This is a genomic window from Pseudomonas sp. UYEF17 (assembly GCF_040546125.1).
Taxonomy (GTDB): domain Bacteria; phylum Pseudomonadota; class Gammaproteobacteria; order Pseudomonadales; family Pseudomonadaceae; genus Aquipseudomonas; species Aquipseudomonas putida_Z.
The window spans coordinates 1-56,511 of sequence record NZ_JBEPNE010000007.1 but is presented as its reverse complement, the minus strand read 5'-3'; the positions used below and the strand labels follow the sequence as shown (position 1 = coordinate 56,511).

General features: G+C 64.0%; 50 protein-coding genes, 4 tRNA genes and 1 riboswitch (1 of these 55 only partly in view). Of the genes, 19 read left to right on the top strand and 35 right to left on the bottom strand.

Translation table 11 applies throughout. From position 1 onward, the window contains the following. On the bottom strand, window positions 1-263 hold the beginning of the coding sequence (phnR, locus tag ABIB24_RS13335; RefSeq protein WP_025338064.1) for a phosphonate utilization transcriptional regulator PhnR. It extends 451 nt beyond the left edge of the window; 263 of the gene's 714 nt are visible here — the first part of the coding sequence; the start codon lies at window positions 261-263; its stop codon lies beyond the left edge, outside the window. Between the two features lie 317 nt (window positions 264-580). On the opposite strand from phnR, the gene ABIB24_RS13330 reads away from it, so the two are divergent. From ABIB24_RS13330 to ABIB24_RS13305, 6 genes are all read left to right on the top strand, one after another. Continuing rightward, window positions 581-1,645: an ABC transporter substrate-binding protein gene (locus ABIB24_RS13330; protein WP_085617658.1), complete on the top strand. Its 1,065-nt coding sequence runs from the start codon at window positions 581-583 to the stop codon at window positions 1,643-1,645. A gap of 157 nt (window positions 1,646-1,802) precedes the next feature. Beyond that, window positions 1,803-2,609, top strand: coding sequence for an alkaline phosphatase family protein (locus ABIB24_RS13325; protein WP_075044040.1), 807 nt, complete (start codon window positions 1,803-1,805; stop codon window positions 2,607-2,609). Further along, a complete protein-coding gene (locus tag ABIB24_RS13320) occupies window positions 2,606-3,457 on the top strand; it encodes an ABC transporter permease (protein ID WP_046616725.1) in 852 nt (283 codons plus the stop codon). The genes ABIB24_RS13325 and ABIB24_RS13320 overlap by 4 nt, the downstream gene beginning before the upstream one ends. Beyond that, entirely contained in the window at window positions 3,447-4,241 is a 795-nt protein-coding gene (locus tag ABIB24_RS13315) for an ABC transporter permease (RefSeq protein WP_013971414.1), read from the top strand. The genes ABIB24_RS13320 and ABIB24_RS13315 overlap by 11 nt, the downstream gene beginning before the upstream one ends. A 1-nt stretch (window position 4,242) precedes the next feature. Then, window positions 4,243-5,232: an ABC transporter ATP-binding protein gene (locus tag ABIB24_RS13310; RefSeq protein WP_025338060.1), complete on the top strand. Its 990-nt coding sequence runs from the start codon at window positions 4,243-4,245 to the stop codon at window positions 5,230-5,232. 14 nt (window positions 5,233-5,246) lie between these two features. After that, window positions 5,247-5,900 carry an HAD family hydrolase gene (locus tag ABIB24_RS13305; protein ID WP_354316586.1) on the top strand — a complete coding sequence of 218 codons (654 nt, stop codon included), beginning with the start codon at window positions 5,247-5,249 and terminating at the stop codon, window positions 5,898-5,900. Window positions 5,901-6,023: 123 nt separating this feature from the next. Here the strand turns inward: ABIB24_RS13305 and ABIB24_RS13300 are convergent, their stop codons facing one another. Beyond that, on the bottom strand, window positions 6,024-6,986 hold the full coding sequence (locus ABIB24_RS13300) for an NAD(P)H-quinone oxidoreductase (RefSeq protein ID WP_137163207.1): 963 nt from the start codon (window positions 6,984-6,986) through the stop codon (window positions 6,024-6,026). A gap of 144 nt (window positions 6,987-7,130) precedes the next feature. Between ABIB24_RS13300 and ABIB24_RS13295 the strand changes: the two genes are divergently transcribed. After that, window positions 7,131-9,212 (top strand): carboxy terminal-processing peptidase, encoded by a 2,082-nt coding sequence (locus ABIB24_RS13295; protein WP_170978816.1) that lies wholly within the window; start codon window positions 7,131-7,133, stop codon window positions 9,210-9,212. A gap of 118 nt (window positions 9,213-9,330) precedes the next feature. Then, entirely contained in the window at window positions 9,331-10,299 is a 969-nt protein-coding gene (locus ABIB24_RS13290) for an EAL domain-containing protein (protein WP_354316583.1), read from the top strand. A 147-nt stretch (window positions 10,300-10,446) separates the two neighbouring features. Here ABIB24_RS13290 and ABIB24_RS13285 read toward each other — a convergent pair whose 3' ends face one another. The 9 genes from ABIB24_RS13285 to ABIB24_RS13245 form a co-directional block, all read right to left on the bottom strand. Further along, window positions 10,447-10,815 (bottom strand): hypothetical protein, encoded by a 369-nt coding sequence (locus ABIB24_RS13285; protein WP_013971408.1) that lies wholly within the window; start codon window positions 10,813-10,815, stop codon window positions 10,447-10,449. Continuing rightward, entirely contained in the window at window positions 10,812-11,150 is a 339-nt protein-coding gene (locus tag ABIB24_RS13280) for a helix-turn-helix domain-containing protein (RefSeq protein ID WP_039614580.1), read from the bottom strand. The genes ABIB24_RS13285 and ABIB24_RS13280 overlap by 4 nt, the downstream gene beginning before the upstream one ends. 111 nt (window positions 11,151-11,261) lie before the next feature. Further along, window positions 11,262-11,702 (bottom strand): YkvA family protein, encoded by a 441-nt coding sequence (locus ABIB24_RS13275; RefSeq protein ID WP_085705819.1) that lies wholly within the window; start codon window positions 11,700-11,702, stop codon window positions 11,262-11,264. Window positions 11,703-11,995: 293 nt separating this feature from the next. Continuing rightward, window positions 11,996-12,760 (bottom strand): BamJ family beta-barrel-assembly machinery protein, encoded by a 765-nt coding sequence (gene bamJ, locus ABIB24_RS13270; RefSeq protein WP_003257347.1) that lies wholly within the window; start codon window positions 12,758-12,760, stop codon window positions 11,996-11,998. 549 nt (window positions 12,761-13,309) lie between these two features. Continuing rightward, window positions 13,310-14,242 carry a pca operon transcription factor PcaQ gene (gene pcaQ, locus ABIB24_RS13265; RefSeq protein ID WP_137163203.1) on the bottom strand — a complete coding sequence of 311 codons (933 nt, stop codon included), beginning with the start codon at window positions 14,240-14,242 and terminating at the stop codon, window positions 13,310-13,312. Between the two features lie 48 nt (window positions 14,243-14,290). Beyond that, window positions 14,291-15,232 (bottom strand): RHS repeat-associated core domain-containing protein, encoded by a 942-nt coding sequence (locus ABIB24_RS13260; RefSeq protein WP_212734916.1) that lies wholly within the window; start codon window positions 15,230-15,232, stop codon window positions 14,291-14,293. Window positions 15,233-15,519: 287 nt separating this feature from the next. Next, complete coding sequence (gene nirD, locus ABIB24_RS13255; RefSeq protein WP_137163201.1) at window positions 15,520-15,882, bottom strand: nitrite reductase small subunit NirD; 363 nt, start codon at window positions 15,880-15,882, stop codon at window positions 15,520-15,522. Further along, window positions 15,882-18,434 carry a nitrite reductase large subunit NirB gene (gene nirB / locus ABIB24_RS13250; RefSeq protein ID WP_025338051.1) on the bottom strand — a complete coding sequence of 851 codons (2,553 nt, stop codon included), beginning with the start codon at window positions 18,432-18,434 and terminating at the stop codon, window positions 15,882-15,884. Before nirB ends, nirD begins: the two co-directional genes overlap by 1 nt. 304 nt (window positions 18,435-18,738) lie before the next feature. Then, complete coding sequence (locus ABIB24_RS13245; protein ID WP_354316580.1) at window positions 18,739-22,764, bottom strand: bifunctional nitrate reductase/sulfite reductase flavoprotein subunit alpha; 4,026 nt, start codon at window positions 22,762-22,764, stop codon at window positions 18,739-18,741. Between the two features lie 336 nt (window positions 22,765-23,100). Between ABIB24_RS13245 and map the strand changes: the two genes are divergently transcribed. Further along, complete coding sequence (map, locus tag ABIB24_RS13240) at window positions 23,101-23,877, top strand: type I methionyl aminopeptidase (protein ID WP_137163198.1); 777 nt, start codon at window positions 23,101-23,103, stop codon at window positions 23,875-23,877. Window positions 23,878-24,114: 237 nt separating this feature from the next. Here map and ABIB24_RS13235 read toward each other — a convergent pair. From ABIB24_RS13235 to ABIB24_RS13220, 4 genes are all read right to left on the bottom strand, one after another. Beyond that, a tRNA-Asp gene (locus ABIB24_RS13235) sits at window positions 24,115-24,191 on the bottom strand. A gap of 13 nt (window positions 24,192-24,204) precedes the next feature. Further along, a tRNA-Val gene (locus ABIB24_RS13230) sits at window positions 24,205-24,280 on the bottom strand. A gap of 170 nt (window positions 24,281-24,450) precedes the next feature. Then, window positions 24,451-24,527: transfer RNA gene (locus tag ABIB24_RS13225), tRNA-Asp, on the bottom strand. 13 nt (window positions 24,528-24,540) lie between these two features. Continuing rightward, window positions 24,541-24,616: transfer RNA gene (locus ABIB24_RS13220), tRNA-Val, on the bottom strand. A 217-nt stretch (window positions 24,617-24,833) separates the two neighbouring features. On the opposite strand from ABIB24_RS13220, the gene rdgC reads away from it, so the two are divergent. The 3 genes from rdgC (at window position 24,834) to sugE (ending at window position 27,454) form a co-directional block, all read left to right on the top strand. After that, window positions 24,834-25,754, top strand: a complete 921-nt coding sequence (rdgC, locus tag ABIB24_RS13215; protein WP_013971401.1) for a recombination-associated protein RdgC — start codon at window positions 24,834-24,836, stop codon at window positions 25,752-25,754. Between the two features lie 186 nt (window positions 25,755-25,940). After that, window positions 25,941-26,906: a bile acid:sodium symporter family protein gene (locus tag ABIB24_RS13210; RefSeq protein ID WP_013971400.1), complete on the top strand. Its 966-nt coding sequence runs from the start codon at window positions 25,941-25,943 to the stop codon at window positions 26,904-26,906. A gap of 230 nt (window positions 26,907-27,136) precedes the next feature. Continuing rightward, window positions 27,137-27,454: a quaternary ammonium compound efflux SMR transporter SugE gene (gene sugE, locus ABIB24_RS13205; protein WP_009686221.1), complete on the top strand. Its 318-nt coding sequence runs from the start codon at window positions 27,137-27,139 to the stop codon at window positions 27,452-27,454. Window positions 27,455-27,463: 9 nt separating this feature from the next. Here sugE and ABIB24_RS13200 read toward each other — a convergent pair whose 3' ends face one another. Further along, window positions 27,464-29,341 carry an MFS transporter gene (locus tag ABIB24_RS13200; protein WP_354316579.1) on the bottom strand — a complete coding sequence of 626 codons (1,878 nt, stop codon included), beginning with the start codon at window positions 29,339-29,341 and terminating at the stop codon, window positions 27,464-27,466. Window positions 29,342-29,552: 211 nt separating this feature from the next. Between ABIB24_RS13200 and ABIB24_RS13195 the strand changes: the two genes are divergently transcribed. Next, window positions 29,553-30,731: an MFS transporter gene (locus ABIB24_RS13195; protein ID WP_354316578.1), complete on the top strand. Its 1,179-nt coding sequence runs from the start codon at window positions 29,553-29,555 to the stop codon at window positions 30,729-30,731. A gap of 231 nt (window positions 30,732-30,962) precedes the next feature. Then, window positions 30,963-34,439 (top strand): hybrid sensor histidine kinase/response regulator, encoded by a 3,477-nt coding sequence (locus tag ABIB24_RS13190; protein WP_025338044.1) that lies wholly within the window; start codon window positions 30,963-30,965, stop codon window positions 34,437-34,439. On the opposite strand, the gene ABIB24_RS13185 is transcribed toward ABIB24_RS13190, so the two are convergent. Continuing rightward, complete coding sequence (locus ABIB24_RS13185) at window positions 34,411-35,784, bottom strand: DNA recombination protein RmuC (RefSeq protein WP_162276782.1); 1,374 nt, start codon at window positions 35,782-35,784, stop codon at window positions 34,411-34,413. The two genes, ABIB24_RS13190 and ABIB24_RS13185, sit on opposite strands and share 29 nt — an antisense overlap. A 292-nt stretch (window positions 35,785-36,076) precedes the next feature. Then, window positions 36,077-36,496, bottom strand: coding sequence for a tetratricopeptide repeat protein (locus tag ABIB24_RS13180; protein WP_354316577.1), 420 nt, complete (start codon window positions 36,494-36,496; stop codon window positions 36,077-36,079). A gap of 952 nt (window positions 36,497-37,448) precedes the next feature. On the opposite strand from ABIB24_RS13180, the gene ABIB24_RS13175 reads away from it, so the two are divergent. The 3 genes from ABIB24_RS13175 to ABIB24_RS13165 all read left to right on the top strand — a co-directional run bounded on the left by ABIB24_RS13175 (window position 37,449) and on the right by ABIB24_RS13165 (window position 39,818). Then, on the top strand, window positions 37,449-37,673 hold the full coding sequence (locus ABIB24_RS13175; protein ID WP_003257337.1) for a hypothetical protein: 225 nt from the start codon (window positions 37,449-37,451) through the stop codon (window positions 37,671-37,673). 249 nt (window positions 37,674-37,922) lie between these two features. Beyond that, window positions 37,923-38,405 carry a hypothetical protein gene (locus ABIB24_RS13170; protein ID WP_025338041.1) on the top strand — a complete coding sequence of 161 codons (483 nt, stop codon included), beginning with the start codon at window positions 37,923-37,925 and terminating at the stop codon, window positions 38,403-38,405. A 147-nt stretch (window positions 38,406-38,552) separates the two neighbouring features. Then, window positions 38,553-39,818 (top strand): OmpP1/FadL family transporter, encoded by a 1,266-nt coding sequence (locus ABIB24_RS13165; RefSeq protein ID WP_354316575.1) that lies wholly within the window; start codon window positions 38,553-38,555, stop codon window positions 39,816-39,818. 42 nt (window positions 39,819-39,860) lie between these two features. Here ABIB24_RS13165 and ABIB24_RS13160 read toward each other — a convergent pair whose 3' ends face one another. Beyond that, entirely contained in the window at window positions 39,861-40,790 is a 930-nt protein-coding gene (locus ABIB24_RS13160) for a LysR family transcriptional regulator (RefSeq protein ID WP_354316574.1), read from the bottom strand. A 114-nt stretch (window positions 40,791-40,904) separates the two neighbouring features. Between ABIB24_RS13160 and ABIB24_RS13155 the strand changes: the two genes are divergently transcribed. Further along, window positions 40,905-41,165: a DUF2798 domain-containing protein gene (locus ABIB24_RS13155; RefSeq protein ID WP_354316573.1), complete on the top strand. Its 261-nt coding sequence runs from the start codon at window positions 40,905-40,907 to the stop codon at window positions 41,163-41,165. Here the strand turns inward: ABIB24_RS13155 and ABIB24_RS13150 are convergent. The 16 genes from ABIB24_RS13150 to cobO all read right to left on the bottom strand — a co-directional run bounded on the left by ABIB24_RS13150 (window position 41,146) and on the right by cobO (window position 55,011). Then, entirely contained in the window at window positions 41,146-41,382 is a 237-nt protein-coding gene (locus ABIB24_RS13150; RefSeq protein ID WP_354316572.1) for a hypothetical protein, read from the bottom strand. The two genes, ABIB24_RS13155 and ABIB24_RS13150, sit on opposite strands and share 20 nt — an antisense overlap. Before the next feature lie 670 nt (window positions 41,383-42,052). Then, a complete protein-coding gene (locus tag ABIB24_RS13145; RefSeq protein ID WP_274079965.1) occupies window positions 42,053-42,604 on the bottom strand; it encodes a glutathione peroxidase in 552 nt (183 codons plus the stop codon). Between the two features lie 46 nt (window positions 42,605-42,650). Beyond that, entirely contained in the window at window positions 42,651-42,773 is a 123-nt protein-coding gene (locus ABIB24_RS13140; protein ID WP_075044023.1) for a hypothetical protein, read from the bottom strand. Continuing rightward, window positions 42,770-43,972, bottom strand: a complete 1,203-nt coding sequence (locus ABIB24_RS13135) for an MFS transporter (protein ID WP_084785067.1) — start codon at window positions 43,970-43,972, stop codon at window positions 42,770-42,772. The genes ABIB24_RS13140 and ABIB24_RS13135 overlap by 4 nt, the downstream gene beginning before the upstream one ends. 63 nt (window positions 43,973-44,035) lie before the next feature. Beyond that, window positions 44,036-44,440 (bottom strand): MarR family winged helix-turn-helix transcriptional regulator, encoded by a 405-nt coding sequence (locus ABIB24_RS13130; protein WP_025338032.1) that lies wholly within the window; start codon window positions 44,438-44,440, stop codon window positions 44,036-44,038. A gap of 355 nt (window positions 44,441-44,795) precedes the next feature. Beyond that, the gene (locus ABIB24_RS13125) at window positions 44,796-45,914 is read right to left on the bottom strand and encodes a glycoside hydrolase family 5 protein (RefSeq protein ID WP_354316687.1); all 1,119 of its coding nucleotides are present in this window, start codon (window positions 45,912-45,914) and stop codon (window positions 44,796-44,798) included. Between the two features lie 343 nt (window positions 45,915-46,257). Further along, on the bottom strand, window positions 46,258-46,980 hold the full coding sequence (locus tag ABIB24_RS13120) for an adenosylcobinamide-GDP ribazoletransferase (RefSeq protein WP_354316571.1): 723 nt from the start codon (window positions 46,978-46,980) through the stop codon (window positions 46,258-46,260). Between the two features lies 1 nt (window position 46,981). Beyond that, window positions 46,982-47,548 carry a histidine phosphatase family protein gene (locus ABIB24_RS13115; protein ID WP_025338028.1) on the bottom strand — a complete coding sequence of 189 codons (567 nt, stop codon included), beginning with the start codon at window positions 47,546-47,548 and terminating at the stop codon, window positions 46,982-46,984. Further along, window positions 47,545-48,600: a nicotinate-nucleotide--dimethylbenzimidazole phosphoribosyltransferase gene (cobT, locus tag ABIB24_RS13110; RefSeq protein WP_354316570.1), complete on the bottom strand. Its 1,056-nt coding sequence runs from the start codon at window positions 48,598-48,600 to the stop codon at window positions 47,545-47,547. Before cobT ends, ABIB24_RS13115 begins: the two co-directional genes overlap by 4 nt. Further along, complete coding sequence (gene cobU, locus ABIB24_RS13105) at window positions 48,597-49,118, bottom strand: bifunctional adenosylcobinamide kinase/adenosylcobinamide-phosphate guanylyltransferase (protein WP_039615361.1); 522 nt, start codon at window positions 49,116-49,118, stop codon at window positions 48,597-48,599. Before cobU ends, cobT begins: the two co-directional genes overlap by 4 nt. A 1-nt stretch (window position 49,119) precedes the next feature. After that, the gene (locus ABIB24_RS13100; protein ID WP_354316569.1) at window positions 49,120-50,574 is read right to left on the bottom strand and encodes a cobyric acid synthase; all 1,455 of its coding nucleotides are present in this window, start codon (window positions 50,572-50,574) and stop codon (window positions 49,120-49,122) included. After that, on the bottom strand, window positions 50,571-51,563 hold the full coding sequence (gene cobD, locus ABIB24_RS13095; RefSeq protein ID WP_286919239.1) for a threonine-phosphate decarboxylase CobD: 993 nt from the start codon (window positions 51,561-51,563) through the stop codon (window positions 50,571-50,573). Before cobD ends, ABIB24_RS13100 begins: the two co-directional genes overlap by 4 nt. Next, entirely contained in the window at window positions 51,556-52,464 is a 909-nt protein-coding gene (gene cbiB / locus ABIB24_RS13090; protein ID WP_015269245.1) for an adenosylcobinamide-phosphate synthase CbiB, read from the bottom strand. The genes cobD and cbiB overlap by 8 nt, the downstream gene beginning before the upstream one ends. Further along, a complete protein-coding gene (gene bluB / locus ABIB24_RS13085) occupies window positions 52,461-53,111 on the bottom strand; it encodes a 5,6-dimethylbenzimidazole synthase (protein WP_085593449.1) in 651 nt (216 codons plus the stop codon). Before bluB ends, cbiB begins: the two co-directional genes overlap by 4 nt. Beyond that, window positions 53,108-54,403, bottom strand: coding sequence for a cobyrinic acid a,c-diamide synthase CobB (locus tag ABIB24_RS13080; RefSeq protein ID WP_354316567.1), 1,296 nt, complete (start codon window positions 54,401-54,403; stop codon window positions 53,108-53,110). The genes bluB and ABIB24_RS13080 overlap by 4 nt, the downstream gene beginning before the upstream one ends. Then, window positions 54,400-55,011, bottom strand: a complete 612-nt coding sequence (gene cobO, locus ABIB24_RS13075; RefSeq protein WP_274079970.1) for a cob(I)yrinic acid a,c-diamide adenosyltransferase — start codon at window positions 55,009-55,011, stop codon at window positions 54,400-54,402. Before cobO ends, ABIB24_RS13080 begins: the two co-directional genes overlap by 4 nt. Window positions 55,012-55,131: 120 nt before the next feature. Continuing rightward, window positions 55,132-55,351: riboswitch (cobalamin riboswitch) on the bottom strand. A gap of 167 nt (window positions 55,352-55,518) precedes the next feature. Between cobO and ABIB24_RS13070 the strand changes: the two genes are divergently transcribed. Then, complete coding sequence (locus tag ABIB24_RS13070) at window positions 55,519-56,097, top strand: hypothetical protein (RefSeq protein ID WP_025338022.1); 579 nt, start codon at window positions 55,519-55,521, stop codon at window positions 56,095-56,097. The last annotated feature ends 414 nt before the right edge of the window (window positions 56,098-56,511 follow it).

The window sequence follows — 56,511 nt, the reverse complement described above, 5'->3', positions numbered from 1 at the left end:
GCATGGAAGTGGCTGCGCTCGATCAGGTCGTAGGTCAGCCGCTCGGGCGCGACGAACCAGCCGCGGCGCTCTTCGCGGTAGATCAGCCCCTGGGCTTCCAGCTGCACCAGCGCCTCACGCAGGGTAATGCGCGTGGTATCGAACACCTCGCTGAGCTTGCGCTCGGCCGGCAGCTTGCCGCCCGGCGCCAGCAGGCCGTGCTCGATCTGCTCCTGCAGGGCGTGACAGATGGCTGTTACCGCACGCGGTGGCATCGACTGCATCAAAGGTTACCTATCTGGACTAGTCCAGCCCCAGAACAGGGCACTTGGAGAATAGTGCAAGCCTAGGCAGGGCTGATGAACATCCTGTGACAAAGGCTTTGGCCAGACACTGCCAGAAACGCGCCAACCCAGCAGAACCGGGGCGGCTGCGTGGTCTACGCTGTAGCTTCAGGGCCTTCACCGGCCCTTCCCTACATCAAACTGTCACGCAAGCAGCCTACCTTGGCTCAAGGTTTGCTGACCTAGACCAACGGTCACCAGACAACGGCTTCACTCATAACAACCATCGCTAAAGGCACCCACCCAAGGAGCTTCGGATGAAAAAGTTGTTCATGGCGTCACTGCTCGGTTCGGCCATCGCCCTGTGTACCACGGCCATGGCCGCCGATACCGACCTCAAGGCCCTGGAAGACGCCGCCCGCAAGGAAGGCAACGTCAACAGCGTGGGCATGCCCGATGCCTGGGCCAACTGGAAAGGCACCTGGGAAGACCTGGCCAGCAAGTACGGCCTCAAGCACAGCGACACCGACATGAGCTCGGCCCAGGAAATCGCCAAGTTCGAAGCCGAGAAGGACAACGCCAGCGCCGACATCGGCGACGTGGGTGCCGCCTTCGGCCCGATCGCCGTGAGCAAGGGCGTGAGCCAGGCGTACAAGCCGAGCACCTGGGACCAGGTGCCGACCTGGGCCAAGGACAAGGACGGCCACTGGGCGCTGGCCTATACCGGCACCATCGCCTTCATCATCAACAAGGACCTGGTCAAGGAAGGCGAGCGGCCAACCTCCTGGCACGACCTGGAAAAAGGCAAGTACAAGGTCGCCATCGGTGACGTCGGCACCGCTGCCCAGGCCGCCAACGGCGTGCTGGCTGCGGCGATCGCCTACAAGGGTGACGAGACCAACCTGGCACCGGGGCTGCAGCTGTTCACCAAGCTGGCCCAGCAGAAGCGCCTGTCGCTGGCCAACCCGACCATCCAGACCCTGGAGAAGGGCGAGGTGGAAGTGGGCGTGGTGTGGGACTTCAACGGCCTAAGCTACCGTGAACAGATCGACCCCAAGCGTTTCGAAGTGCTGATCCCGTCGGATGGCTCGGTGATCTCCGGCTATACCACCGTCATCAACAAGTACGCCAAGCACCCGAACGCGGCCAAGCTGACGCGTGAATACATCTTCAGCGACGCCGGGCAGATCAACCTGGCCAAGGGGCATGCGCGGCCGATCCGTGCCGAGCACCTGAAGCTGCCGGACGATGTACAGGCCAAGCTGCTGCCCAACGAACAGTACAAGGCCGCGCAGCCGATCAAGAATGCCGAGGCCTGGGAAGCGAGCTCGAAGAAACTGCCGCAGATGTGGCAGGAGCAGGTGATCATCGAGATGGAGTAAGGCAGGACCATCCTGGGGCTGCTGCGCAGCCCATCGCGACGCAAGGCCGCTCCCACAGGGCCTGCGTCGCCCCAGAGGTTTTCGCTGTCCCTGTGGGAGCGGCCTTGTGTCGCGAAAGGAGGGCGAAGCCCTCCCCGGTTCCTTTGCGGAGTATTGAATGAGCCACAACGTCATCCTGGTCCTGCTCGACGGCCTCAACTACCAGGTCGCCCATCACGCCATGGGCCACCTGCACGCCTACGTCGAGGCCGACCGTGCCGCGCTGTACCGCGTGGAATGCGAACTGCCGTCGCTGTCGCGGCCGCTGTACGAGTGCATCCTCACCGGTGTGCCGCCGATCGACAGCGGCATCGTGCACAACAACGTCAACCGCCTGTCCAACCAGCGCAGCGTGTTCCACTACGCCCGCGAGGCCAACCTGGGCACTGCGGCGGCGGCCTATCACTGGATGAGCGAGCTGTACAACCGCTCGCCCTTCGACCCGCAGCGCGACCGCCATACCCACGCACCGAAACTGCCGATCCAGCACGGGCTGTTCTACTGGGACGACCGTTACCCCGATTCGCACCTGCTGGCCGATGGCGAATACCTGCGCCGCCGCCACGCCCCCAACTTCCTGCTGGTGCACCCGATGAGCATCGACGATGTCGGCCACCACCACGGCCTGGACAGCAGCCAGTACCGCAACGCCGCGCGCAGCGCCGACATCCTGCTGGCCGACTACCTGCCAGGCTGGCTCGAAGAGGGCTACCAGGTACTGGTCACCGCCGACCACGGCATGAACAACGACCGCTCGCACAATGGCCTGCTGACCGAGGAGCGCGAAGTGCCACTGTTCGTATTCGGCGATGCCTTCAGCCTCGACCCAGCGGCCAAACCGCTGCAGACCGAGCTGTGCGGGACCATCTGCGAGCTGCTCGGCGCACCGCATGATAAGAGCGTCTGCCGGGAGCTGCTGAAGTGACCACACCCAAGAGCAGCAGCGCCCGTGGCCGCTACCTGGCCCTGCTCTGCCTGCTACCGTTCGCCGTGTTCTTCGTCATCTTCCAGATCGCCCCGCTGGCCTGGGTGGCGATCAACAGCCTGCAATCGGAAGCAGGTTGGGGCGTGGACAACTTCAGCAAGGTATTCGCCTCGAAGTTCTACCTGCAGGCCCTGCAACGCAGCCTGGAGATCAGCTTCTGGTCAAGCCTTTTCGGCATCGTCATCGCCACCCTCGGCGCCTATTCGCTGCGCCAGGTGGACTCGAAGCTGCGCGACTTCGTCAGCGCCTTCGCCAACATGACCAGCAACTTCGCCGGGGTGCCGCTGGCCTTCGCCTTCATCATCCTGCTCGGTTTCAACGGCGCGCTGACCCTGCTGCTGAAGCAGGTCGGCCTGCTGGAGGACTTCAGCATCTATTCCAAGAGCGGGCTGATCCTGGTGTACACCTACTTCCAGATCCCGCTTGGCGTGTTGCTGCTGTACCCCGCGTTCGACGCCCTGCGTGAAGACTGGCGCGAGTCGGCCGCGCTGCTGGGCGCCAACCACTGGCAATTCTGGCGGCACATCGGCCTGCCGGTGCTGACCCCGGCACTGCTGGGCACCTTCGTCATCCTGTTGGCCAACGCGCTCGGTGCCTATGCCACCGTGTACGCGCTGACCACCGGCAACTTCAACGTACTGCCGATCCGCATCGCCGGCCTGGTGGCCGGTGACATCAGCCTCGATCCCAACCTGGCCAGCGCCCTGGCGATGGTCCTGGTGGGGCTGATGACGCTGGTCACGGTGGTGCATCAATGGCTGCTGAAAAGGAGCTACCATGCGCGCTGACGCCCGTTCCGGCGGCTGGTACCACCGCGCCGTGGTCTACCTGCTGTTCCTCATCCTGCTGCTGCCGCTGGCCGGCACCCTGCTCTACTCGCTGGCCACCAGCTGGTCGGCCAGCCTGCTGCCCAGCGGCCTGACCTTCAAGTGGTACATCGCGCTGTGGAGCGAGCCGCGCTTCCTGGCTGCCTTCGGCCAGTCGCTGCTGGTGTGCGTGGGCGCGCTGCTGCTGTCGGTGGTGCTGATCCTGCCGCTGCTGTTCGTGGTGCACTACCACTTCCCCAGGCTCGACGCACTGATGAACATCCTCATCCTGCTGCCGTTCGCGGTGCCGCCGGTGGTGTCGTCGGTGGGGCTGCTGCAGCTGTATGGCAGCGGGCCCATGGCCATGGTCGGCACGCCGTGGATCCTGATCGGCTGCTACTTCACCATTGCCCTGCCGTTCATGTACCGCGCCATTACCAACAACCTGCAGGCGATCAACCTGCGCGACCTGATGGATGCCGCCCAGCTGCTGGGCGCCAGCACCTGGCAGGCGGCGCTGCTGGTGGTGCTGCCGAACCTGCGCAAGGGCCTGATGGTGGCACTGCTGCTGTCGTTCTCGTTCCTGTTCGGTGAGTTCGTGTTCGCCAACCTGCTGGTCGGCACCCGCTACGAGACCCTGCAGGTGTACCTGAACAACATGCGCAACAGCAGCGGCCACTTCAACAGCGCGCTGGTGATCTCGTACTTCGCCTTCGTGCTGGTACTGACCTGGGTCGCCAACCGCCTGAACAAGGACAAGACCTGACATGAGCTTCGTCAGCGTACAGAAACTGCAAAAAAGCTACGCCGGCAGCCCGGTGTTCGAGAACATCGACTGCCGTATCGAACGCGGCGAGTTCGTTACCCTGCTTGGCCCGTCCGGTTGCGGCAAGTCCACGCTGCTGCGCTGCATTGCCGGGCTCACCCCGGTGGACAGCGGGCAGATCCTGCTCGACGGCCATGACATCGTGCCGCTGAGCCCGCAAAAGCGCGGTATCGGCATGGTGTTCCAGAGCTATGCGCTGTTCCCCAACATGACCGTGGAGCAGAACGTCGCCTTCGGCCTGCGCATGCAGAAGGTCAAGGCCGAAGAAAGCCAGGCCCGGGTACGCGAGGCGCTGGAGCTGGTGGAGCTGGGCAACTTCGCCGGGCGCTACCCGCACCAGTTGTCCGGCGGCCAGTGCCAGCGCGTGGCCCTGGCCCGTTCGCTGGTCACCCGCCCGCGCCTGCTGCTGCTCGACGAGCCGCTGTCGGCGCTGGATGCGCGCATCCGCAAGCACCTGCGCGAGCAGATCCGCGCCATCCAGCGCGAGCTGGGGCTGACCACCATCTTCGTCACCCACGACCAGGAAGAGGCGCTGACCATGTCCGACCGCATCTTCCTGATGAACCAGGGCCGCATCGTCCAGAGCGGCGATGCCGAAACCCTCTACACCGCGCCGGTGGACCTGTTTGCCGCCGGCTTCATCGGCAACTACAACCTGCTCGACGCCGACAGCGCCAGCCGCCTGCTGCAGCGCCCGGTGGCCAGCCGCCTGGCGATCCGCCCCGAGTCGATCACCCTGGGCATCAACGGCGAACTGGACGCCGAAGTGCGCAGCCACAGCCTGCTGGGCAACGTGATCCGCTACCGGGTGCGGGTACGCGAGGTGGAACTGGTGGTCGACGTGCTCAACCGCTCACCGTCCGACCTGCACGCGGACGGGCAACGGGTAAGCTTGTCGATCGACCCCACGGCGCTACGAGAAGTGGCCTAAGGAGAATCAACACCATGGCACTGGCAATTTTCGATCTGGACGAAACCCTGATCCACGGCGACTGCGCGTCGCTGTGGAGCGAGCAGATGGCCCGGCTGGGCTGGGTCGACGGCAAGGAATTCCTGCGCCGCGACCATGAGTTGATGGAGGCCTATGGCAGGGGCCACCTGCGGATGGAGGAGTACATGGCCTTCAGCCTGGAGCCGATTGCCGGGCGCACCCTGGAAGAGGTCGAGCACCTGGTGGCGCCGTGGGTCGAAGAGGTGATCGAGCCGATCATCTACGGCGACGCCTGCCGCTGCATTGCCGAGCACCGCAAGCGCGGGGATCGCATCCTGATCATTTCGGCGTCGGGTACGCACCTGGTCGGGCCGATTGCGGCGCGGCTTGGGGTGGACGAATACCTGGCGATCGAACTGGAGGCGGTGAACGGGGTTTATACCGGCAAGACCCATGGGGTGCTGACCTATCGCGAAGGGAAGATCACGCGGTTGCTGGAGTGGCTGGACCAGGAGCAGGAGAACCTGGAGGGGGCGAGTTTCTATTCCGACTCGCGGAACGATTTGCCGTTGTTGCTGAGGGTAGATCATCCGCATGTGGTGAACCCGGATGCGGTGTTGCGGGAGCATGCCGAGGTCAACAAGTGGCCGATCCTGAGCTGGGCCTGAGGTAATCACATCGCCTGCACCGGCCCTTTCGCGGGTAAACCCGCTCCCACAGGGACCACACAGTTTTCAAGCCTGTGGTAATCCCTGTGGGAGCGGGTTCACCCGCGAAGAGGCCGGGCCTGCCTACGCCAGGCTAGGGTCGATCACCATCACCAGCTTGCCCGACACCTGGTTGGTCTCAAGCTCGGCATACGCCGCCTGGGCAAACTCCACCGGGTAGGTATCCACCAGCTGCGGCGACAGGCGCCCTTCGGCAAACAGCGGCCACACCTGCTGCTGCAAATCGCGCAGCAACTCGGCCTTGAAGCCGTCATCGCGGTTGCGCAGTGTGGAGCCGGTAATCTCCAGGCGCTTGCCCAGTACCTGTGCCAGATCCAGCTCGAACTTGCGCCCACCCATCAGGCCGATGATCACCCAGCGCCCGTCACGCGCCAGCAGCTTGAGGTTGAGCTCGCCGTAGCTGGCGCCCACCGGGTCGAGAATCACATCGAACGGGCCGAAACCTTCCAGCGCCTCCAGGTTCTCGTTGCGTACCACACCGCCGGCGGCGCCCAGCGCCTCGCAGTAAGCCAGGCGGTCCTGCGAACCGACGCTGACCCACACCGGGCTGCCGAATGCCTTGCACAGCTGGATGGCGGCCGAGCCAACGCCGCTGGCGCCAGCGTGCACCAGCACTTTCTCGCCGGCTTTCACGCCACCCAGCTGGAAGATGTTCAGCCAGGCAGTGGCATACACCTCCGGCAACGCCGCCGCCTCGTGCAGGCTAAGGCCTTCAGGCACAGGCAGCACGTGGCGGGCATCCACCACCACTTCCTCGGCCATGGCGCCGCTGGCCAGCAGCGCGCACACCCGGTCACCCACCCGCCAGTCGGCACCGGCACCCACTTCCTCGATCACCCCGGCGCACTCCAGGCCCATGTAGGGGCTGGCGCCTGGCGGTGGTGGATACAAACCTTTCATCTGCAGCAGATCGGCGCGGTTCAGCCCCGCTGCGGCCACGCGAATGCGCACTTGACCCGCGTCGCAGGCCGGGCGCTCAGCCTCGACCCAAGCCACATGTCCGTCAACGCCTTGCAATGCCTTCACAGTGCCTCCATAGTTGAATCATATGACCGAGCCTGGGAACGCCAAGTCCCCAGGCTTTTTGCAGTATGCATCCGGTTTTTTGCAACCGGTGAACAGAAAAGACGGCCTACTATGCGTGATCAATTGTCTCCACGTCGAATCAGCATGAAGCATTTCCTCCCAAGCACCGCCCTGGCGCTGATGATCGGCCTGGGCGGCCTCACGCTCGGCGGCAATGCGGCGGCCGCCAACAAATGGGACAGCCTGCAGCCGGACCGCGACGAGATCGTCGCCAGCCTCAACGTGGTGGAATTGCTCAAGCGCCACCACTACAGCAAGCCGCCGCTGGACGACGCCCGTTCGGTCATCATCTATGACAGCTACATCAAGCTGCTGGACCCGGCGCGCAGCTACTTCACCGCTGCCGACATCGCCGAATTCGACAAATGGAAAACGCAATTCGACGATTTCCTCAAGAGCGGTAACCTGGACCCGGGCTTCACCATCTACAAACGCTACCTGGACCGCGTCAAGCAACGCCTGGACTTCGCCCTGGCCGAGCTGAACAAGGGCGTGGACAAGATCGACTTCAACGCCAAGGAAACCTTGCTGATCGACCGCAAGGACGCCCCGTGGATGAAGGACCAGGCCGAGCTCGACGACCTGTGGCGCAAACGCGTCAAGGACGAAGTGCTGCGCCAGAAGATCGCCGGCAAGGAACCCAAGCAAATCCAGGAAACCCTGACCAAGCGCTACAAGAACCAGCTGTCGCGCCTGGACCAGACCCGCGCCGAGGACATCTTCCAGGCCTACATCAACACCTTCGCCCAGTCCTACGACCCGCACACCAACTACCTGTCGCCGGACAACGCGGAAAACTTCGACATCAACATGAGCCTGTCGCTGGAAGGCATCGGTGCAGTGCTGCAAAGCGACAACGACCAGGTCAAGATCGTGCGCCTGGTGCCGGCTGGCCCGGCGGCCAAGACCAAGCAGGTGGCACCGGCCGACAAGATCATCGGCGTGGCCCAGGGCAACAAGGAAATGGTCGACGTGGTCGGCTGGCGCCTGGACGAAGTGGTCAAGCTGATCCGCGGCCCGAAAGGCTCGGTGGTGCGCCTGGAGATCATCCCGGCCAGCAACGCGCCTAGCGACCAGACCAGCAAGATCGTGTCGATCACCCGCGAGGCGGTGAAGCTCGAAGAGCAGGCAGCGAAGAAGTCGGTGCTCAAGCTCAAGCAGGACGGGCGTGACTACAAGCTGGGCATCATCGAGATCCCGGCCTTCTACCTCGACTTCAAGGCCTACCGCGCCGGTGACCCGGAGTACAAGAGCACCACGCGGGACGTGAAGAAGCTGCTCACCGAACTGCAGAAAGAAAAAGTCGACGGCGTGGTCATCGACCTGCGCAACAACGGCGGCGGCTCGCTGCAGGAAGCCACCGAGCTGACCAGCCTGTTCATCGAGAAAGGCCCGACCGTGCTGGTGCGCAACAGCGACGGCCGTGTCGATGTGCTGGAAGACGAAAACCCCGGTGCCTTCTACAAGGGCCCGCTGGCGCTGCTGGTCAACCGCCTGTCGGCCTCGGCTTCGGAGATCTTCGCCGGTGCCATGCAGGACTACCACCGTGCGCTGATCATCGGTGGCCAGACCTTCGGCAAGGGCACCGTGCAGACCATCCAGCCACTCAACCACGGCGAGCTGAAGCTAACCCTGGCCAAGTTCTACCGGGTTTCCGGGCAGAGCACCCAGCACCAGGGCGTGCTGCCGGACATCGACTACCCGTCGATCATCGACACCAAGGAAATCGGCGAGAGCGCCCTGCCCGAGGCCATGCCATGGGACACCATTCGCCCGGTGGTCAAGCCGGCGGCCGACCCGTTCAAGCCGTTCCTGGCCCAGCTCAAGGCGCAGCATGAAGCGCGCAGCGACAAGGACGCGGAGTTCACCTACATCCGCGACCGCCTGGCCCTGACCCAGAAGCTGATGAACGAGAAGACCGTCAGCCTCAACGAGCAGGACCGCCGTGCACGCCACGACGAAATCGAGGCCAAGCAGCTGGCGCTGGAAAACATCCGCCGCAAGGCCAAGGGTGAAGAGCCGCTGAAGGAGCTGAAGAAAGAGGACGAGGACGCGCTGCCGACCGAGGATGAAAACACCAAGCCGGAAGACGATGCCTACCTGTCGGAAACCGGTCGCATCCTGATCGACTACCTGAGTGCGAGCACCAAGGTGGCCAAGAAGTAAGTCACTGCGGCAATGATGGCAAATTAGTTTCACTTGTCATCAAACAGTCATCGCGCTGTCGTGAAATAGAGGGGCCGGGCGTGGAAACGCCCGGCCCTTTCATTTTCAGGAATACGTCATGACCGTCGCCGAACAGCTCAGTGCCTTGAGTGCCATCCTGGCTCAACGCAGCATCCACAGTCTGTTCCAGCCGATCATGTGCCTGAGCGAGCAACGGGTTTTCGGCCATGAAGCATTGAGCCGAGGGCCGTCCAACAGCCCGCTGCATGCACCACTGAACCTGTTTACCATCGCCCGCCAGGCCGGCCGCCTGACCGAGCTGGAGGCTGCCTGCCGGGAAAGCGCCTGCCGGCGTTTCAGCGAACAGCAGTTGCAGGGCAAGCTGTTTCTCAACATCTCGCCGGAATCGCTGCTGGAGCCGCACTACCCGTCCGGGCAGACCCTGAAACTGCTCGAACAGGTCGGCCTGCCGCCCAGCCAGGTGGTGATCGAATTGACCGAACACACCCCGACCGACGACTTTCAGCTGCTGTCCAATGCCCTGCACCACTACCGGGACATGGGCTTCTCGATTGCCATCGACGATCTGGGGGCGGGTTATTCGAGCCTGCGCCTGTGGTCGGAGCTGCGCCCCGAATACGTGAAGATCGACCGCCATTTCATCGACGGCATCCACCGCGACCCGCTCAAGCGTGAGTTCGTCGGTTCGATATTGCAGATTGCCCGGGCGTCGAAGGCGCAGGTGATTGCCGAAGGCATCGAGCTGGCAGAAGAGCTGGCGGTGCTGGTGGAGATGGGCGTGGACCTGGTGCAGGGCTACCTGCTGGGGCGGCCGCAGGAGCTGGGGGCGCGCGAAAGCAGGCCGCTACCGGCACTGATGAACGTTCCGCAGGCAGAACAGCCGACGGTGCGGCTCAATGCGACGATTGGGCAGTTGCTGGAGTTGTTTGGCCGGCACCGGCACCTGGAGGTATTGGAGGTGGTGGATGCCGATGGCAGGGCTTGTGGGCTGATCCACAGAGATGCTTTGCCTGTTCCGGCCTCTTCGCGGGTAAACCCGCTCCCACAGGTTCACCACACATCTTGAACCTTGTGCAGTACCTTGTAGGAGCAGCCTTGTGCTGCGAAGAGGGCATTACACATACCGGCCCTTTCGCAGCACAAGGCTGCTCCTACAGGTCGGCGCTATCCCTGTGGGAGCGGGTTTACCCGCGAAGAGGCCGGAACAGGCAAATCAGGCTGTTTCGGGGTAGCTGTACTCGAACACCCGGACCACTTCGGAGGCATGCCACGACGCCGCCTCCATGCCATCCACCGGCCCGGAGAAACGCCCCAGGCGCTCAACGCACTCGAAAAAACCGGTACGCGGCAAACGGCTGGCACCCTGGCTGATCACCAGCGAGCTGCGCAATGGCTGCTCGGCGCGGGCATCCAGCACCGCCAGGTACTCCAGCGCGGCTGTCAGCGTCTGCATGGCCGGGCTGGGCAATTGCAAGCGCTCGATCAGCGCTCGATACGTCAGCAAGTGACGTTGACGACGGGCCAGGTCAAGCTCGCCCAGCAGGTTATCCCAGTGCTGACGGCTGATCCTGACCTGGCTCATGATGGCTCGCTCCAGCCAGCCACCCCCAGATGCCAGGCCAGGGCTCGGCGGATGGCAGCATCCGGCTGGCGTTCGCCCGATTCGATCATGGCCAGGTAAGCCGGGCTTACCCCGACATTGCGCGCCAGTTGCTCAGGGGCAATGCCCTTGGCCTGGCGAATCTGTGCCACTTCGCTGAAGGCCGGCAATGGCGCACTGGCTGCATCGCCCTGCGCTTCACTGGCAACCACCTCGGCAGGTGCCTGCCCTGCGGCCTTGAGCAGTGCCTGGTACTGTTCCCAGGGAACGACGGCGTACTCGGGTTGACCGTCCCGGCTGATGACCTGAATACCCATTACAAACCCCTTTAAAAAGGATTACAGCATGTAATCCGTAGGCATAACCCTTATGCCAATTATATTACCAACTCTGGGGTCTGTGCAGTTGCGCTGCGGTTGCGGCCAGTTTCACTGCGTGTTGCGTTCCAACCGCAGCGCTTCGGGGGTGGCCGGCAGGCGCTCGACCACTCGCAGCCGTTCGGGCGCCTGGTTGTCACGCCAGGCCTTGAAGCGCGCCAGTTCGTCAGCCACGGTCTTGAGCACCCAACCCAGTACCGCGATGTCGTCGAGGAAACCCACGCCCAGCAGCCAGTCGGGGATGGCGTCGATGGGGCTGACGAAATACAGCAGCCCGGCGACGATGGTGACCAGCGCCTTGGGGCTGATGGCGCGGTACTCGCCGCGCCACCAGGCCAGGCACAGCGACTGCAGCAGCTTCACATCTTCACGCAACTGGCCGATGCGCGGGCCTTTGCGGGCTACCGCAAACAGCAAGGCCGGCAACCGGCCACGGCTGAGCAGGCGCTCGGCCAAGGGCAGGAAACGGGCGAAATTCCAGGGTGCGCTCATGGAGCCTCCAAGAGGAAAAGGTTATCCACATTTATTGTGGATAACCTTGTGAACAGGGCGACGTTTCCGACCCCAGGTGCCTGCCGGGCAAGGGCCCCGGTCAGATCGGGCGTTTTTTACACAGTCGTTTCACACCTTGGGTGCGTACGCCGCAAACGGTTTGCGTCAGAAGCATTCTGCTTCTTCACGCTGCATTTCCTCGGACAGTATCAGCAGTTGCAGGTTCGTCCAACTACCCGACACAAACGAAAACGCCCCGTCAGGACGGGGCGTTTTGCGTGGGCCAGCCAGTGTTACTTGGCAGGCGCTTCGGCCGGGGCCTCGGCAGGAGCTTCCGCTTCCGGCTCGGCGCCTTGCAGTTGGGCCGGATCCTTGATGGCGATCAGTTCCAGGTCGAATACCAGTACCGAGTTGGCCGGGATCAGCGGGCTTGGGCTCTGCGCACCGTAGGCCAGTTCAGCCGGGATGAACAGCTTGTACTTCTCGCCGACGTGCATCAGCTGCAAGCCTTCGACCCAACCCGGGATCACGCCGCTGACCGGCAGGTCGATCGGGCTGCCGCGCTCGACGGAGCTGTCGAACACCTTGCCATCGATCAGCTTGCCTTCGTAGTGGACGGTGACCACGTCGGTCGCCTTGGGCTGCGGGCCGTCGGCCTTCTTGACCACTTCGTACTGCAGGCCCGAGGCAGTGGTGACCACGCCTGGCTTCTTGGCGTTTTCCTCGAGGAACTTCTTGCCGGCGGAGGCGGCTTCTTCGCTGGCCTTGGCCAGGCGCTCTTCGGCACGCTTCTGCAGCGCGGTGAAGGCCTCTACCAGCTCTTCGTCCTTGATGCGCTGTTCCTTCTTGCCAACGGCGTCTTCGATGCCGAGGGCGACTGCTTTCGAATCAAGGTCTTCCATGCCTTCCTGAGCCAGGCTCTTGCCCATGTTCAGGCCGATACCGTAGGAGGCTTTCTGTGCCGGAGTCTTCAGCTCGGGGCTGCTGGTCTGTTGATCACAGCCAGCCAGTACCAGGCCTACCAGGGCAACCGCAGCCGCCAAACGATGCTGTTTCATGCTATTTCCTTGTTCATGCGCCAAAAGGGCAATCAGGGTAAAGCCGCGAGCTTAGCAGGCGGCCATGACCAATGGCTACCGGCATAGGAGCGGGTTTTGGTAAGGAAGTTCAGTAGTTAAACGCTTATTCATCAAAGGATGTGCAGCCACTGGCCAGTATTGACCGGTTGCGGCGCCTTTGCCCGGTTTTGCGGGGGATTTATTTGTGCGACGTCCGAGATTGGTTGGGAGGGAGGTGAATGCCGCGGGTGTATGTCGGGAGGTTTGCAGCGCCTGTGAGATCGAGCGCCGCCCACGCGGCGCTTCGCAGCACAAGGCTGCTCCTACATCTGTTTCGGGCCAGTTATTCCTGAAGCAGAGGCGCGCGTCCCTTGGTGTTCACCTCGATATCGTGACGGACCAACAAGGCGGTCGCGCGCATTGGTACAGGCGTTACTGGCCCGAAACAGATGTAGGAGCAGCCTTGTGCTGCGAAGCGCCGCGCGGGCGGCGCTCGATCTCACAGGCGCCGACCATCTACCGGCGAACACTACCAGCCCCACCACCCCCTCAAGGATACCGCCCCTCGCGATACTGCTCCGCCACCTCGCGCAACACCTCGCATACCCACTGCCCAGGCAGGCTCTGCGGCAAGGCGGCATTGCGACAGATGCCGACCGAGCCGCCTGGCTCGCGCACACCCAGGTCGAGCTCGACCAGCTCGCCCCGGCGCAGGTCGAGCAACACCGCGTCGCGCGGCGCCACCCACACGGCATCGCTGCCCAGCAGGTAGCGCCGGCTCAGTGCCAGTGACAGGGTTTCCAGGCGCTGGGCAGGCATCTGGATGCCACATTGCACGAACAGGCTGTCGGCATGCTGGCGGATGGTGGTGCCTGCAGGCGGCAATACCAACGGGTAACGGCCCACCTGCGCCCGCTCCACCGGCGTGCCGGCCAGCAACGGGTGGCCGGGCCGCACCACCAGGCTCATCGACTCGCTGTACAGGTGCTCGAACGACAGGCCCTGGATCTGCGGGCTGTCGGTCATGCGCCCGACCACCAGTTCCAGTTCGCCCAGGCGCAACTGGCCGAGCAGCTGCGCGCTGACCCCGGTGACCACACTGATCACCAGCGCCTCATGGCGCTGGTGCAGGCGGCACAGCACTTCGGGCATGAGCAGGCCTTCGACCGTGGACAACACGCCGATGCGCACCTGCGACGGCGCCCGCGCCTCGCCACGCAGGCTGCTGACGCCATCGCGCAGGGCCTGCACGCTGGGCCCGGCGTAGCGCATGAAACGCGTACCGGCCGGGGTCAGCTCGACGCCCTGGCGGCTGCGCGCGAACAGGCGCGTTTCCAGCAGGTCTTCGAGTTCCTTGAGGGTCTTGGAGATGGCTGGCTGGCTGATTGCCAGGATGTCGGCAGCCCTGGCCAGGCTGCCCTGCCGGGCAATCTCCAGGAAGCACAGCAGGTGGCGGTACTTGATGCGGGTGTCGAGGTTCATGGCGGGGCGATCTGTAAAAACGAGCTACCACTTTACGCCTTCAGGTGGTCATTGCCTCAACTTGAGAGCCAAGTCTTTCGGTTCGTTCGATACTTCACGTGGTGCAATTGCCGGCTTTACCGTGACAGGTGCATAGGCGAACCGCGCAAAATCGGGGTCGTCGGAAGCCATCGTTTTGATCAGCTTGACCCAGTAATTGTCCATGCTGCCATTGATCATGGCCGGCCGATTATCATCCGTCCACAAACTGCCCTGATAGCCTGTCGAAGGCGCCTGAGTAATGTTCGCCATGTCCTGGATAAATGAGGATTGGCCGTTAGCGGAATTGCATGCCAGGATATGCGTCTCTTGCCCGTTCATAGAGTAACCATGTTTTTGCAAAGTCTGCACAACTGCACGTGCGGGATGGTTGACCCGCTGAGTTCCAATTCTGCCGGCCACACCATGAGCCCCGATATTCAGAACCTGCACTCCAGAAACATTCTGCGAGTAGAAAACCCGCATCCCATCAATCACTTTGATGGGGCCCCTGTAGTAAAAAACCTCGGCATTTATTGGTGAATGACCGCTGGGGTCGCTCAAGTTGACAGGGTCCCCTTTTACAAAGGCATATGCATTCAACCCACCCTTGCCAAACGGTGATTGGTTATCGGCGCTTTGAAAGCGCATCAACACTGGGCTGTAGGTACGGTAGCCATTTCCCAGAGGGTAGCACTGCGTCAGCATATCGCAGCGTTCACCTTTGAAGCCGATATCCTTTACCGGCCGATGTGCAGCGACACCATGAACAGCGAAACATCGATGAGCGCACGTCGCACTTTCAATTTCAGATAGCACCGAACCTTGTGAATCGCTGCCGATAATTCTAGTTAAACCAACTGATGAGCGAATGGCTGATAGCCCCACATCAAAGCGCATGCAGGAGAGAAACTCATCCCCGCCGACAAGCGTTGAAACACCATTGCGCCCATAGAAATACTTTCGGATCATGGACCTCATTATGGACATAGTGCCAGTTACCTCTATCCCCTGCGCTACCGGCTATCATGAACGCACCATCAAGACAAATGTACTGGCAGATATACCAGTTGCGATAAGGCCTGCAACCTGCAGGAGCTGACTTGCCTGCGATGGGCCGCGAAGCGGCCCTGGGATATCAGCATCATGGCAACAGTTGCCGGGGCTGCTGTGCAGACCTTTCGCTACACAAGGCTTCTCCCACAGGTCCTGTGCACGTCTTGAGAGCGGGTTTGTTGGCGAAGGCAGCGGATGGGGGATCAGACCACTGCCAACTCCACCGCCTCACCATTCAAGCGCACCGGCCACACCCGCAAACGCTGCCCGGCATCTTCCAGGCACTCCCCGCTTTGCAGGCTGAAGTGCTGCTTGTACAACGGCGCGGCCACCACCAGCTCGCCCTGCACACTGCCAACCAGCCCGCGGCCGATGATGTTGGCGCCGGACCGCGGGTCGCGGTTGTCCACCGCGTACAGCGGCTGCGCCTGCCCCGGTAGGTAGAACAGCGCGACCTGGGCCCCGTCGAGCCAGACCACCACCCCGGAATCGGCCACCAGGTCATCCGCCTGGCACACCGCCTGCCAGTTCTCGTGGGTTTTCACAGCAGCATTGGACAGGTTCATCAGACAGCCTCCTCGACGGTTGGGATCAAGTGCAGTGGTGCAGCAGGCCGGCGCTGTTCGCGTTCGCGCACGAAGTGCACGTCCGGGTCGGCGCGGCGGTCGTTGACGAAAGTACGGAAGCGCTTGAGCTTCTCGGGGTCGTTGAGGGCGTTGGCCCACTCGCATTCATACTGGTCGACCACATGCTGCATCTGCGCTTCCAGCTCGCTGGCCAGGCCCAGGCTGTCGTCGATGATCACCTGCTTCAGGTAGTCCAGCCCACCTTCCAGGTTCTCGCGCCACACCGAGGTGCGCTGCAGCTTGTCGGCGGTGCGGATGTAGAACATCAGCACGCGGTCGATCAGGCGCACCAGGGTTTCGTCGTCGAGGTCGGTGGCAAACAGTTCGGCATGCCGCGGGCGCATGCCGCCATTGCCGCACACGTACAGGTTCCAGCCCTTGTCGGTGGCGATCACGCCGATGTCCTTGCTCTGTGCCTCGGCGCATTCGCGAGTGCAACCGGACACCGCGAACTTGAGCTTGTGCGGGCTGCGCAGGCCTTTGTAGCGGTCTTCCAGGCGCAGGGCCATGCCGACGCTGTCCTGCACGCCGTAACGGCACCAGGTGCTGCCGACGCACGATTTCACCGTGCGGGTCGACTTGCCGTAGGCATGGCCGGTTTCGAAGCCGGCCTCGATCAGCTCGCCCCAGATCAGCGGCAGCTCGTGCAACTGGGCGCCGAACAGGTCGATGCGCTGGCCGCCGGTGATCTTGGTGTACAGGTCGTACTTTTTCGCCACCTGGCCGATCACGATGAGCTTGTCGGGGGTAATTTCACCACCGGGGATGCGCGGCACCACCGAGTAGGTGCCGTTCTTCTGCATGTTGGCCATGAAGGTGTCGTTGGTGTCCTGCAGCGGCACCAGCGCCGGGTCCATGATCGGCTGGTTCCAGCACGAGGCGAGGATACTGCCCACCGCCGGCTTGCAGATGTCGCAGCCGACGTGGCCCTTGCCGTGGCGTTCGAGCAGTTCGTTGAAGGTGCGGATACCCTCTACCCGCACCAGCCCGTACAGCTCCTGACGGGTGTAGGCGAAGTGCTCGCACAGGCTCTTGTCCACCGCCACGCCGCGGGCGGTCAGCTCATGCTCGAACACCTGCTTGAGCAGTGCCGCGCAACCACCACAACCGGTGGCGGCCTTGGTGCAGCCCTTGACTGCGGCAAGGTCGCCGCAGCCGCTGTCGATGGCGGCGCAGACCGCGCCCTTGCTGACGTTGTGGCAGGAGCAGATGGTCGCGCTATCGGGCAGTGCATCGGCGCCCAGGGCCGGTGCGCCGCCGCCTTGCGGCAGGATCAATGCCGCGGGGTCGGCTGGCAGGGCGATGCCGTTCTGGGCGTACTGCAGCAGGGTGTCGTAGTAGCTGTTGTCGCCCACCAGCACCGCACCGAGCACGTGCTTGCCGCTGGCATCCACCACCAGCCGGCGGTAGGCGCTGTTGGCTTCGTCGATGAAGCGGTAGCTGCGTGCGCCCGGGGTGGCGCCATGGGCATCGCCGATGGAACCGACATCCACGCCCAGCAACTTGAGCTTGGTCGACATGTCGGCACCGGTGAATTCGCCAGCGGCTTCACCCATCAGCAATGCCGCCAGGTTGCGCGCCATGCTGTAGCCCGGGGCGACCAGGCCGAACACGCTGCCGTTCCACGAGGCGCACTCGCCGATGGCAAAGATGCGTGGGTCGCTGCTGCGGCAATGGTTGTCGATGACCACGCCGCCACGCGCGGCGATGTCCAGGCCACAGGCACGGCCCAGGGCATCCTGCGGGCGGATACCCGCAGAGAACACGATCAGGTCGGTTTCCAGGTGCTCGCCGCCATCGAAGTTCATGCGGTAGCGGTAGTCTTCACCCGCACTGATCGACTGGGTGGCGCGCGACAGATGCACGCCAACGCCCAGCGCTTCGATCTGTGCCTTGAGCGCGGCACCGCCCTCGCCGTCCAGCTGCACCGGCATCAGCCGTGGGGCGAATTCCACCACGTGGGCTTCCAGGCCCAGCGACTTGAGGGCGTTGGCTGCTTCCAGGCCAAGCAGGCCACCGCCCACTACCACGCCACGGCGGGCACTGGCTGCGGCAGCGCGGATGCCGTCGAGGTCGTCAAGGGTGCGGTAGACCAGGCGGGCATTGCCGCTGGAACCTTCGATCGGCGGCACGAACGGGTAGGAACCTGTGGCCAGCACCAGCTGGTCGTAGCCATAGCGGCCCTCGGCGGTGACCACTTCGCCGCGCTCACGGTCGATTTCCAACACCGCTTCGCCGAGGTGCAGGTGCACACCGTTGGTACCGTAGAAGTCCTGCTCGCACAGGGCCAGGGTTTCGGCACAGCTGCCGCCGAAGTACTCGGACAGGTGAACGCGGTCGTAGGCGCGTTGGCGCTCTTCGCCGAACACATGCACTTCGAAGCGCTGCAGGGCGCCGCGGCTGACCAGTTGTTCGACGCAATGGTGGCCGACCATGCCGTTGCCGACGATGACCAGTCGCTCTCGTTGCCCGCTGCTCGCTGTTGCCTTCATAAGCCGATCCTCGATCAAAAAAAAAGCGCCTGGAGCCGAAGCTCCAGGCGCCTTTGCCTGTATTCATCACGGTAGGGGGCCCGGGTTGATCGCCGTTGATCAGTGGGCTTTGTTGTAACCAGGGTAAAGCAGGGAGTGTGCCAACTGGGTTGCCTGTGCCGGCCTCTTCGCGGGTAAACCCGCTCCCACAGGGATCTCCACAATTTTCAGACCTGTGCAGTACCTGTGGGAGCGGGTTTACCCGCGAAGAGGCCGGCACAGGTCATGCACATTCACAGTGCACAACACCCCATCCCGGTGCACATCAATACACATCCCGCCGATACCGCTTGGCCCTGCCCAGCGCTTCGACATAAGCCGCAGCCGCCGCTGCATCCATGCCGCCATGCTCGGCGACGATCGCCCGCAACGCCGCATCCACATCCTTGGCCATGCGCTGCGCATCGCCACACACATAGAAGTACGCCCCCGCCTCCAGCCACTGCCACAACTGCGCGCCCTGTTCGAGCATGCGCTGCTGCACGTAGACCTTCTCGGCCTGGTCGCGTGAAAACGCCGTGTCCAGACGCAGGTGCCCTGCAGCCTGCCAGGCCTGCAGCTGCTCCTGGTAATAGAAATCGGTGGCCGCGTACTGCTCGCCGAAGAACAGCCAGTTGGCCCCTTTCGCCCCACGTGCCTCTCGCTCTTCGAGGAAGGCCCTGAACGGCGCAATACCGGTGCCGGGGCCGACCATGATCACCGGCACGCTGTCGTCCTCGGGCAGGCGAAAGTGCTTCGACACTTGCGGGAAGATGGCTACCTTCAGCGCCTGCGCACGGTCGGCAAGGAAGCTTGAACACACCCCTTTGCGCGCGCCATAGCGCACCGTGGAAACGGTCAGGTGCACTTGCTGCGGGTGCGCCAGCGGGCTGGAGCTGATCGAATACAGGCGCGGCTGCAACGGTTTGAGCAGCTCCAGCCAGCTGGCCAGCGGCAGCTGCTGGGGGAAGGTGCGCAGCACATCGACCAGTTGCCGCCCCCACAACCAGTCCTGCAGCTCGGCCTTGCACTCGGGCTGCAGCAGGCGCTGCAGGTCCGGGGCATTGCCGGCGAAGGCCTGCAGCTGCTGCGTGGTGACCTTGGCGATCTCCAGGTGCGCTTGCAGGGCTTCGGTCAGCGGCATGGCGGGCTGGCCTTTCAGCTGAACCATGGTCTGGCCATCGAGCTGCATCAGCACCAGCAGCTCGTCGACCAGGGCCGGACAGTTGCGCGGCCACACGCCCAAGGCATCACCGGCGGCATAGGTGAAACCGCTGCCGCTCAGGTCGAACACCAGTTGACGGGTTTCCTTGCTGGCACCCGGGCCGTTGAGCAGGCGGTTTTCCAGCAAGGTGGCAGCCCAGGGTTGCTGCTTGCCATAGGCCGCCACGGGCGCAGGCTCGGTGACCGGTTGCGGTGCAGCAGCGCTGCCAAGCGTGGGCAGCAGCGCATCCAGCCAGGCGGCGAAGGCGTCGTCGAAGTCCGGCTCGCAGTCCACCCGCTGCAGCAGGCGCCGCCCACCCAGCTCGGCCAGGCGTTGGTCGAGCTTGCGGCCAAAGCCGCAGAACTGGTCGTAACTGGAGTCGCCCAGGGCCAGCACGGCAAAAGGCAGTTCGGCGCAGTGGGCGCCCTCCTCGCCTTGCAAGGCTTGCCAGAATGCCGCTGCACTGTCGGGTGCGTCACCATCGCCAAAGGTGCTGGCGATCAGCACCACGCTGGCGGCGCCCTGCAGCTGGCGCGGGCTGACCGCTTCCATGCAACTGAGCTGCACGTCGAGGCCGGCACCGCGCAGGCGCTCGGCACAGCGTTCGGCCAACAGCTCGCCGTTGCCGGTTTGCGAAGCCCACAGCACCTGATGCCGTGGTGCTATCAACGCCGCATCGGGCAGCACCGCCGGCTGGGCGAACAGCCCGGCCAGCAAGCCATCGACGAACAGCCGGCGTGTGGCGGCCAGCGGCGCACTGGCCGGCAGGCAGGGCACGCCCTCGGCGCGGGCCTGGTCCAGGCCCAGCAGGAAGCCTTGCAGGTAATGACGCTCTTCCTCGGCCAGCACCGGAGCTGGCAGGGTGTCCAGGCCAAGCAGACGGGACAGGGTGGCGGTCGGCATGCGGGCAGGCTCCGGATTGGCAGTGTTCAGATCAAGGGCTTCGATGCGCTCACCTGCAACCCGCTCCAGGGTCACGGCACAATGCTTGAACGCCGGCTGCAGCGACAGCGGGTCGACCGCATCGCAGGTCACGGCGTTGATCGCCAGTTGTTCGCCGATCAGGTCATTCCAGTGGAACGGGGCAAAGCAGTTGCCAGGCATGACCCGGTCGCTGATTCGCGCGGGCAGCACGGCCTGCCCGCGGCGCGAGCGAATGGCCACCTGATCCTTTTCGGCAATGCCCAGCCGGGCAGCATCGTCGCGGTGGATTTCCACGAAGGGGCCGGGCTCCAGCTTGTTCAGCGCCGGTACCTTGCCGGTCTTGGTCAGGGTGTGCCACTGGTGCTGCACGCGGCCGGTATTCAGCACCATGGGGTAATCGGCATCCGGCAGCTCCGCCGCCGGCAACCAGGGCCGGGCGAAGAAGCGGGCCTTGCCGCTGGCGGTCGGGAAGGCCAACACCGGGCACTCGCCCTGGGCATCGTGCAACAGCGTCTGGCTGCTGCCGTCGTTGTGGTAGCGCAGCGGGCTGCGCGGGTTGTTGCGGCCTGGGGCGCAGGGCCACTGGTGCGGCTGTTCGCGTAGTTCGGCATAGCCGATGCCCCGCAGGTCGTAGCCGGTGGTTGGGTTGTGAAAGCGGCGGATCTCCTCGTACACCGCCTCGGCATCGGGGTAGTCGAAGGCGTCGGCATAGCCCATGGCGCAGGCGACCCGGGCGATGATCTGCCAGTCTGGCAGGCTCTGCCCGGGCGGTTCGACGGCACGTGGCATGAGGGTGAGGTTGCGCTCGCTGTTGATCATCACGCCCTCGCCTTCGGCCCACAGCGCAGCCGGTAGCAGGATGTCGGCGTAGCGGTTGGTCTCGGTGTCGAGGAAGGCATCCTGGGTAATCACCAGTTCGGCCTGGCGCAGGCCGTCGATCACCTGCTGGCGGTTGGCGACACTGGCCACCGGGTTGCTGCAGATGATCCAGCAGGCTTTTACCACGCCGCTTTTCATCTGCTCGAACAGCGCCACCGTGCCCTCGCCGCCTTCGCTGCGCAGGCTGCCCGGGGCCAGTTGCCACTGCTGCTCGACGAAGGCGCGGTCTTGCGCTACCAGCGCCGAGCGCTGGCCTGGCAGGCCGGGGCCCATGTAGCCCATCTCACGGCCGCCCATGGCATTGGGTTGGCCGGTCAGCGAGAACGGCCCACTGCCGGGGCGGCAGATGGCGCCCGTGGCCAGGTGCAGGTTGCAGATCGCATTGGTGTGCCAGGTGCCGTGGATGCTCTGGTTCAGGCCCATGGTCCAGCAGCTCATCCAGTTGCTGGCGACGCCGATCCATTCGGCGGCCTTGATGATGTCGGCCTCGGCCAGCCCGGTGATGGCGGCCACCCGGTCAGGGGTGTAGTCATCGAGAAAGGACGGCAGTTCGTCCCAGCCTTCGGTGTGGCGGGCGATGAAGCCGGGGTCGGTGTGGCCGTTACGCAGCAGCAGGTGCAGCAGGCCATTGAGCAAGGCCATGTCGCTGCCGGGGCGCACCTGCAGGAACAGGTCGGCCTTGTCGGCGGTGGCGCTGCGCCGCGGGTCGACGACGATCAGCTTGGCCCCCGCCTTGACCCGGTCGAGCAGGCGCAGGAACAGGATCGGGTGACAGTCGGCCATGTTGGCGCCGATCACCAGGAATACGTCGGCGTGCTCGAAGTCCTGATAGCTGCCGGGCGGGCCATCGGCACCGAGCGACAGCTTGTAGCCGCTGCCGGCACTGGCCATGCACAGGCGCGAGTTGGACTCGATGTGGCGGGTGCGGATAAAGCCCTTGGCCAGCTTGTTGGCCAGGTACTGGGCCTCCAGCGACATCTGCCCGGACACGTACAGCGCCACGGCGTCGGGGCCGTGCTGGTCGATGATGCCACGCAGGCGCGCAGCGGCGGCGGCGATGGCCTGGTCGATGCCGGTACGCGCTGGCTGCTGGCTGCGCTGCTGGCGCACATAGGCATCCTCCATGCGCCCGGCGGCGGTCAGCGGCAGGTGTGCGGTGAGGCCTTTGGTGCACAGGCGGCCGAAGTTGCTGGGGTGCTGCTTGTCGCCGCTGACCTTGCCGACCTTGCCATCGGCGACGCTCATGACGATGCCGCAACCGACGCCGCAGTAGGGGCAGACGCTGCGCACTTCGCTGTTGGCCATGGGCGGGCTCCTGTAGGTAACGCAAAAAGGCGCCGGCTGCCCCTGCTTGCTGGGCAAGCGGGGCAACACGGCGCCTTTGTCGTGAAGTTTTGTGGGCTGTCGACGTTGATAGCCCTGGGTAGCGGTAGATCAGCAATTAATGGGCCAGCTGTGCCGGCCTCTTCGCGGGTGAACCCGCTCCCACAGGTACATCACTGCCCTCAGGCCTTGCGATATCCCTGTGGGAGCGGGTTCACCCGCGAAGGGGCCGGCACAGGAGTGCACCATGCGATGGCAACCCCACACCCCATGGCGCTATGCTGGGGCACATTCCAGCACGAGCCACTGCACTCCTCCATGTCCCAGGTGATTATCAAGACCCCCGCCCAACTCGACCTGATGCGCCGCGCCGGCCAGCTGCTTGCCCAGGTGTTCGCCGACCTCGACAGCTTCATCCGCCCCGGCGTGACCACCATGCAGATCAACGACCGCGCCGAGGCGTTCATCGTCGGCACGCTCAAGGCCCGCCCGGCGAGCAAGGGCCAGTATGGATTCCCCTATTCGCTCAACACCTCGGTGGACCATGTGGTGTGCCATGGCATGCCCAAGGTCGATGAAGTGCTGAAGGAAGGCTCGATCATCAACGTCGACATCACTCTGGAACAAGGCGGCTATATCGCCGACTCGTCAAAGATGTACAGCATCGGGCCGATCAGCGATGAGGCGCAGCGCCTGGTCGACACCACCTATGACGCGCTATGGAAAGGCATCGAACAGGTACGCCCCGGGGCTACGCTGGGTGATATCGGCCATGCCATCCAGACCCATGCCGAAGCGGCGGGCTACAGCGTCGTACGTGAGTATTGCGGGCATGGCATTGGCCAACAGATGCATGAAGGGCCCGAGGTGCTGCACATTGGCCAGCGCGGGATGGGCCTGAAGTTGAAGCCGGGGATGGTGTTTACCATCGAACCGATGATCAACCAGGGCGGACGCGGGACGCGCACGCTGAAGGATGGCTGGACGGTGATTACCCGCGACCACAGCTTGTCGGCGCAGTGGGAGCATACCGTGGCGGTGACCGAGGATGGGTTTGAAGTGCTGACTTTGCGGGAAGAAGAGCGTCCTAGCTGAAATTGCCGGGGGCGCTTTGCGCCCCTTTCGCGACACAAGGCCGCTCCTACAGGAGATCGCGTCACTCGCTGACTGCGCATACCCCTGTAGGAGCGGCCTTGTGTCGCGATGGGCCGCAAAGCGGCCCCAGGATTTCATGAACGATGAAATCGCTCAGGATGCAGAAACAAAAAAAGCGACCCTAAGGTCGCTTTTTTTGTTACTTCCGGGTGTTCAGTAGGCCCTGGAAGTGGAATATGGCGCAGCGGACGGGACTCGAACCCGCGACCCCCGGCGTGACAGGCCGGTATTCTAACCGACTGAACTACCGCTGCGCTAAACATCGAGTGGTGGGTGATGACGGGATCGAACCGCCGACCCTCTGCTTGTAAGGCAGATGCTCTCCCGGCTGAGCTAATCACCCATGTCTCTCGGTGTGGCGCGCATTCTACGGGCGACTTGGCGCTCTGGCAAGCACTTATCGAACTTTTTGCAAAATTCGCGAAAACACCAAATTGCAGGCACAAAAAAAGCGACCCTGAGGTCGCTTTCTCTGTTACTTCCGGGTGTTCAGTAGGCCCTGGAAGTGGAATATGGCGCAGCGGACGGGACTCGAACCCGCGACCCCCGGCGTGACAGGCCGGTATTCTAACCGACTGAACTACCGCTGCGCTAAACATCGAGTGGTGGGTGATGACGGGATCGAACCGCCGACCCTCTGCTTGTAAGGCAGATGCTCTCCCGGCTGAGCTAATCACCCTTCGTCTCGGTGTGGCGCGCATTCTACGGACGGCCCCGTACCCTGGCAAGCACTTTTTTAACTTTTTTCAAAAAAAACCTCAGGCCTTTCAAAGACCTAGCGTTGCCACGTGCATCTTTACATCCAGCTACAGCTACTGGCACTCCGACAGGGTTGGCCTGAGAGCACCGCTCGGAGAATAATGCCCGCCTTATGCATTAAGGAGAGATTGCCCCTCATGTGGTTCAAGAACCTGCTGACCTACCGCCTGACCCAGGAAGTCCCGTTCGAGCCTGAAGCGCTGGAAGCGGCCCTGGCCAGCAAGCCGGCCCGCCCCTGCGCCAGCCAGGAGCTGACCACCTATGGTTTCGTCGCGCCATTCGGCAAGGGCGAAGACGCTCCCCTGGTGCATGTCAGCGGCGAGTACCTGCTGATTGCCGCGCGCAAGGAAGAACGCATCCTGCCCAGCAGCGTGGTCAACGACGCGGTGAAGGAAAAGGTCGAAGAGATCGAGACCGAGCAGATGCGCAAGGTCTATAAAAAGGAACGCGACCAGATCAAGGACGAGATCATCCAGGCCTTCCTGCCGCGCGCGTTCATCCGCCGCTCGATGATCTTCGCTGCCATTGCCCCACGCCTGGGCGTGATCCTGGTCAACTCGGCCAGCGCCAAGCGTGCCGAAGACCTGCTGTCGACCCTGCGTGAAGTGATGGGCTCGCTGCCGGTACGCCCGGCCACCGTGAAAATCGCACCGGTTGCCACCATGACCGAGTGGGTCAAGTCGCAGGAAGCTGCCGAAGGCTTCTATGTGCTGGACGAGTGCGAACTGCGCGACACCGCCGAAGATGGCGGTATCGTGCGCTGCAAGCGCCAGGACCTGACCGGCGAGGAAATCCAGCTGCACCTGAGCACTGGCAAGGTGGTCACCCAGCTGGCCCTGGCCTGGCAGGACAAGCTGTCGTTCATTCTGGATGACAAGATGGTGATCAAGCGCCTGAAGTTCGAAGAGCTGCTGCAGGAGCAGGCCGAACAGGATGGTGGCGATGAGGCTGCGCAGCAGTTCGATGCCAGCTTCCAGCTGATGATGATGACCTTTGCCGAATTCCTGCCGGTGCTGTTCGAGGCGCTGGGTGGGGAAGAGATTCCGCAAGGGGTCTGACTGGTTTTGAAATGCCGGTGCTGGCCTGGGAGATATCCTCAGACAGTACTGGCCTCTTCGCGGGCTTGCCCGCTCCCACAGGTACACCACAGTTTCTGAGTACTGTGGTGTACCTGTGGGAGCGGGCAAGCCCGCGAAAGGGCCAGTGAAATTCTTGAAGCCATAAAACAGAAAAGGAATTGCCCCATGCGTGCCCTCGCCACCCTCAGCCGCTTCGTCGGCAATACCTTCGCCCTGTGGGTGCTGGTGTTCGCCGTACTGGCCTTCCTGCAACCGCAATGGTTCATCGCCCTGAAGGTGGCCATCGTGCCGCTGCTGGGCCTGGTGATGTTCGGCATGGGCCTCACACTCAAGCTCGATGACTTCGCCGCCCTCGCCCGCCAGCCCTGGCGGGTGATGCTGGGTGTGGTCGCGCACTTCGTGATCATGCCGGGCATGGCCTGGCTGCTGTGCCAGCTGTTCCACCTGCCGCCGGAAATCGCCGTGGGCGTGATCCTGGTTGGCTGCTGCCCGAGCGGCACGGCGTCGAACGTGATGGTCTGGCTGTCCCGGGGCGACCTGGCGCTGGCGGTGGCGATCGCTGCGGTGACCACCCTGCTCGCCCCGCTGCTGACCCCGGCGCTGATCTGGTTCCTGGCCTCGGCCTGGCTGCCGGTGTCCTTCATGGACATGTTCTGGTCGATCCTGCAGCTGGTGATGCTGCCGATCGTGCTCGGCGTACTGGCCCAGCGGCTGCTTGGCGCGCGGGTGCAGGCGGCGGTGCAGGTGCTGCCGCTGGTGTCGGTGGTGAGTATCGTGATGATCGTGTGCGCGGTGGTGGCGGCCAGCCAGGCGAAGATCGCCGAGTCGGGGCTGCTGATCATGGCGGTGGTGATATTGCACAACAGCTTCGGCTACTTGCTGGGGTACCTGACCGGCAGGCTGTGCAAGCTGCCACTGGCACAGCGCAAGTCGCTGGCGCTGGAGGTGGGCATGCAGAACTCCGGGCTGGGCGCCGCACTGGCGGCGGCGCATTTTTCGCCGCTGGCTGCGGTGCCGAGTGCGTTGTTCAGCGTTTGGCACAATATTTCCGGGGCGCTGCTGTCGACCTGGTTCCGGCGCATGGGGGAGCCTGTGGCAGAAGCTGAAGGTGGGGAGCCGGCCAGGCATTGATGTAGCCTGCACTGGCCCTTTCGCGGGTAAACCCGCTCCCACAGGTACTGCACAAGTCTGAAAGTTGTGGAGATCCCTGTGGGAGCGGGTTTACCCGCGAAGAGGCCCGCACAGGCTTGCCCAGAGGGCTGCATATGTGCACCATGGCACCCACTGTGAGGACGACCTCACGACGCACCGCGTGACCATTCCGGGGACGGCCCCATCATTCACAACGATGGAGACGCACCATGTCCTGGATCATCCTGTTCTTCGCCGGCCTGTTCGAGGTCGGCTGGGCCGTCGGCCTGAAATACACCGACGGCTTCAGCAAGCCACTGCCCACCGTTCTCACTGTCGCCGCCATGGCCATCAGCCTGGGCCTGCTGGGCCTGGCCATGAAAGAGCTGCCACTGGGCACCGCCTATGCCATCTGGACCGGCGTCGGCGCCGTCGGCACGGTGATCGCCGGCATCATCCTGTTCGGCGAGTCCATGGCCCTGGTACGCCTGGTCAGCGTGGCGCTGATCATTACCGGCCTGGTCGGCCTGAAAGTCAGCGCCAGCTGACGCCCTCCCCTAGCGCAGGTTGCCGCGCAAGCGGCTGACCTGCTCACGCAAGGCTTCTGGCTGCGCCGCCTCCACCGGAATGGCGGCGCCTGCCACGATGGTCACCCGCGACCACAGGCGCTTGAAAAAGCCCTTGGCCGGGTCACGGCTGAAGAAGCTGCCCCACAGCCCCTGCAAGGCCAACGGAATGACCGGCACCGGGGTTTCTTCTAGGATGCGGTTGACACCACCCTTGAACACATCGATCTCGCCATCCCCGGTCAGCTTGCCTTCAGGGAAGATGCATACCAGCTCGCCATCGGCCAGGTACTCGGCAATGCGCGCGAAAGCACGTTCGTAGATGGCCAGGTCTTCGTTGCGCCCGGCAATCGGGATGGCGCCTGCGGTGCGGAACACGAAGTTGAGTACCGGCAGGTTGTAGATCTTGTAGTACATGACGAAGCGGATCGGCCGGCGGATCGCCCCGCCCAGCAGCAGCGCATCGACGAACGACACGTGGTTGCACACCAGCAGCGCCGCGCCTTCGTCGGGGATGCGCTCGAGGTCGCGGTGCTGCACGCGGTACATCGAATGGCTGAGCAGCCAGATCAGGAAACGCATGGTGAACTCGGGCACGATCCTGAAGATATAGGCGTTGACCGCGATGTTGAGCAGCGACACCACCAGGAACAGTTGCGGGATGGTCAGTTCTGCCAGGCCCAGCAGGATGATGGTGAGCACTGCCGACACCACCATGAACAGGGCATTGAGGATGTTGTTGGCAGCGATCACCCGGGCGCGCTGGTCTTCGGCGGTGCGGGCCTGGATCAGTGCATACAGCGGTACGATGTAGAAGCCGCCGAACACCCCAAGGCCTACGATCGACAACAGGATCCACCAGGCCTGGCCCATGCCCAACAGCGCCAGCCAGTCGTGCGGTGCCGCCGCAGCCGGTACATCGCCGGAGTGCCACCACCAAAGCAGGCCGAACAGGCTCAGCCCGAACGAGCCGAACGGCACCAGGCCGATTTCCACCTTGCGCCCGCTCAGCCGCTCGCACAGCAGCGAACCCAGGGCGATCCCCACCGAGAACAGCGTCAGCACCAGTGTCACCACCGTGCCATCACCGTGCAGCCAGTCCTTGGCGTAGGCCGGGATCTGCGTGAGGTAGATGGCACCGACGAACCAGAACCACGAGTTGCCGACGATCGAGCGCGACACCGCCGGCGGCTGCCCCAGGCCCATGCGCAGGATCGCCCACGACTGCCTGAAGATGTTCCAGTCCAGCGGCATTTGCGGCGAAGCGGCAGCGGCCCGCGGGATCCAGCGGCTGGACAGGTAACCGAGCACGGCGGTGCCGACCACGCCACCAGCCACCACGGTGGCATAGCTGTCGGCCGACATCATCACCCCGGCGCCGATGGTGCCGGCGAGGATGGCCAGGAAGGTACCGGTTTCCACCAGCCCGTTGCCGCCGACCAGTTCTTCCTCGCGCAGGGCCTGCGGCAGGATCGAGTACTTCACCGGCCCGAACAGCGCCGAGTGGGTCCCCATGCCGAACAGCGCCACCAGCATCAGCGCCAGGTGGTTGGTGATGAAGCCGAGCGCGCCTACCGCCATGATCGCGATCTCGGCCAGCTTGATGGCCCGGATCAGCGCATCCTTGGCGAACTTCTCGCCAAACTGCCCGCCCAGCGCAGAGAACAGGAAGAACGGCAGGATGAACAGCAGGGCGCACAGGTTGACCCAGATCGAACGGTCACCGTCGCCCAGGCTGAGCTTGAACAGGATCGCCAGGATCAGCGACTGCTTGAACAGGTTGTCGTTGAAGGCACCCAGCGACTGGGTGATGAAAAACGGCAGGAAACGCCGCTTGCCGAGCAAGGTGAATTGCGAGGAGTGACTCATCGTCCTTGGTCCTGAGGGCTTTTCAATTGGAGGCGCGCCGGGCGCGACAAGCCACAAATCTGCATGGGAAATGCACTGACTGGCAAGCGCTCGTGGATTTCGCAGGGCTGTACCGCCCCTGTGGGAGCGGGCGTGCCCGCGAAAGGCCTGCGCAGCAGGCCTCTGTTGGCATATTCTGGCCCCCGGCAAAACAGAACAACAAGGATGTGTAATGCTCGCCGCCATCAAACGCTACCCGCACACTGTGCGCCTGCTGCTCACCACCACCTTCACCCTCACCGTCGCCCGTGCCCTTACCCTGCCCTACCTGGTGGTGTACCTGGCCGACAACTTCCACCTGCCGATCAGCCAGATAGGCCTGCTGATCGGTGGCGCGCTGATCATCGCCTCGCTGCTGAGCCTGTATGGCGGCCACCTGGTGGATACCTTGCGCAACCACACACTGGTCAGCGCCAGCACCCTGCTGTTTGCCCTGGCCTTCGTCGGCGCGGTCGCCAGCAACTCGGCGCTGCTGTTCTTTCTCTGCCTGGTAATGATCAACCTGGCCCTGGCAGTGGTCGACATCGCCGCCAAGGCGGGCTTCTGCGCTTTGTTGCCGGTGGAGGAACGGGCCGAAGTGTTCGCCATCAAGTACACCCTCAGCAACGTCGGCTACGCCGCCGGCCCGCTGCTGGGCGTGGCCATGCTGGAGCTGAACGACCATATGCCGTTCATCGCCTCTGCCCTGCTCGGCCTGGCCATGTGCCTGGCCTACTGGCGCCTGGGTGACCGCAGCCTGCAGGCCAGTGTGCCGGACAAGCCCGGGGCCGGCTTTGGCCCGGTGGCGCTGGGGCTGGCCCGTGACCGGCGGCTGGTATGCTTCACCTTGGGCGGGGTGCTGAGCGCGGTAGTGTTCGGCCAGTTCACCGCCTACCTGTCGCAGTACCTGGTGGTGACCAGCAGCCCGGCCGAGGCGGCGCGCCTGATCGGTTACCTGGTGACCACCAACGCGGTGACGGTGATTGCCCTGCAGTACATGATCGGCCGCCGCATCAGCCGCCAGCGCCTGATGCCCTGGCTGCTGGCCGGCATGGGCCTGTTCATCGCCGGGCTGCTGGGCTTTGCCCTGGCCGGTTCGGCGCTGGCGTGGTGCCTGGCGATGCTGGTGTTCACCCTGGGCGAGATCATCGTGATCCCGGCCGAGTACATGTTCATCGACCTGATCGCACCGGAGCACTTGCGTGGGGTGTATTACGGTGCGCAGAACCTGTCCAACCTCGGTGCGGCGCTGGGGCCGGTGATGGTGGGGTTTGCCCTGGTGCATCTGTGGCCGGGGGCGATCTTCTACCTGCTGGTGTTGTCGGTGATACTGGCGGGGGTGTTTTATTGGCTGGGTACCCGCAAAGGATGATGTCTGCTCTGCTGGCCTCTTCGCGGGTGAACCCGCTCCCACAGGGAAAGCGCCGCTTTCGAAGCCTGTGCAGTACCTGTGGGAGCGGGTTCACCCGCGAAAGGGCCGGCACAGGTTAAAGAGACCCCTGCGACCACCTGCCACTGCGACCATCGTCTGCGCTGACGAAGCGGCACCTGCGTGCCAGACTGATTGATCGGGACCGCGTTATCTTTTTGCTTCGGAGTCTTCATGTCGTTGTCCAGCGGGCTGATCGCCGTGGTCGCCCTGGCCTATATGGCCATCATGTTCGCCATCGCCTTCTACGGCGACCGCCGCAGCACGCCGTTGCCGCCGAAGCTGCGTGCCTGGGTGTACAGCCTGTCGCTGGCCGTGTACTGCACCAGCTGGACCTTCTTCGGCGCGGTCGGCCAGGCCGCCGAACAGCTCTGGGCATTCCTGCCGATCTACCTGGGCCCGGTGCTGCTGCTGATCTTCGCGCCCTGGGTGCTGCAGAAGATGGTGCTGATCAGCAAGCAACAGAACATCACCTCGATCGCCGACTTCATCGCCGCGCGCTACGGCAAGTCGCAGTCCCTGGCGGTGGTCGTGGCGCTGATCTGCCTGGTCGGCGTGCTGCCGTACATCGCCTTGCAGCTCAAGGGCATCGTGCTGGGGGTGAACCTGCTGATCGGCGCCAATGCCGACGCCACCGGCACCCGCGTGCAGGACACCGCGCTGGTGGTGTCGCTGGTACTGGCGCTGTTCGCCATCGTCTTCGGTACCCGCAGCCTGGACGTGACCGAACACCACCGTGGCATGGTCCTGGCGATTGCCTTCGAATCGCTGATCAAGCTGCTGGCCTTCCTCGCCGTGGGCATCTTCATCGTCTTCAACCTGTATGACGGCTTCGACGACCTGTTCAGCCAGGCCCGCCAGTCGATCCACCTGCAGGATTATTGGCAGGAAACCATCAACTGGCCGTCGATGGTGGTGCAGACCGCCGTGGCGATGATGGCGATCATCTGCCTGCCACGGCAGTTCCACGTCACCGTGGTGGAGAACATCGAACCCCAGGACATGCGCCTGGCGCGCTGGGTATTCCCGATGTACCTGGCGCTGGCCGCGCTGTTCGTGGTGCCGATCGCCCTGGCCGGGCAGATGCTGCTGCCGGGCACGGTGATCTCCGATTCGTTCGTCATCAGCCTGCCGCTGGCCGAGGCACACCCGAGCCTGGCCCTGCTGGCATTCATCGGCGGTGCCTCGGCGGCCACCGGCATGGTCATCGTCGAGGCCGTGGCGCTGTCGACCATGGTCTCCAACGACATGCTGCTGCCCTGGCTGCTGCGCCGTACCAACGCCGAGCGGCCGTTCGAGGCGTTCCGCCACTGGATGCTCTCGGTACGCCGGGTGACCATCGTGGTGATCCTGCTGCTGGCGTATGTCAGCTACCGCCTGCTGGGTTCCACCGCCAGCCTGGCGACCATCGGCCAGATCGCCTTCGCCGCCGTGACCCAGCTGACCCCGGCCATGCTCGGTGCGCTGTACTGGAAGCAGGCCAACCGCCGCGGTGTGTTCGCTGGCCTGGCCGCAGGTATTTTCCTGTGGTTCTACACCCTGGTGCTGCCGATTGCCGCGCACAGCGTGGGCTGGTCGCTGCAGCTGTTCCCAGGGTTGGCGTGGCTGCACGGCAACCCGCTGAACCTGCCGATCAGCCCGCTGACCCAGGGCGTGGTGCTGTCGCTGGCGGGCAACTTCACCCTGTTCGCCTGGGTCTCGGTGCTGTCGCGCACGCGGGTTTCCGAGCATTGGCAGGCCGGCCGCTTCATCGGCCAGCAGACCAGCGCCAGGCCCAGCAGCAAGCCGCTGCTGGCGGTGCAGATCGACGACCTGCTGACCCTGGCCTCGCGCTTTGTCGGCGAAGAACGCGCCCGGCAGAGCTTCATCCGCTTCGCCTACCGCCAGGGCAAGGGCTTCAACCCCAACCAGAACGCCGACGGCGACTGGATCGAACACACCGAACGCCTGCTGGCCGGCGTGCTCGGCACCTCGTCGACCCGCGCCGTGGTCAAGGCCGCCATCGAAGGCCGCGACATGCAGCTGGAAGACGTGGTGCGTATCGCCGACGAAGCTAGCGAGGTGCTGCAGTTCAACCGCGCCCTGCTGCAAGGGGCCATCGAGAACATCAACCAGGGCATCAGCGTGGTCGACCAGAACCTGCACCTGGTGGCCTGGAACCGCCGTTACCTGGAACTGTTCAACTACCCCGACGGGCTGATCAGCGTGGGCCGGCCGATCGCCGATATCATCCGCTACAACGCCGAGCGTGGCCTGTGCGGCCCGGGCGAGGCGCAGGTGCACGTGGCGCGGCGCCTGCACTGGATGCGCCAGGGCCGTGCGCACTCTTCCGAGCGCTTGTTCCCCAATGGCCGGGTGATCGAACTGATCGGCAACCCGATGCCGGGTGGCGGTTTCGTCATGAGCTTCACCGACATCACCCCGTTCCGCGAGGCCGAGCAGGCCCTGCGCGATGCCAACGAAGGCCTTGAACAAAGGGTGGCGGAACGCACCCAAGAGCTGTCGCAACTGAACCAGGCGTTGTCCGAAGCCAAGAGCCGTGCCGAAGCGGTGAGCCAGTCCAAGACCCGTTTCCTGGCTGCAGTCAGCCATGACCTGATGCAGCCGCTGAACGCCGCCCGGCTGTTCTCCGCCGCCTTGTCGCAGCAGGCCGAGGGCATGAACGAAGAGGCCCGGCAACTGGTGCAGCACATGGACAGCTCGCTGCGTTCGGCCGAAGAGCTGATCAGCGACCTGCTGGACATCTCGCGCCTGGAAAACGGCAAGATCACCCCGGATGCCAAGCCCTTTGCCCTCAACGAACTGTTCGACACCCTGGGCGCCGAATTCAAGGTGCTGGCCGCCGAGAAGGGCCTGGAGTTCCGCCTGCGCGGCAGCCGCCTGCGGGTGGACAGCGACATGAAGCTGCTGCGCCGGGTGCTGCAGAACTTCCTGACCAACGCCCTGCGCTACGGCAAGAGCCCGATCCTGCTGGGCGCACGGCGCCAGGGTGAACAGTTGTGGCTTGAGGTGTGGGACCGCGGCCCGGGCATCGCCGACGACAAGCTGCAGGTGATTTTCCAGGAGTTCAAGCGCCTGGACAGCCACCAGACCCGCGCCGAGAAGGGCCTGGGCCTGGGCCTGGCGATCGCCGACGGCCTGTGCCGGGTGCTGGGGCACAAACTGGAGGTGCGCTCATGGCCGGGCAAGGGCACGGTGTTCCGCGTCAGCGTACCGATTGCCCGCCAGGCCGCCCCGGCGCCCACCGCCCCGGTGGAACAGGGCGGCCAGCCACTGGCCGGGCTGCAGGTACTGTGCGTGGACAACGAAGACAGCATCCTGATCGGCATGAACAGCCTGCTCAGCCGCTGGGGTTGCCAGGTGTGGACCGCGCGCAACCGCGCCGAATGCGAAGCCCTGCTGGCCAAGGGCATGCGCCCGCACCTGGCACTGGTGGACTACCACCTGGACGACGGCGAGACCGGTACCGGGCTGATGGGCTGGCTACGCGCGCGCCTGGGCGAGCCGGTGCCGGGCGTGGTGATCAGTGCCGACGGCAGCAAGGAAACCATCGCCATGGTGCATGCCTCTGGCCTGGACTACCTGGCCAAGCCGGTCAAGCCGGCGGCCCTGCGTGCCATGCTCAATCGCCATCTGAGCCTGGTTCAGTAAGCGCTTCGTCCGGCAACGCCTCGTCGGACAGCGCCCGCTCCAGCAGGTCGGCAGGCAAGCTCTTGCTGGCGCGGGCGCCCAGCAGCTTCAGCTGTTCGCTGCGGCTGACCAGGTTGCCGCGCCCTTCACACAGCTTGTTGCGCGCGGCGGCATAGGCCTTGTCCACCTGCTGCAGGCGGCTGCCCAACTCGTCCAGGTCCTGGATGAACAGCACGAACTTGTCGTACAGCCAGCCGGCGCGCTCGGCGATCTCGCGGGCGTTCTGGCCCTGGCGTTCCTGCTTCCACAGGCTGTCGATCACCCGCAAGGTGGCCAGCAAGGTGGTCGGGCTGACGATCACGATCTGCCGGTCGAAGGCTTCCTGAAACAGGTTCGGCTCCGCCTGCAGGGCTGCCGAGAAGGCGGCCTCGATCGGCACGAACAGCAGCACGAAGTCCAGGCTGTGCAGGCCTTCGAGGCGGTTGTAGTCCTTGCTCGACAGGCCTTTGACGTGGCTGCGCAGCGACTGCACATGCTGCTTGAGCGCGGCCTCGTCGTTGCCAGCGACGAACTGCTGGTAGGCAGTGAGGCTGACCTTGGCATCCACCACTACCTGCTTGTCGCCGGGCAGCATGATCAGCACATCAGGCTGGAAGCGCTCGCCGTCGGCGCTCTTGAGGCTGACCTGGGTCTGGTATTCGCGGCCCTTTTCCAGGCCGGCATGCTCCAGTACCCGTTCGAGGATCAGCTCACCCCAGTTGCCCTGGGTTTTCTGGCCCTTCAGCGCCTGGGTCAGGTTGGTGGCTTCGTCGGACAGGCGCAGGTTCAGTTGCTGCAGGCGCTCCAGCTCCTTGCCCAGCGAGAAGCGCTCGCGGGCTTCCTGCTGATAGCTCTCCTCCACGCGTTTTTCGAAAGCCTGGATGCGTTCCTTGAGCGGGTCGAGCAACTGGCCGAGATGCTGCTGGCTGGTCTGGGCGAAGCGCTGCTCGCGCTCGTCGAAGATCTTGGTAGCCATGTCGGCGAACTGGGCGCGCAAGGTGTCGCGGGCTTCCTGCAGGTCCTCCAGGCGCTGCTGGTGGCTTTCCTGCTGCTCGCGCAGTTCGGCGTCCAGGCGTGCGGTCTGGGCCTCCAGGCGGCGCAGTTCGGCTTCGCGGTTGGCACGCTCGAGGTTCCAGGCGTGGGCGGCGTCACGGGCGTTGTCGCGGTCGATCTGCAGCAGTTCCAGCTCACGGCCCTGGGCGGCCAGCTGGGTCTGCTTGACGGTGTTGGCTTCGCTGAGGTCGCTGACCTCGTCGCGGCTGGCATCCAGTTGCGCCTGCAGGCCGGCCAGGGCCAGCTGGGCAGCATTGAGGCGCTCTTCGAGCAAGGCCTGCTCGCCTTGCCGCGCACCCTGGCGGCGCTGCACCTGCATGACCCAACCCAGGCAAGGTAATGCACCTGCCACCAAGCCCAGCAGAATGCTGGCCAGATCCACTGTCATGCTTACCCCGAATGATCCTGGACGAATGCATCGCAGCTTATCAGCCTGAGCGGTGTGTTGCCTGTTCCGGCCTCTTCGCGGGTAAACCCGCTCCCACAGGGATTGCACAGTATCCGAGGTATAGCTATTCCTGTGGGAGCGGGTTTACCCGCGAAGAGGCCAGTGCTGACAACACACCTCAGGCATGGAACCACTGCCTCAAAAGCCGCCGCGCTTCCTGCGACCCCTGCCCCGCCGCCAGCTCCAGCCAGTACCGCGCCTGCTCCGGCTCGCTGTGCTGGCACAGCCGCGCATACTCCAGCTGCGCCCGCCGATCACCGGCGCGGGCTGCCTGGCGCAGCAGTTCATGGCCAATACGACGGTCACGGGCATTGCCGCAATCGCGGCACAACATCTGCCCCAGGCGGCTTTGCGCCACGACCACGCCCTGGCGTGCCGGCTGTTTCAACAGGCGCCCGGCCAGGTGCTTGACCTGCGGCTTGTCACCCAGGCGCGGGTTGTCGAGCAGCCACAAGGCCACTTTGAGAGAAAAACGTTTGGGGGGAGGCGCAGGCGTCGATGCAACGGGGCTGGCGAGGGGTTTACCGCGAAACTTCATGAGCAACAGGTTTGGCAACTCGAAAGGCGCGCCACTCTACCCTTTTTCTTGCGCCTTGACCTTTCGATTTCCGGAGGATTGAAAAAAATTTTCAATGATCTTTTCTTGACGTTTTCAAGTGGATGACCAACAGGTCTCCCGGAGCATGTCGATTGTCGGACAGTTCAATGTATTGCTGGCACGCCCGTCCTAGAGCAAGCGCTAGGGACAATCCACAGTTCCTGTGGATAACTCGGTGGACAACCCCCTCCCATCCCCCGCAAACCCCCATGAATTGGGGCTTTCGCTCAAACTGACGATTTTTTCACCAGCTAAAAATAGTGTTTTTTTTCATTGACTTAACCGCCCAGTCAAGGCATTGGCGAGGCTGTCGTGGCGTGTTGCCAGGCAGTTGCAAGCGCTGCTCCGAATGTGAACAAGTGCACCATAAACCTTCATTTGAGTGCACGAAATCGGTACATCAGGCCGGATGCGGGCCTTTTGCCCCCTCTTCCCAGCAGGGCAAATACGCGCCATACTGCTCGGCTCACCTGAACAAACATGAAATGCTTGCCAAGCGCCTGTATTTCCGCTAAGGTGCGCCTCGTTAGTACCAAGCTGAAAGTCAATTCTGGCCTCAAGCGTCCTTGCAGACCCGCCCCTCCCAAGGGTGGCGCTGCTGAAACCAGGACCGGCCCATTCGATGATTCACTCGCCAGCCACGCGCTGCTCAAGCACGAATCACGTGACAGATTGATCAGGATCTCACACCGACGGCCTAGAACCTTGGCCCCGGCGTGCTGCCTGCCTTCTGAAGTACCTACCAGTCAGCCCATGCGCCCACCTTTGATTGCGCTCCCTCTGGCTGCCCTGTTCCAGTCAGGTTCGTTCGTCCCTTAATAAAGGCGTCACTGGAACGTTTCTATCATGCACGGATCATAACCCCGTGTTTAAAGCAGGAACCTCCAAGAATATGCAAACTCATCATCAGATTCAGGCTGCCATTGGCACCCTCTCCCAGGCCTTCTCGCCGTTGAAGTGCCTCATCGTTGCCCCTCGCAAGGGCAGCTTCAGCTTCACCCTGGTAGACGAACACGGCGTCGCCTGCCACACCGAGCGCCTGTACCCCGAACAGTACAGCCGCAGTGAACCGCTGCAGGCGGTCATCGCCCGAACCCGCCAGTCGCTCACCGCGTGAGCGGCGAATACTGCGGTATTCAAGCGCTGAATCATCCCATCGCAAGCCTGCCTGAACGTTCGTGGCGTAATTGCCTTAAGGCATATAGCCCGGTACGTCAGGCAGCAATCGATTTAAAAACAGCCCTTTACACCACGATTATCACACTACACTTCAACTCGAGCGGTGCTTGCCGCTTCCGGCGGGCCTGATCACTCACCAGCTGCCAAGCTCCAGCGCCCGTCCGGCCCTTAACTGCTCGAGGGCATCATGGGTATCGCGGCGAATGAATTGTGTCAGTATGTGATCCGACCCACCCTGGTCTACCTGAACCGTCACTGCGCCAGCGCCGAAGCCTTGTTGCTGGGCATCGCCGCCAGCCAGTCGGCCCTGGGATCGGCCTTGCACGACCGTCGTGGGCATGGCCTGTACCGTATCGGCGAACACCGTCACCAGGCGATCTGGGACGACTACCTTGCCCGTGACCCCGACCTGGCCAGCCTGGTCCGCGGCCTGGCCAGCCAGCACGCCTTCCTCGGTGGCCCGCACCTGGAACTCACCGTCAACCTGCGCTATTCCACCGCCATTGCCTGGATGCTCGTCGAAGAGCAGGCCACGCCACTGCCTGCCGCCGATGACCTTCTCGCGCTGGCGCGGATCTGGCGACAGATTTTCAACCCACAAGGTCGCCTGCGCGACTTCACCCATGCCTGGCATACCTGCATAGATCAGAGATTGCCGCAGGCATCTTAAGACGCGTCCTACAACGCACCCGGAAAAAAGGGAATTTTGGTCGGATTGTCCTACAAAACCGCTCTATCTCCTGCGATTGAGGCTATAGCGCGGCGCGTGATTTGTTGGTAGCTTTTCGCCCCGGAGATCCCAAGGAGTTTTCTAATAATGAAAAAAGTAATGCTCAAAACCTCCCTCGGCATTGCCGTTGCTCTTGCTTCCAGCCAACTGCTTGCCGCAGGTTTCGCACTGAACGAGCAAAGCATCAGCGGCATGGGAACCGGTTTTGCGGGACGTTCGTCTTCTGCCGAAGATGCCAGCACCGTATTTGGCAACCCTGCTGGCATGTCGCGCCTCAAGCGCGAACAAGTAACCGTGGGCGGCGCAGCCGTCATCGCCAAGTCCGACATCTCGGGCCCGGGCAGCAACTTCGGGGGGGAAACCGATGGTGACATGGTGCCGGTCGTTGGTGTGCCCATGGGTTACTACGTCAAACCAATCGACGACCACTGGAGCGTAGGCTTCGGTGTCTACGTACCGTTTGGCCTGGTGACCGACTACGGCGACGGTGACGCCGCACGTTACTGGGGCAAGAAAAGCCATGTCGAGGTAATCACCTTCCAGCCAACCGTCAGCTATGCCTTCAACGACAAGGTCTCGATCGGTTTTGGCCCGACCTTCAACCGCATCAAGGGTGAACTGGGCTCGAATTTGCCTACCCCGGCGTTCCTGGGCGGTCAAGACGGAGAGGTAAAGATCAAGGGTGATGATACCGCCGTGGGTTACAACATCGGCATCCTGGTCCAGGCCACCGACCGCACCCGTCTTGGCCTGACCTACCACTCGATGGTCGACTACAAGCTGGAAGGCAAAACTCGCGTCAGCACCCCGCTGATCGGGCCGTTCAACGGCGACAAGTTCGATGCGACACTGAAGATCAAGACACCGGAATCGGTCGATTTTTCTGTTACCCACGAACTCGATGACCAGTGGACCCTGTACGCAGGTAGCACTTGGACTCGCTGGAGCCGCCTGAAAGACATCACCGTGCAAAACGATGTCCCAGCGCAACTTGTAGGTTCGCCGTTCGAGACCATCAAGGAAGACCAGAACTGGCACGACACCTGGGCTCATGCCATTGGCGCGTCATACAAAATCAACAAGGAGTGGGTACTGCGCACCGGCTTTACCGTCGACCAGTCGCCTACCAACAACCACGACCGCTCGCCGCGCATTCCGACTGGTGATCGTAAGGTATTCAGCCTGGGTGCTGGCTGGAGCCCGAACGACGACATGACCATCGACGTTGCCTATTCCTACCTGTGGGAAGAAGACGTCAAGGTCAATCAGGTCAGTGCCACCAAAGGCAGCTACCAAGCCAAGTACGAGAACAGCGCTCACGGTATCGGTGCATCCCTTACCTACCGCTTCTGATCAGTACGCGTTACATGAAAAACCGCCCTCGTGGCGGTTTTTTCAGGCCTGCACCTGCCAGCTGTCACCCAGGCATTCGCGCAGGTAGTCCATGAACACACGCACTTTTGCGGTCATGGCAAAGCGGTCGGCCAGGCACAGGTAGATATCCATCGGTTCGGTCTGGGCATAGGCCTGGCCGCTATCGCTGTATTCGAACAACGGCACCAGCGCCCCGGTGGCCAAATGCGGCCTTACGATGAACTCGGCCAGGCGGGTGATGCCGCCATCGTGCAGTGCCATCTGGGTCAGGGCGTCTATGTCGTCGCTGATCAATACCCTGCCGAACTCTGCCTCGAACCGCAGCCCGTCGCGCATGAACCCCCAACGCAGGAAGCGCCCATCCACCGGGTAGCGGAACACCAGGCAGCGGTGGTCACGCAAGGCCTCGGGCGTGGCCGGCACGCCGGCGCTTTGCAGGTAACCGGGCGAGGCACAGCATATGAACGGTATACGGGCGATATGCCGGGCCAGCAACTGGTCTTCGAGTTGCGGGGCAATGCGCAGGCTCACGTCCACATCTTCCCGCGCGTGGTTGACCCGGCGATCAGTCGTTACCAACTCTATCGAAAGCAGTGGGTAGCGGGCACTGAACGCGGGTATCAATGGCGCCAGCACGTGGCGACCGAAGGCGGACGTCGAGGCAATGCATAGCCGCCCTTGGGGCTCACTGTCGGGGGTGGTGACGGCCTGTTCGGCCAAGGCCAGGTCGCGCTCGATGTGCCTGACGCGCTCGTAATACTGGGTGCCGGCGGGTGTCAGCGCCATACTGCGGGTGGTGCGGCTGAGCAGGCGAACCTGCAAGTGGCCTTCCAGGCGTGCCAGGTTCTGGCTGACCGCGGCCGGGCTCAGGCCCAGGTTGCGGGCACCGGCGGCGATGCTGCCGGCTTCGACCACCTTGATGAAGCTGCGAATGGCGTTGAGCAGGTCCATGCTGAGCCCTTGGATTCGTAAGAAACTCTTTATAAAGAACTCAATGCGGCTGGTCTACAGCTGCTGCCGGATGCGTTGCTAACCTGCGCCTCTACTTACTTTTCAGGAGTTCGCATGAGCAACCTGTCCCAGGCACGCAGCCGACGCAAATTGCACCCGGGCGCCACGCCCTACGTTTTTGCCTTCTTCATGTCGTCGATCATGGCGCTATTGATGTGTTTCGTGATCACGGCAGCGAATGGGGGGATTAACCCTGAATACCTTGGCAACGTGCTGAGGGCTTACCAGTTGGCGATGCCGGTGGCGTTCGTTTGTGTATTGATGGTCAGGCCGGTGGTTGTGCGGTTGGTGGCGATTACGGTGCATGCAAAGTGAAGTAACCTGAACCCCAGACAAGTCCCCTGCTCTTGATCTTGATCTTGATCTTGATCTTGATCTTGATCTTGATCTTGATCTTGATCTTGATCTTGATCTTGATCTTGATCTTGATCTTGATCTTGATCTTGATCTTGATCTTGATCTTGATCTTGATCTTGATCTTCGCGACTTCAGGAGGCCGAGCAGAGGGCTTGCGGAGGGAGGTGACGGGCATGGATGCCCGTCAAGCGCTGAGGCCCCATGGATGGGGCCTGCAGCGCGTACTCCCGGGAGCAAGACCGGCGCGAGGGAACCCCGGAGCGCAGCGCAGGGGCCGGATGATGGGAGCGCAGCGTTTTTTGGTTACTTTTTGCCGCGTTTGGCAAAAAGTGACTCGCCGTAAGGGCGAAAAGGTGAGTATGCGTCGCCATCGTAAATGGACTATGCGCGAGATCAAGACCAGTAATTTTCCGCTCTTCGCTCTTCGCTCTTCGCTCTTCGCTCTCAAGCGTGGGCATCAACAACAAGGTCAACATTCATTTTCGAAGGTGGCGCTTAATCACCTTTCCGCCCTTACGGCGGGTCACTTTTTGTCAAACGCGACAAAAAGTAACCAAAAAACGCTGGCTCCTATCATCCGGCCCCTACGCTGCGCTCCGGGGTCCCCTCGCTACGGGCCTGCTCCCGGGAGTACGCGCTGCAGGCCCCATCCATGGGGCCTCAGCGCTTGACGGGCATCCATGCCCGTCACCTCCCTCCGCAGTCCCTTCGCTCGGCCTCCTGAAGTCGCAATCGGCGGCGCCTGAACTATCGCGCGCTTAGAAGCAAAAGCCGAAGCAAGAGCAGGAGCAAGAGCAAGAGCAAGAGCAAGAGCAAGAGCAAGAGCAAGAGCAAGAGCAGCCAGGTTATGGCTGGGAGGCAATGGCCTTTTCGATGGCTGCCCGGAACGCTGGATCATCCGGCTTGGTCAGGCTGGAGAAGTTACCTATCACCTTGCCTTTACGGTCCACCACGTACTTGTAGAAATTCCACTTCGGCGCACTGCTCTGGCTGGCCAGCTCCGCGAACAGCGGTATCGCATCCGCGCCCCGAACCGCCTGTGTCTTGGTCATGGTAAAGGTGACGCCATAGTTGGCATAACAAACCTTGGCAGTCTTCTCGCTGTCGGCGTCCTCCTGCTTGAAGTCATTGGAAGGCACACCAAGCATTTCCAGGCCTTGATCGTGGTATTCCTTGTATGTCGCCTCAAGCCCCTCGAACTGCGGCGCAAAACCGCAGTAACTGGCCGTGTTGACCACCACCAGCGGCTTGCCGGCAAAGCGCTGGCACAGGTCCACCTGCCCCTTGCCCCGCAACTCTGGCAGGCTACCCTGCAACAACGCCGGGCAATCGGCAGCCCAGCTCGATGCGCCGGCAAGCAGGGCCAGCACCGGCACCGTCAACCAATGTGCACGCATGACTCGTTTCTCCCGCAAGACAATCCCTGAACTTGCAGGGTAGCGCCTAACAAACACTCATGCCCAGCTGCATCAGCGCCATCCCGCCCTTGTGCCAGCCCCACCACACCAGCGCCAGCAGCAACAGGGCGGCGACGGCCAGTAGCCCTCGAGCCAGGTAGCGGTTCATGCGGCCTGGGCCTGCAGGCGGGCGACCGGACGTTCGCGCACGGGCCAGTTGAGGGCGGCAGCCAGCAGGCTGAGCAGGATGGAAATCTGCCAGACCAGGTCGTAGCTGCCGGTGCGGTCATACACTACCCCGCCCAACCAGCCGCCCAGGAAGGCGCCCAGCTGGTGGAACAGGAAGACGATACCGCCAAGCATGGACAGGTTGCGCACGCCGAACACGGTGGCCACCGTGCCGTTGGTCAGTGGCACCGTGGACAACCACAGCAGGCCCATGGCGATGCCGAACAGGTAAGCGCTGACTTCAGTCACCGGCGCCCAGAGGAACAGCACGATCACTACCGCACGCAGCAGGTACAGCCCGGTCAGCAGGCGCGGCTTGGACATGCGCCCGCCCAGCCAGCCAGCGGTGAAGGTACCGACGATATTGAACAGGCCTACCAGCGCCAGCACCGTTGTGCCGGTGGTCGCGGCCAGGTGCTGGTCGACGAGGTAGGCCGGCAGGTGCACGCCAATGAACACCACCTGGAAACCACAAACGAAAAAACCCAACGCCAGCAACCAGAAGCCGGAATGCGAGCACGCCTCGCGCAAGGCCTGGCCCAGGGTCTGTTCGGTACCATGAGTGGGCAGCGGCCGGTCGCGCAGCAGGCCGACGAAGGGCACGATCAGCGCCACCATCAGGCCCAGTACCAGCAACGCTGCGGACCAGCCCAGCCACTGGATCAGGCCGAGGGTGCCCGGCAACATGGCGAACTGGCCGAAAGAACCGGCAGCGCTGGCAATGCCCATGGCCATGCTGCGCTTCTCCGCCGGCACGGCACGCCCAACCACGCCGAGGATGACCGAGAACGAGGTGCCGGACAGGCCGATGCCGATCAGCAAGCCGGCACTCAGCGACAACGACCAGGCCGAGTCGGCCATGCCCATCAGCACCAACCCGGCAGCGTAGAGAATACCGCCAATGATCACCACCCGCGCCGCGCCCATGCGGTCGGCCAGGGCACCGGCGAACGGTTGCGCCAGCCCCCAGATCAGGTTCTGCAAGGCAATGGCGAAGGCGAACACCTCACGCCCCCAGCCGAAGTCCGCGCTCATAGGCGCCAGGAACAGGCCGAAGCCGTGCCGCACACCCAGGGACAGCGCCAGGATCAGCGCTGCCCCCACCAATACCCACCCGCTGGTTCGCCACACCGAAGTCATTGTCGTTATCTCCAGCACATCGCAAGGTTTTACGGGTATATACCCGCTTATAGTCGTATCAATTCAAGCCAGCTGGTTCAGCAAACGCACCAGTTCATCCCGCTGCCCTGCCCCCAGCCGCTCCACCAGTTCGGCCTGTGCCTGTTCCCAGGCTGGATGGGCAGCGCGCAGCAGTTGGGTACCGGCCTCGGTCAGCAGCACCACGCGGTTGCGCTGATCGTCACCATCAGCCAAGGCCACCAGCCCTTCAGCCTCCAGCACCCGCAGGTTGCGGCCCAGGGTACTACGCTCCAGGCCCATGGCCTCTGCCAGGGTGGTGATACTGGGGCGATCGAGGCGCTGCAGATGACGCAACAGGGAAAACTGGGCGACATTGACCCCGAAGCCGGCAAGGGCCTCGTCGTAATGCCGGCTCACCCCACGGGCGGCACGACGCAGATGGGTGCAGATGCATTCACTGGTCAACATGGATACGTGTATATACCCGCGTCATGTGTGTTGCAAGAGATTACCGACGCCCCTCAGCCCTAATGCCTGTCAGATAGCGTTAATGGGACTGCTACGCATCCCATCGCCGGCAAGCCAGCTCCCACAGGTACAGCGTTGCTCTCGAGGTTGTCGCTGTACCTGTGGGAGCGGCCTCGTGTCGCGAAAGGGCCGCAACGCGGCCCCAGGAATGATGCGCAACAGTTGAAATTGCTGGGGCTGCTTTGCAGCCCTTTCGCGACACAAGGCCGCTCCTACAGGGATTGCGCAATTCCTGAGTTCTGCGCATACCTGTGGGAGCTGGCTTGCCGGCGATGGGCCGCAAAGCGGCTCCCAATTACTTAACCCGGTTCAAGCGCCGGCGAATCGGCTCGAACTCTACTGTAGCCTTGCGCGCCAGCGGGTCTGGAGCGCCCTGCTCGATTGCCTGCCAATAGCGCCACGGCACCTTGGCCGAGCCCAGTTCGTAGTCCATGCCGTCCCAGTTATCTTCACAGAAGCTGTAGAAGGCCCAGTGCAACCGGTGGCGATCCAGCACGCTGAGCACGTCTTCCAGGTATTGCCGGCAGCCCGGCAGCCTGCGCATGCAGCCGAACTCGCCCACCACCAACCGCGAGCGGGGCACGTTCATGGCCGCGGCCCAGTCCAGCGGCTGGCGCAGGTATTGCGCCACACGCTGGCCATCCCACTGCTGCGTCTGCCCCGCGAACGGTGCCGGGCCGGGATAGGCGATGGGTTGCTTGCGCGTCATGTTCGGTGCACTGGTCACCAGATAGGGCTCGTACATGTGCACGCTGTACAGCACCCGCTGGTCTTCCAGAGGTGCCGGCCAGTAACCGAAGGCGTCGGCGGCGGCGAACCAGCCGGCATCGAGCATGACCGGCGTGTCCGCGTCCTCCTCGCGAATGGCCGCTATCAACTGCCGATACAGGGCCGGCAGATCACGCGCACTCCCCTGCTGCCGTGCATACCACTGCTGCATTTGCCCAGGGTCGGCATGCTCGGCCAGGCCACCTTGCTTCTCCGGGGCGGGCTCGTTGACCAGGTTGTAAGCGGCGATGGCCGGGTGACCTTTCAGCTCACGCGCCAGATCCCGCCAGAAGGCCGCAGCCTGCAACCAGTAGCGTTTGTCCTGCCAGAGGCGGTCGTCGAACTGGCCCTGGTTGTTTTGCGACCAGCGCATGCCGGGTAGCGAGAGCGGTGCGATGACCACCTTGAGGCCGGCCTTATGGGCGCGGTCGAGGGTGGCTCGCAGCGTGGCCAGGTCGGCCGCAGGCAGGCCTTGGTAGGCATCGGCATCGCCGAGGAGGAAGTCGCGTTCCGCCGGCTGCCATTTGTCGTAGGACAGCCGCACCCAGGTCGCGCCATAACCGCTCAAGGCGTCGAAGTAGGCTTGATCAGGCGGCAGCCGGTTGAAGCTGTTGCCACCGTGGCGGGGGGTGTTCCAGAAAGCCATGAGATCGGCTGCCATGGCAGCAGGCCCCATGGCCAACAAAAACGCAGCGAGAATGACATGACGCATGGTGCCGACACTCCTCGACAGTTTGCGGGAGGGGCAAGCATACGCCAGTGAAAAGATGCCGGTTCTTGCTGAGTTTTTTCAGGAATTTACCGACACGTTTGGCTCAGAAACACCCTACAGAAACATCCTGCTTGCGCGGTCACTTGTAGGAGCGGCCTTGTGTCGCGAAAGGGCTGCAAAGCAGCCCCGGCAATTTATGGATTAACGCTGAAATCGTGGGGCTGCTTTGCAGCCCTTTCGCGACACAAGGCCGCTCCTACAGGGTCCAGAGCAAGGCTCAGAGGCCCAGCGCCAACCCCAGCACCACGGCCAGTTCGAGCAACTCGAGCATTGCACCAGCGGTATCGCCGGTAGTTCCGCCCAAGCGCCGGCACATCAGTTGTCGCAACCAGGCAAACACCGCCAACGCCAGCACCACGACCCACCCGCCCAGGACCAGGCAAAAAAGCACACAGCCCAGCAGCACCCAGCCGGCCGCATGCCGGGGCAGGTGCTCGGCCAGCGCTTGGCCCAAACCGCCCTGCCGTACATAAGGCGTACTCAGGAACAACCCGAGCATCGCCGCCCGCCCGATCAATGGTGCCAGTAACAACTGCGCGCCAATGCCCTGCTCGACCAGCACCCACAAGGCGCAGAACTTCAACAACAGCACCAGCACCAGGGTGACCACGGCAATCGGCCCGCTACGCGGGTCTTTCATGATCAGCAGGGTGCGTTCGCGGTCACCGAAACCACCCAGCCAAGCGTCGGCGCTGTCCGCCAGGCCATCCAGATGCAAGGCGCCACTGAGCAACACCCACAACGTCAGCAGCAGGGCCGCGTGCAGCGGTGCCGGTGTACCCTCCAGCAAGTGGCTGGCCAGCCACAGCAACAGGCCGAACAGCAACCCGACCAGCGGGTAGCAGAGCAGCGAGCGCCCCACCTCGCGCGGCGCCGGCATGCCCGGCAGACTTACCGGCAGGCTGCTGAGAAACTGCAAGGCAATCCACAACGGCAACATTTCAGCGCCCCTCGACCAACTGGCCGTCGTCACCCGGCACCAGTCGCATCAGCGCAGCGTGGCCGACTTCGACCTGCAGCAACTGCGCCCTCGGCAAACCACGGGCACGGGCCAGCAGCAGCCGCATCACGCCGCCATGGGTGACCAGCAGCACACGCTTGCCAGCATGCTGATGGCTCAGGCGCTCGACAGCCGCCAGCACACGCTCGGCGAACGCCTCGACCGGCTCGCCATTGGGCGGTGTAAACGCGTAAGGGTCCGCCCAGAAGCGCCCCAGCGCGTCCGCCTGGTCTTCCATGATCTGCGCCGCACTACGGCCTTCCCAGTCGCCAAAATGCAGTTCCTGCAACGCCGCTTCGCGCTGTACCGGTAGGTTCAGCCGCTCGCCCAGTTCCTCGGCAAAACGCGCACAGCGCTGCAGCGGCGAACTGACCAGCACCTCCCACGGGCCGGCTTCGGCCACGGCGCCACGCATCTGCGCCCAGCCCTTGTCGGTCAAGGCATCATCAAGGCTGCCACGCAGGCCGCCCTGTTCCGTTTCGCCATGGCGCAGCAGGTCGAGGATCATGCCGGGCGGTCCGCCACCGCAGCCTCGGCGAAGGTCGCCATCTGCCCGTGCAGCGCACAGGCCAGGCGTAACAGCGGCACGGCGAGGGCAGCCCCACTGCCCTCGCCCAGGCGCAGGCCCAGGGCCAGCAACGGCTCGGCCTGCAACGCGTCGAGCAAGGCTTTGTGCCCAGGCTCTGCGCCTTGGTGGGCGAACAGCAACCAGGCCCGGCACTGCGGGTTGAGGCGCACCGCCAGCAGCGCGGCGACGCTGCAGATGAAGCCGTCCACCAGCACCGCGATACCCGCCTGCGCGCAGCCGATGTAGGCACCGGCCAGGGCCGCGATCTCGAAACCACCGACACAGCCCAGTGCCGGCAATGGATCGTTGGCGCTCAGGCCATGCAGGCTCAGCGCCCGTTCGATGACCTCGGCCTTGTGCCGCACCCCGGCGTGGTCCAGGCCGGTACCCGGGCCACTCAACTCAGCCGGCGGGCAACCCAGCAAGACGCTGGCCAGGGCAGCGGCAGCCGTGGTGTTGCCAATACCCATCTCGCCACCGATGAACAGCTGCGCGCCCTGTTCGGCGGCGCGCAGGGCACTATCGCGGCCAGCCTGCAAGGCGGCCTGCAGCTGGCCCTCGGTCATCGCTGGCTGGCGGGCGAAGTTGGCGGTACCGGCGCCCAGGCGCAGATGGCGCACGCCAGGCAGTTCCAGGTGCGGGTCGATGGTGCCCAGGTCGACCACTTCCAGGCTTGCTTGCAGCTGGCGCGCCAGCACGCTGATTGCCGCGCCACCACCGACGAAGTTGCGCAGCATCTGCCCGGTCACCGTTTGCGGGTAGGCCGAGATGCCTTCCTCGACCACGCCGTGGTCACCGGCAAAAATGCTGATTGCGGCGTTATCCAAGGTCGGCCGTTCACACCCCTGCAGACCGGCCAGCTGAATGGCCAAACCTTCCAGTTGGCCCAGCGAACCGGCAGGTTTGGTCAGCTGCTGCTGACGGGCGCGGGCCTGGTCCATGGCGGCGTTGTCGAGGGATTGGCAGGCGTCACGCCACCAGGCTTGGGTCATAGTGCAGGTCCTTTGAGCATTAGGGGCAGGCCGGCCACGGTCAGCACCACGCGCTGACAGCGTTCGGCCACAGCCTGGTGCAGCCAGCCGGCCAGGTCGACATAGCGCCGGGTCAGCTCACCCATGGGCACGACGCCCAGGCCGGTTTCGTTACTGACGAGGATGACCGTGCCCGGCAACTGTTCCAGGCAGGCCAGCAGCGCATCACGCTCCTCGGTCAGGCGCTGGTCGTCTTCGAGCATCAGCAGGTTGGTCAGCCACAGGGTCAGGCAATCCACCAGCAGGCAGCGCCCTTCGGCCGCTTCGGCGCGCAGTACCGCGGCCAGGGCCAGGGGCTCTTCGATCAACCCCCAGTCATCAGGGCGACGCTGGCGGTGCAGCAGCACGCGTTCGTTCATTTCACCATCCAGCGGCTGGCTGGTGGCGATATAGGTCACCGGCAGGCCGCTGGCGCTGGCCAGCTGTTCGGCCAGGCGGCTCTTGCCCGAGCGGGCGCCACCGAGGATCAGGTTGAGCATGTCAGGCCACCCCACAGAGCTCGCGCAGGCGCGCGGTGTCCAGGTGCTTTTCCACCAGGTCGGCCAGGCGCTCGATATCGCGTTCGCGCAGGGCCTGGTAATCGACGGCCTGCACATCATCCAGCCCAGCCCAGCGCAGCAGCGCCGCGCACGACTGGCTGCCTTCGAACAGGCCGTGCAGGTAGGTGGCAAGTATCTGGCCATCAGCGCTGACAGCACCATCGCAACGGCCATCGGCAAGTTGCACGGCTGGCTGCTCCAGGGCAGGCCCCGTGGTGACGCCGGCATGAATTTCATACCCGGCAACCGGGACTGCTTCCAGGTTCAGCGTGCCGGCAACGTTGCGCAGTTGCTTCTCGGCTTCGAGCACCGTGGCGTAATCGAGCAGGCCAAGCCCCGGGCTGGAGCCGGCGGCCCCTTCGAGACCAAGCGGGTCATGCACTTCGCGGCCCAACATCTGCAGGCCACCGCAGATCCCGATCAGCTTGCCGCCATAGCGCAGGTGCCGGTCGATGGCCTTGTCCCAACCGCGCTCACGCAGTTGCGCCAAGTCGCCGCGCACACTCTTGGAACCCGGCAGGATGATCAGGTCGGCGGCCGGGATCGGCTGGCCCGGGCCGATGAACTGCAGGTCCACCTGGGGGTGCAGGCGCAGTGGGTCGAAGTCTGTGTGGTTACTGATACGCGGCAGCACCGGGACGATCACCTTGAGCACGCGCTCGGTCTTCGCCCCCTGGCGCACATCAATGCCGTCTTCGGCTTCCAGATGCAGATCGGTGACATACGGCAGCACGCCCAGCACCGGCTTGCCGGTGCGCTGCTCCAGCCAGTCCAGCCCCGGCTGCAGCAAGGCGATGTCGCCGCGGAAGCGGTTGATGACAAAGCCCTTTACCCGCGCCTGCTCACTGGGCGACAGCAGTTCCAGGGTGCCGACCAGATGGGCGAACACACCACCACGATTGATGTCGGCAACCAGGATCACCGGGCAGTCCACCGCTTCGGCAAAGCCCATGTTGGCAATGTCACCGGCACGCAGGTTGATCTCCGCTGGCGAGCCCGCACCTTCGACCATGACCACCGGCCAGGCAGCACTCAGGCGCTGGTGCGAAGCCAGCACCGCCTGCATGGCGATGGCCTTGTAGTCGTGGTAGGCCACCGCGTTCATGCTGGTGACGGCACGGCCATGGATGATCACCTGGGCGCCGGTGTCGCTGTTGGGCTTGAGCAGCACCGGGTTCATGTCGGTATGCGGCTGCAGCCGGCAGGCCTGGGCCTGCACCGCCTGGGCCCGGCCGATTTCACCGCCGTCGGCGGTCACCGCGCTGTTCAGCGCCATGTTCTGTGGCTTGAACGGCACCACACCGACGCCCTGGCGCAACAGCCAGCGGCACAGTGCGGTCACCAGCGTGCTCTTGCCGGCGTCGGAGGTGGTGCCTTGCACCATGAGGGTGGTCATGCCGTTTCCTTCTGATAGGCCGCCAGGGCCTGGGCCAGGCGCTGTTCGTCCGCCGCATGGGCAGGCAGCCCAAGGCGTACCGCCGGCGGGTGCTCGAACAGCCGCACCAGGATGCCGCGGCAGGCAAGAAAGTCATGCAGTTGCGCAGCGTGCTCGCTGCGTACGTACTGGAACAGGTCGCAACCACCGCTGGGTGCCAGGCCGGCGCTGCGCAGCAGCATAGCCAGCCGCTGGCTGGCGGCAGCGCAGCGTTCGACCTGCACACGCTGGGCGGCGTGGTCGGCCAGGCTGGCCTGGGCCAGCACCCGGGTAGGGCCATTGACGGTCCACGGCCCAAGCAACTCGGCCAGGCGCAGCAGCAGGCTGCGTTCGGCGGCAACGAATCCCAGGCGCACGCCGGCCAGGCCGAAGAACTTGCCGAACGAGCGCAGCACGATCAGCCCCGGGCGCTCGGCACAATCGACCACGCCATCCGCCGGGGTGTTGTCCATGAACGCTTCGTCGACCAGCAGCCAACCACCGCGGGCGGCCAGGCGCGCATGCCAATCCAGCAGGCGTTCACGCGGCACCCGGCGGCCGGTGGGGTTGTTGGGGTTGACCAGCACCAGTACGTCGAGGCTGTCGAGCGTCGCCTCGACCTGCGCTTCGTCCAGCTCCAGCAACTGGTGCCCCGCCCGTTGCCAGGCGTATGGGTGCTCGGCATAGCAAGGCGTCAACACCCCTACCCGGCCGGCTGCGCGCAACAGCGGCAAAGCCTGGATCGCGGCCTGGGAACCGGCCACCGCCAGCAACTGGCGGGCGCCGTAATACGCACGCGCGGCGTCCTCCAGGCCGTCCTCGGTCTCCGGCAGGCGGGCCCAGGCCTCCATGGGAATCGGTGGAATCGGGAAAGGCCATGGCGCAATGCCGCTGGACAGGTCGAGCCACTGCTCGCGGGCGATGCCGTATTGCCGTACCGCCCGCAGCAGGCGGCCTCCGTGTTCAAGCATTGATATAGGCCCCCAGGCAGATCACCAGCAGCCACAGCCATACGCCGCGCTGCACCAGGCCCCAGCCGCGCTCGATGGCGTCGGCGTCAGCCATTGGCCCGTCACCCAGGCGTGGCCGCTCATGCAGCTCGCCGTGGTAAACCGCCGGGCCACCGAGTTCCACCCCTAACGCACCAGCACCGGCGGCCATCACCGGCCCGGCATTGGGGCTGTCCCACAGCGGGCCCTGCTTGCGCCAGCAGGCCAGGGCCAGGCGGGTCTTGCCCAGCAGCGCGTAGGTCAACGCCACCAGCCTGGCGGGAATATAGTTGAGCACATCGTCGACGCGCGCCGCGCACCAGCCGAAGCGTTCGAAGCGCTCGTTGCGGTAGCCCCACATGGCGTCCAGGGTGTTGCTCAGGCGGTACAGCACCACGCCCGGCGCACCGGCGACCACAAACCAGAACAGCGCCGCGAATACCGCATCGCTGCCATTCTCCAGTACCGATTCGGTGGCCGCCCGGGCCACCGCAGGTTCGTCCAGTTCGCGGGTTTCGCGGCTGACCAGGTAGCCCACACGGCGCCGCGCTTCTTGCAGGTCACCCTGGCGCAAGGCACTGGCCACCGGCAACACGTGTTCGCCCAGGCTGCGCAGCCCGACGGCGCAGTACAGCGCCAGCACGTCGACCAGCCAGCCGATGTACGGCAGCCAAGACAGGATCAGTGCCACCAGGGTAAGCGGCACCACGGCCAGGAACCATGCGCTCACCCCGTGGCTGCGCCAGCCGCGCCCACCGGCATTCAGGCGGCGCTCGAGGTTACTGGCCATGTTGCCGAAGGCTACCAGCGGATGGCGCCGCTGCGGTTCGCCCAGCAAGGCATCCAGGGCCACCCCGGCCACGGTCAGCAAGGCCACGCTCATTGGCGCTCTCCCCATTGGTTCTCAAAGAGCATTTCACTCAAGGGCCGTTCCTCGGCCCAGTTTTCCAGCACCAGCATCGGTGCCGGGTAGAACTCGGTCACCGGCCCCAGGCACAGCACCGCGACCGGCTTGGCCCCGGCCGGCATGCCCAGCAGCGCCGCCAGCGCCTGCGGGTCGAACAGCGACACCCAGCCCATGCCCAGGCCTTCGCCACGGGCTGCCAGCCACAGGTTCTGGATGGCGCAGGCCAGCGAGGCCAGGTCCATTTCCGGCAGGGTGCGGCGGCCGAAGATATGCGGCTCGCGGTTGTCCATCAGGGCGGCCACCAGCAACTCGGCGCAGTCATTGATGCCCTCCACCTTCAGTTTCATGAAGGCGTCGGAGCGTTCGCCCAAGGCTTCGGCGGTACGCACCCGCTCTGCTTCCACCAAGGCCTGGATGCGCGCACGCAGGTCTCGCTGGGTGATGCGGATGAAACGCCAGGGCTGCATCAGCCCGACGCTGGGCGCCTGGTGCGCGGCAGCCAACAGGCGGCCCAGCAGTTCCGGGGCTACCTCGCCACCGGCGAAATGGCGCATGTCACGGCGCTCGCCGATAGCCCGGTAGATCGCGGCGCGCTCGGCGTCGCTGTAGGCGTGTTCGCTCATGGTCGCAACAGCGCCGCCGCCGCATCCGGGTTGGAGGGGAAGTAGAAATGCACGTAGGAAGCCGTCAGCCGACCCAGGCGGTACACCGCTTCGTTGCCACGCCCGCCGTTGGGGCTCAGGCCACGTGCGATCGGCTCCAGTGCGGTACTGGTCAGCGAATGGTGATAGGTGTGACCGCGCAGGGTGCCTTCAGGCAGTTCCACCGCCTGCAAGGCCAAGGCAGCCAGGCGCTTCTGCATGGTCGCTTCGCCCGGCAGCAGTCCGAGCAGCTCGGCACGCTCGCCGGCCACGTCGGTCAGGGCATCGAGCAGATACAGCATGCCGCCGCACTCGGCCAGCAACGGTTTGCCCTGGGCGTGATGGGCACGGATCGCCTCGTTCATCGGCGCATTGCCGGCCAGGGCGTGGTGGTGCAGTTCGGGATAACCGCCCGGCAGGTACAGGCTGTCCACTGCCGGCAGTTCGCGGTCATGCAGCGGCGAGAAGAACTCCAGCTGTGCGCCCAGGTTGCGCAGCAGGTCGAGGTTGGCGCCATAGGTGAAGGCGAAGGCCTCGTCCCGCGCCACGCCAATGCGCACACCGGCCAACGAAGCATTACTGGCTTGCGGCTCGGGTTCGGCAAAGGTCACTGGCGGCGGCAAGGCAGCATCGCAACTGGCGCCAAGCGCCTCGGCAGCGGCATCCAGGCGCGCATCCAGGTCGTTCAGCTCGCTGGCCTGGACCAGCCCCAGGTGGCGGCTGGGCAGCTCGATACCGCGCTCGCGGGACAAGCCGCCATACCAGCGCAGGCCCTCGGTCAGGCTACCTTCCAGCAGTTGCGCGTGGCGCAGGCTGCCGACCCGGTTGGCCAACACACCGGCAAACGGCAGGTCCGCCTGGTAGCGTGCAAGGCCCAGGGCCAGCGCGCCGAAGGTCTGGGCCATGGCCGTGCCGTCGATCACCGCCAGCACCGGCACGCCGAAGTGGCGCGCCAGGTCGGCGCTGGACGGCGTGCCGTCGAACAGCCCCATCACCCCTTCGATCAGGATCAGGTCGGCCTCACCGGCGGCTTCCCACAGCAGGCGGCGGCTTTCCTCGGCGCCGATCATCCACAGGTCGAGCTGGTACACCGGCGCGCCGCTGGCTCGCTCGAGGATCATCGGGTCGAGAAAGTCGGGCCCGCACTTGAACACCCGCACCTTGCGCCCGAGGTTGCGGTGCAGGCGGGCCAGGGCGGCGGTGACGGTGGTCTTGCCCTGGCCAGAGGCCGGTGCCGCGATCAGCACGGCGGGGCAATGGCGCGGCTGGCTCACAGTTCCACGCCCTTCTGTGCACGGATGCCGGCCTGGAAGGCGTGCTTGAGCATGCCCATCTCGGTCACGGTGTCGGCCAGCTCGATCATCTCGGGTTTCGCGGCACGGCCAGTGACGATCACATGCTGCATCGGTGGGCGGGCCTGGATGTCGGACAGCACCTGGTCAAGGTCGAGGTAGCCGTGCTTGAGGGCGATGTTCAGTTCATCGAGCACCACGAACTGCACGCTAGGGTCTTGCAGCAACTGGCGCGACACGGCCCAGGCCGTTTCGGCGGCGGCAATGTCGCGCTGGCGGTCCTGGGTTTCCCAGGTAAAGCCCTCGCCCATCACGTGGTAGCGCACCTGCTCGGGGAAGCGGCGGAAGAACAGCTCTTCGCCGGTGCTGTTACGGCCCTTGATGAACTGCACCACACCGCACTGCATGCCATGGCCCAGGGCGCGCGCGAGCATACCGAAGGCCGAGCTGCTCTTGCCCTTGCCATTACCGGTCAGCACCAGCAGCAGGCCGCATTCGTTGGGGGAATTGGCGATGCGTTCGTCGATGATCGCCTTCTTGCGCTGCATGCGCGCCAGGTGGCGTTCGTCGCGTTCGGTGGATTCGCTCATCAGGGTTCTCCGCTGGCTGGCGCCACGGCAACGCGCGGCGACAGGTAAAAGGCGGGCAGACGGAGAACGCGCAGGGGCCGTGGCCGTACGCCACGGTGCACCGCGCATCACCCTCCGTGATGCCGTTGGCAGTATCAGGCCGGTCTCCGGGCTTGTGAGCGGGCCTTGGCCCAGGCCTGCGCGCCTTCCCGGGTGCTGGCACCCAGTGGCCCTGCGCGGCCGCGACTCACCTACCGTTGCGGGGGCAGCGCCGGAATCGCGCCATGCTGGCACCCACCGGCTTCCCAGTTTCACCCTGCCCAGTCGGGGCTGGCAGGGCACCTGAAACACGCGCGAAGGTTAGAGGGTTGCACCGGGAGCGTCAATCGAAGCGGGCCGCTTTGCAGTCGAACAGGCACCGCCCGGGTAATGGCCAATTCACCTGGTTGTGCCACACTGAATACAGTGATATCACATAGCCATCACTTTCAGCTGAACGCGATCACAACGATAACAGGAGAGCGCAGCATGCGAGGCCAGATCATCAACAACCCGCGCCTGGAGTTTCTCGCCCCGGTGCTGGAGCGCTGGGGCGACTGTATCGACCGCTTCAACCAGTTTGCCGGCGATGCCGAAGCACCTTACTGGCATGGCGCCGCCGCCAATACCGGGCTGCTTGCCGCAGCGGCGTGGCAGGCCGAACTGGCGGCGCTGCAGCAGTTTGCCGGCAAGAAGCAGCGCGACGAAGGCGAACACGAAGGGCGCTGCGACCTGTCGATCAGTAGTGCCGATGAAGCGCTGTACCTCAGTGTCAGCCAGCGCTGGCCAAGAATCGCTCGGCTGGACATGGCCGACGCCCTGCAGCAGACCGCTGCCCTGGCGCGCCAGGTGGCCTACCCCAGCCAGTTGAAAGCAGGGGCGCTGTTCATCAGCCCGTGGAAGGCTGGCCAGCATGCCAGCCCCGAGGAACTGCAGGACCTGGTCGACGATCTGCAGAAACATACCGCCTGTGCCATCGCCTGGTACTTCCCGTATGCATACCGCAAGTTGCACAACGAGCTGGGGCAGTATTTCCCGGGGGTGGCGTTGTTGCTCAAGCAGGCTTGAAGCAACTTCGGCTCGGGCCGGGGCCGGAACGCGTTAGCAAGCGCGACGTGGTTTCTGTGGGAGCGGGCGTGCCCGCGAAGAATCCAACGCAGTGGCTGGCACCGGCTGCGCCGGTGTTCGCGGGCGCGCCCGCTCCCACAGAGCCCCATTTAAGTCTCCTGTCGTAGTGAAGCGAGCCACCGCAGGTGCCCCAAGCACAGCCATCATGAGGAGCCAATCCCGATTACTGGTACACGGCTGCGGTTTCTGACGATTTATGCTCTCGCACTTGTACTTGACTCGCACTTGCTCTTGCTCTTGCTCTTGCTCTTGCTCTTGCTCTTGCTCTTGATCTTGATCTTGATCTTGATCTTGATCTTGATCTTGATCTTGATCTTGATCTTGATCTTGATCTTGATCTTGATCTTGATCTTG

Bases quoted from the DNA above. Each gene is read 5' to 3' on its own strand.
- ABIB24_RS13330 (WP_085617658.1), top strand. From the start codon at position 581: ATGAAAAAGTTGTTCATGGCGTCACTGCTCGGTTCGGCCATCGCCCTG.
- ABIB24_RS13325 (WP_075044040.1), top strand. From the start codon at position 1,803: ATGAGCCACAACGTCATCCTGGTCCTGCTCGACGGCCTCAACTACCAG.
- ABIB24_RS13315 (WP_013971414.1), top strand. From the start codon at position 3,447: ATGCGCGCTGACGCCCGTTCCGGCGGCTGGTACCACCGCGCCGTGGTC.
- ABIB24_RS13310 (WP_025338060.1), top strand. From the start codon at position 4,243: ATGAGCTTCGTCAGCGTACAGAAACTGCAAAAAAGCTACGCCGGCAGC.
- ABIB24_RS13305 (WP_354316586.1), top strand. From the start codon at position 5,247: ATGGCACTGGCAATTTTCGATCTGGACGAAACCCTGATCCACGGCGAC.
- ABIB24_RS13295 (WP_170978816.1), top strand. From the start codon at position 7,131: ATGAAGCATTTCCTCCCAAGCACCGCCCTGGCGCTGATGATCGGCCTG.
- ABIB24_RS13290 (WP_354316583.1), top strand. From the start codon at position 9,331: ATGACCGTCGCCGAACAGCTCAGTGCCTTGAGTGCCATCCTGGCTCAA.
- ABIB24_RS13285 (WP_013971408.1), bottom strand. From the start codon at position 10,815: ATGAGCCAGGTCAGGATCAGCCGTCAGCACTGGGATAACCTGCTGGGC.
- ABIB24_RS13280 (WP_039614580.1), bottom strand. From the start codon at position 11,150: ATGGGTATTCAGGTCATCAGCCGGGACGGTCAACCCGAGTACGCCGTC.
- ABIB24_RS13275 (WP_085705819.1), bottom strand. From the start codon at position 11,702: ATGAGCGCACCCTGGAATTTCGCCCGTTTCCTGCCCTTGGCCGAGCGC.
- bamJ (WP_003257347.1), bottom strand. From the start codon at position 12,760: ATGAAACAGCATCGTTTGGCGGCTGCGGTTGCCCTGGTAGGCCTGGTA.
- pcaQ (WP_137163203.1), bottom strand. From the start codon at position 14,242: ATGAACCTCGACACCCGCATCAAGTACCGCCACCTGCTGTGCTTCCTG.
- ABIB24_RS13260 (WP_212734916.1), bottom strand. From the start codon at position 15,232: ATGATCCGAAAGTATTTCTATGGGCGCAATGGTGTTTCAACGCTTGTC.
- nirD (WP_137163201.1), bottom strand. From the start codon at position 15,882: ATGAACCTGTCCAATGCTGCTGTGAAAACCCACGAGAACTGGCAGGCG.
- nirB (WP_025338051.1), bottom strand. From the start codon at position 18,434: ATGAAGGCAACAGCGAGCAGCGGGCAACGAGAGCGACTGGTCATCGTC.
- ABIB24_RS13245 (WP_354316580.1), bottom strand. From the start codon at position 22,764: ATGGCCAACAGCGAAGTGCGCAGCGTCTGCCCCTACTGCGGCGTCGGT.
- map (WP_137163198.1), top strand. From the start codon at position 23,101: ATGTCCCAGGTGATTATCAAGACCCCCGCCCAACTCGACCTGATGCGC.
- rdgC (WP_013971401.1), top strand. From the start codon at position 24,834: ATGTGGTTCAAGAACCTGCTGACCTACCGCCTGACCCAGGAAGTCCCG.
- ABIB24_RS13210 (WP_013971400.1), top strand. From the start codon at position 25,941: ATGCGTGCCCTCGCCACCCTCAGCCGCTTCGTCGGCAATACCTTCGCC.
- sugE (WP_009686221.1), top strand. From the start codon at position 27,137: ATGTCCTGGATCATCCTGTTCTTCGCCGGCCTGTTCGAGGTCGGCTGG.
- ABIB24_RS13200 (WP_354316579.1), bottom strand. From the start codon at position 29,341: ATGAGTCACTCCTCGCAATTCACCTTGCTCGGCAAGCGGCGTTTCCTG.
- ABIB24_RS13195 (WP_354316578.1), top strand. From the start codon at position 29,553: ATGCTCGCCGCCATCAAACGCTACCCGCACACTGTGCGCCTGCTGCTC.
- ABIB24_RS13190 (WP_025338044.1), top strand. From the start codon at position 30,963: ATGTCGTTGTCCAGCGGGCTGATCGCCGTGGTCGCCCTGGCCTATATG.
- ABIB24_RS13180 (WP_354316577.1), bottom strand. From the start codon at position 36,496: ATGAAGTTTCGCGGTAAACCCCTCGCCAGCCCCGTTGCATCGACGCCT.
- ABIB24_RS13175 (WP_003257337.1), top strand. From the start codon at position 37,449: ATGCAAACTCATCATCAGATTCAGGCTGCCATTGGCACCCTCTCCCAG.
- ABIB24_RS13170 (WP_025338041.1), top strand. From the start codon at position 37,923: ATGGGTATCGCGGCGAATGAATTGTGTCAGTATGTGATCCGACCCACC.
- ABIB24_RS13165 (WP_354316575.1), top strand. From the start codon at position 38,553: ATGAAAAAAGTAATGCTCAAAACCTCCCTCGGCATTGCCGTTGCTCTT.
- ABIB24_RS13160 (WP_354316574.1), bottom strand. From the start codon at position 40,790: ATGGACCTGCTCAACGCCATTCGCAGCTTCATCAAGGTGGTCGAAGCC.
- ABIB24_RS13155 (WP_354316573.1), top strand. From the start codon at position 40,905: ATGAGCAACCTGTCCCAGGCACGCAGCCGACGCAAATTGCACCCGGGC.
- ABIB24_RS13150 (WP_354316572.1), bottom strand. From the start codon at position 41,382: ATGCCCGTCACCTCCCTCCGCAAGCCCTCTGCTCGGCCTCCTGAAGTC.
- ABIB24_RS13145 (WP_274079965.1), bottom strand. From the start codon at position 42,604: ATGCGTGCACATTGGTTGACGGTGCCGGTGCTGGCCCTGCTTGCCGGC.
- ABIB24_RS13140 (WP_075044023.1), bottom strand. From the start codon at position 42,773: ATGAACCGCTACCTGGCTCGAGGGCTACTGGCCGTCGCCGCCCTGTTG.
- ABIB24_RS13135 (WP_084785067.1), bottom strand. From the start codon at position 43,972: ATGACTTCGGTGTGGCGAACCAGCGGGTGGGTATTGGTGGGGGCAGCG.
- ABIB24_RS13130 (WP_025338032.1), bottom strand. From the start codon at position 44,440: ATGTTGACCAGTGAATGCATCTGCACCCATCTGCGTCGTGCCGCCCGT.
- ABIB24_RS13125 (WP_354316687.1), bottom strand. From the start codon at position 45,914: ATGGCTTTCTGGAACACCCCCCGCCACGGTGGCAACAGCTTCAACCGG.
- ABIB24_RS13120 (WP_354316571.1), bottom strand. From the start codon at position 46,980: ATGTTGCCGTTGTGGATTGCCTTGCAGTTTCTCAGCAGCCTGCCGGTA.
- ABIB24_RS13115 (WP_025338028.1), bottom strand. From the start codon at position 47,548: ATGATCCTCGACCTGCTGCGCCATGGCGAAACGGAACAGGGCGGCCTG.
- cobT (WP_354316570.1), bottom strand. From the start codon at position 48,600: ATGACCCAAGCCTGGTGGCGTGACGCCTGCCAATCCCTCGACAACGCC.
- cobU (WP_039615361.1), bottom strand. From the start codon at position 49,118: ATGCTCAACCTGATCCTCGGTGGCGCCCGCTCGGGCAAGAGCCGCCTG.
- ABIB24_RS13100 (WP_354316569.1), bottom strand. From the start codon at position 50,574: ATGACCACCCTCATGGTGCAAGGCACCACCTCCGACGCCGGCAAGAGC.
- cobD (WP_286919239.1), bottom strand. From the start codon at position 51,563: ATGCTTGAACACGGAGGCCGCCTGCTGCGGGCGGTACGGCAATACGGC.
- cbiB (WP_015269245.1), bottom strand. From the start codon at position 52,464: ATGAGCGTGGCCTTGCTGACCGTGGCCGGGGTGGCCCTGGATGCCTTG.
- bluB (WP_085593449.1), bottom strand. From the start codon at position 53,111: ATGAGCGAACACGCCTACAGCGACGCCGAGCGCGCCGCGATCTACCGG.
- cobO (WP_274079970.1), bottom strand. From the start codon at position 55,011: ATGAGCGAATCCACCGAACGCGACGAACGCCACCTGGCGCGCATGCAG.
- ABIB24_RS13070 (WP_025338022.1), top strand. From the start codon at position 55,519: ATGCGAGGCCAGATCATCAACAACCCGCGCCTGGAGTTTCTCGCCCCG.